The organism is Streptomyces sp. NPDC026246, from assembly GCF_055567995.1.
Genome location: NZ_JBVHPJ010000022.1, coordinates 1 through 56840, shown reverse-complemented (window position 1 = coordinate 56840; position 56840 = coordinate 1). Strand labels below are relative to the sequence as shown.

The 56840-nt window shown below is 68.5% G+C and carries 49 protein-coding genes, 1 tRNA gene and 8 pseudogenes (1 of these 58 running past the window's edge); 26 read left to right on the top strand and 32 right to left on the bottom strand.

Annotated features, from left to right (window positions below; genetic code table 11):
* Positions 1-82 carry the final stretch of a phosphodiester glycosidase family protein gene (locus tag ACZ4M5_RS34095; RefSeq protein WP_467742869.1) on the top strand. It extends 1280 nt beyond the left edge of the window, so 82 of the gene's 1362 nt are visible here — the last part of the coding sequence; its start codon lies off the left edge, out of view; the stop codon is at positions 80-82.
* A gap of 913 nt (positions 83-995) precedes the next feature.
* Here the strand turns inward: ACZ4M5_RS34095 and ACZ4M5_RS34090 are convergent.
* Both ACZ4M5_RS34090 and ACZ4M5_RS34085 read right to left on the bottom strand, forming a co-directional pair.
* Positions 996-2270, bottom strand: a complete 1275-nt coding sequence (locus ACZ4M5_RS34090) for a mannosyltransferase family protein (RefSeq protein WP_467742867.1) — start codon at positions 2268-2270, stop codon at positions 996-998.
* A 530-nt stretch (positions 2271-2800) separates the two neighbouring features.
* On the bottom strand, positions 2801-3298 hold the full coding sequence (locus ACZ4M5_RS34085; protein ID WP_467742865.1) for a SigE family RNA polymerase sigma factor: 498 nt from the start codon (positions 3296-3298) through the stop codon (positions 2801-2803).
* A gap of 618 nt (positions 3299-3916) precedes the next feature.
* Here ACZ4M5_RS34085 and ACZ4M5_RS34080 point away from each other — a divergent pair.
* A complete protein-coding gene (locus tag ACZ4M5_RS34080; protein ID WP_467742879.1) occupies positions 3917-4852 on the top strand; it encodes a helix-turn-helix domain-containing protein in 936 nt (311 codons plus the stop codon).
* 74 nt (positions 4853-4926) lie between these two features.
* Here ACZ4M5_RS34080 and ACZ4M5_RS34075 read toward each other — a convergent pair whose 3' ends face one another.
* Complete coding sequence (locus ACZ4M5_RS34075; protein ID WP_467742863.1) at positions 4927-5088, bottom strand: PAAR domain-containing protein; 162 nt, start codon at positions 5086-5088, stop codon at positions 4927-4929.
* A gap of 285 nt (positions 5089-5373) precedes the next feature.
* Positions 5374-6720, bottom strand: coding sequence for a COG1470 family protein (locus ACZ4M5_RS34070; protein WP_467742861.1), 1347 nt, complete (start codon positions 6718-6720; stop codon positions 5374-5376).
* A gap of 344 nt (positions 6721-7064) precedes the next feature.
* Here ACZ4M5_RS34070 and ACZ4M5_RS34065 point away from each other — a divergent pair, with 344 nt between their 5' ends.
* Positions 7065-8042, top strand: a complete 978-nt coding sequence (locus ACZ4M5_RS34065; RefSeq protein ID WP_467742859.1) for a lytic transglycosylase domain-containing protein — start codon at positions 7065-7067, stop codon at positions 8040-8042.
* Between the two features lie 49 nt (positions 8043-8091).
* Here ACZ4M5_RS34065 and ACZ4M5_RS34060 read toward each other — a convergent pair whose 3' ends face one another.
* The 4 genes from ACZ4M5_RS34060 to ACZ4M5_RS34045 are packed head-to-tail and all read right to left on the bottom strand — an operon-like array spanning position 8092 to position 11724.
* Entirely contained in the window at positions 8092-8922 is an 831-nt protein-coding gene (locus tag ACZ4M5_RS34060; RefSeq protein WP_467742857.1) for an ABC transporter ATP-binding protein, read from the bottom strand.
* Positions 8919-9914 carry an ABC transporter ATP-binding protein gene (locus ACZ4M5_RS34055; RefSeq protein ID WP_467742855.1) on the bottom strand — a complete coding sequence of 332 codons (996 nt, stop codon included), beginning with the start codon at positions 9912-9914 and terminating at the stop codon, positions 8919-8921. The genes ACZ4M5_RS34060 and ACZ4M5_RS34055 overlap by 4 nt, the downstream gene beginning before the upstream one ends.
* On the bottom strand, positions 9911-10831 hold the full coding sequence (locus ACZ4M5_RS34050) for an ABC transporter permease (protein WP_467742853.1): 921 nt from the start codon (positions 10829-10831) through the stop codon (positions 9911-9913). The genes ACZ4M5_RS34055 and ACZ4M5_RS34050 overlap by 4 nt, the downstream gene beginning before the upstream one ends.
* Entirely contained in the window at positions 10816-11724 is a 909-nt protein-coding gene (locus tag ACZ4M5_RS34045; RefSeq protein WP_467742851.1) for an ABC transporter permease, read from the bottom strand. The genes ACZ4M5_RS34050 and ACZ4M5_RS34045 overlap by 16 nt, the downstream gene beginning before the upstream one ends.
* Before the next feature lie 832 nt (positions 11725-12556).
* On the opposite strand from ACZ4M5_RS34045, the gene ACZ4M5_RS34040 reads away from it, so the two are divergent.
* Entirely contained in the window at positions 12557-13192 is a 636-nt protein-coding gene (locus ACZ4M5_RS34040) for a TetR/AcrR family transcriptional regulator (protein ID WP_467742849.1), read from the top strand.
* 57 nt (positions 13193-13249) lie between these two features.
* Here ACZ4M5_RS34040 and ACZ4M5_RS34035 read toward each other — a convergent pair whose 3' ends face one another.
* Positions 13250-13882: an MBL fold metallo-hydrolase gene (locus tag ACZ4M5_RS34035; RefSeq protein ID WP_467742847.1), complete on the bottom strand. Its 633-nt coding sequence runs from the start codon at positions 13880-13882 to the stop codon at positions 13250-13252.
* Positions 13879-14964 (bottom strand): S-(hydroxymethyl)mycothiol dehydrogenase, encoded by a 1086-nt coding sequence (locus ACZ4M5_RS34030; protein WP_467742845.1) that lies wholly within the window; start codon positions 14962-14964, stop codon positions 13879-13881. Before ACZ4M5_RS34030 ends, ACZ4M5_RS34035 begins: the two co-directional genes overlap by 4 nt.
* Before the next feature lie 252 nt (positions 14965-15216).
* Between ACZ4M5_RS34030 and ACZ4M5_RS34025 the strand changes: the two genes are divergently transcribed.
* Entirely contained in the window at positions 15217-16158 is a 942-nt protein-coding gene (locus ACZ4M5_RS34025; protein ID WP_467742843.1) for a DMT family transporter, read from the top strand.
* Here ACZ4M5_RS34025 and ACZ4M5_RS34020 read toward each other — a convergent pair.
* A complete protein-coding gene (locus ACZ4M5_RS34020) occupies positions 16127-17629 on the bottom strand; it encodes a cellulose binding domain-containing protein (protein WP_467742841.1) in 1503 nt (500 codons plus the stop codon). The two genes, ACZ4M5_RS34025 and ACZ4M5_RS34020, sit on opposite strands and share 32 nt — an antisense overlap.
* A gap of 1392 nt (positions 17630-19021) precedes the next feature.
* Here ACZ4M5_RS34020 and ACZ4M5_RS34015 point away from each other — a divergent pair.
* The gene (locus ACZ4M5_RS34015) at positions 19022-20479 is read left to right on the top strand and encodes a DNA primase family protein (protein WP_467742877.1); all 1458 of its coding nucleotides are present in this window, start codon (positions 19022-19024) and stop codon (positions 20477-20479) included.
* 227 nt (positions 20480-20706) lie between these two features.
* Complete coding sequence (locus ACZ4M5_RS34010; RefSeq protein WP_467742839.1) at positions 20707-21081, top strand: DUF6009 family protein; 375 nt, start codon at positions 20707-20709, stop codon at positions 21079-21081.
* A 584-nt stretch (positions 21082-21665) separates the two neighbouring features.
* Here ACZ4M5_RS34010 and ACZ4M5_RS34005 read toward each other — a convergent pair.
* The 4 genes and pseudogenes from ACZ4M5_RS34005 to ACZ4M5_RS33990 form a co-directional block, all read right to left on the bottom strand.
* Entirely contained in the window at positions 21666-22781 is a 1116-nt protein-coding gene (locus ACZ4M5_RS34005; RefSeq protein WP_467742837.1) for a bifunctional DNA primase/polymerase, read from the bottom strand.
* 45 nt (positions 22782-22826) lie between these two features.
* Positions 22827-23668, bottom strand: a pseudogene (locus tag ACZ4M5_RS34000) (IS5 family transposase).
* Positions 23669-23932: 264 nt separating this feature from the next.
* The gene (locus ACZ4M5_RS33995; RefSeq protein WP_467742835.1) at positions 23933-24295 is read right to left on the bottom strand and encodes a hypothetical protein; all 363 of its coding nucleotides are present in this window, start codon (positions 24293-24295) and stop codon (positions 23933-23935) included.
* A gap of 1265 nt (positions 24296-25560) precedes the next feature.
* On the bottom strand, positions 25561-27303 hold the full coding sequence (locus ACZ4M5_RS33990) for an endo-1,4-beta-xylanase (protein WP_467742833.1): 1743 nt from the start codon (positions 27301-27303) through the stop codon (positions 25561-25563).
* A 160-nt stretch (positions 27304-27463) separates the two neighbouring features.
* Between ACZ4M5_RS33990 and ACZ4M5_RS33985 the strand changes: the two genes are divergently transcribed.
* The gene (locus ACZ4M5_RS33985) at positions 27464-27862 is read left to right on the top strand and encodes a hypothetical protein (RefSeq protein ID WP_467742831.1); all 399 of its coding nucleotides are present in this window, start codon (positions 27464-27466) and stop codon (positions 27860-27862) included.
* Between the two features lie 201 nt (positions 27863-28063).
* Here the strand turns inward: ACZ4M5_RS33985 and ACZ4M5_RS33980 are convergent, their stop codons facing one another.
* Complete coding sequence (locus tag ACZ4M5_RS33980; protein ID WP_467742829.1) at positions 28064-28648, bottom strand: DinB family protein; 585 nt, start codon at positions 28646-28648, stop codon at positions 28064-28066.
* 1038 nt (positions 28649-29686) lie between these two features.
* On the opposite strand from ACZ4M5_RS33980, the gene ACZ4M5_RS33975 reads away from it, so the two are divergent.
* Entirely contained in the window at positions 29687-29995 is a 309-nt protein-coding gene (locus ACZ4M5_RS33975; protein WP_467742827.1) for a hypothetical protein, read from the top strand.
* A 341-nt stretch (positions 29996-30336) separates the two neighbouring features.
* On the opposite strand, the pseudogene ACZ4M5_RS33970 reads toward ACZ4M5_RS33975, so the two are convergent.
* Both ACZ4M5_RS33970 and ACZ4M5_RS33965 read right to left on the bottom strand, forming a co-directional pair.
* Positions 30337-30579 (bottom strand): annotated as a pseudogene (locus ACZ4M5_RS33970) (SAM-dependent methyltransferase); the annotation flags it as partial.
* A gap of 24 nt (positions 30580-30603) precedes the next feature.
* Positions 30604-31203, bottom strand: coding sequence for a TetR/AcrR family transcriptional regulator (locus ACZ4M5_RS33965; RefSeq protein WP_467742875.1), 600 nt, complete (start codon positions 31201-31203; stop codon positions 30604-30606).
* A gap of 55 nt (positions 31204-31258) precedes the next feature.
* Between ACZ4M5_RS33965 and ACZ4M5_RS33960 the strand changes: the two genes are divergently transcribed.
* Both ACZ4M5_RS33960 and ACZ4M5_RS33955 read left to right on the top strand, forming a co-directional pair.
* Positions 31259-31840 carry an SRPBCC family protein gene (locus ACZ4M5_RS33960; protein ID WP_467742825.1) on the top strand — a complete coding sequence of 194 codons (582 nt, stop codon included), beginning with the start codon at positions 31259-31261 and terminating at the stop codon, positions 31838-31840.
* 241 nt (positions 31841-32081) lie between these two features.
* A complete protein-coding gene (locus ACZ4M5_RS33955; RefSeq protein ID WP_467742823.1) occupies positions 32082-32723 on the top strand; it encodes an SMI1/KNR4 family protein in 642 nt (213 codons plus the stop codon).
* A 224-nt stretch (positions 32724-32947) separates the two neighbouring features.
* Here ACZ4M5_RS33955 and ACZ4M5_RS33950 read toward each other — a convergent pair whose 3' ends face one another.
* A complete protein-coding gene (locus ACZ4M5_RS33950) occupies positions 32948-33994 on the bottom strand; it encodes a hypothetical protein (RefSeq protein ID WP_467742821.1) in 1047 nt (348 codons plus the stop codon).
* A 579-nt stretch (positions 33995-34573) separates the two neighbouring features.
* Between ACZ4M5_RS33950 and ACZ4M5_RS33945 the strand changes: the two genes are divergently transcribed.
* Complete coding sequence (locus tag ACZ4M5_RS33945) at positions 34574-35101, top strand: hypothetical protein (RefSeq protein WP_467742819.1); 528 nt, start codon at positions 34574-34576, stop codon at positions 35099-35101.
* Between the two features lie 122 nt (positions 35102-35223).
* Complete coding sequence (locus ACZ4M5_RS33940) at positions 35224-36381, top strand: helix-turn-helix transcriptional regulator (protein ID WP_467742817.1); 1158 nt, start codon at positions 35224-35226, stop codon at positions 36379-36381.
* 324 nt (positions 36382-36705) lie between these two features.
* Here ACZ4M5_RS33940 and ACZ4M5_RS33935 read toward each other — a convergent pair.
* Positions 36706-37014: pseudogene (locus ACZ4M5_RS33935) on the bottom strand (DIP1984 family protein); the annotation flags it as partial.
* Between the two features lie 30 nt (positions 37015-37044).
* Between ACZ4M5_RS33935 and ACZ4M5_RS33930 the strand changes: the two are divergent.
* A protein-coding gene (locus ACZ4M5_RS33930; protein WP_467742815.1) for an IS5 family transposase occupies positions 37045-37862 on the top strand; the annotation gives its coding sequence in 2 pieces (ribosomal slippage) (positions 37045-37387 and positions 37387-37862; 819 coding nt in all).
* A 232-nt stretch (positions 37863-38094) separates the two neighbouring features.
* On the opposite strand, the gene ACZ4M5_RS33925 is transcribed toward ACZ4M5_RS33930, so the two are convergent.
* Positions 38095-38712 carry a hypothetical protein gene (locus tag ACZ4M5_RS33925; protein WP_467742813.1) on the bottom strand — a complete coding sequence of 206 codons (618 nt, stop codon included), beginning with the start codon at positions 38710-38712 and terminating at the stop codon, positions 38095-38097.
* 111 nt (positions 38713-38823) lie between these two features.
* Here ACZ4M5_RS33925 and ACZ4M5_RS33920 point away from each other — a divergent pair.
* A pseudogene (locus ACZ4M5_RS33920) lies at positions 38824-39021 on the top strand (hypothetical protein); the annotation flags it as partial.
* A 92-nt stretch (positions 39022-39113) separates the two neighbouring features.
* On the opposite strand, the gene mscL reads toward ACZ4M5_RS33920, so the two are convergent.
* Both mscL and ACZ4M5_RS33910 read right to left on the bottom strand, forming a co-directional pair.
* Entirely contained in the window at positions 39114-39557 is a 444-nt protein-coding gene (mscL, locus tag ACZ4M5_RS33915) for a large conductance mechanosensitive channel protein MscL (RefSeq protein ID WP_467742811.1), read from the bottom strand.
* 194 nt (positions 39558-39751) lie between these two features.
* The gene (locus ACZ4M5_RS33910) at positions 39752-40267 is read right to left on the bottom strand and encodes a hypothetical protein (RefSeq protein WP_467742809.1); all 516 of its coding nucleotides are present in this window, start codon (positions 40265-40267) and stop codon (positions 39752-39754) included.
* A 943-nt stretch (positions 40268-41210) separates the two neighbouring features.
* Between ACZ4M5_RS33910 and ACZ4M5_RS33905 the strand changes: the two genes are divergently transcribed.
* Positions 41211-41753: a hypothetical protein gene (locus ACZ4M5_RS33905; protein ID WP_467742807.1), complete on the top strand. Its 543-nt coding sequence runs from the start codon at positions 41211-41213 to the stop codon at positions 41751-41753.
* Between the two features lie 508 nt (positions 41754-42261).
* Here ACZ4M5_RS33905 and ACZ4M5_RS33900 read toward each other — a convergent pair.
* The 3 genes from ACZ4M5_RS33900 to ACZ4M5_RS33890 form a co-directional block, all read right to left on the bottom strand.
* Positions 42262-43149, bottom strand: coding sequence for a hypothetical protein (locus ACZ4M5_RS33900; RefSeq protein WP_467742805.1), 888 nt, complete (start codon positions 43147-43149; stop codon positions 42262-42264).
* 313 nt (positions 43150-43462) lie between these two features.
* Positions 43463-44311: an SDR family NAD(P)-dependent oxidoreductase gene (locus tag ACZ4M5_RS33895; protein WP_467742803.1), complete on the bottom strand. Its 849-nt coding sequence runs from the start codon at positions 44309-44311 to the stop codon at positions 43463-43465.
* Positions 44312-44678: 367 nt separating this feature from the next.
* A complete protein-coding gene (locus tag ACZ4M5_RS33890) occupies positions 44679-44858 on the bottom strand; it encodes a hypothetical protein (RefSeq protein ID WP_467742801.1) in 180 nt (59 codons plus the stop codon).
* A gap of 849 nt (positions 44859-45707) precedes the next feature.
* Between ACZ4M5_RS33890 and ACZ4M5_RS33885 the strand changes: the two genes are divergently transcribed.
* Positions 45708-45781 (top strand) — tRNA-Trp (locus tag ACZ4M5_RS33885).
* A gap of 405 nt (positions 45782-46186) precedes the next feature.
* Positions 46187-46900, top strand: a complete 714-nt coding sequence (locus ACZ4M5_RS33880) for a hypothetical protein (protein WP_467742799.1) — start codon at positions 46187-46189, stop codon at positions 46898-46900.
* A 255-nt stretch (positions 46901-47155) separates the two neighbouring features.
* Here ACZ4M5_RS33880 and ACZ4M5_RS33875 read toward each other — a convergent pair whose 3' ends face one another.
* Positions 47156-47911, bottom strand: coding sequence for a hypothetical protein (locus ACZ4M5_RS33875; RefSeq protein ID WP_467742797.1), 756 nt, complete (start codon positions 47909-47911; stop codon positions 47156-47158).
* A 999-nt stretch (positions 47912-48910) separates the two neighbouring features.
* Here ACZ4M5_RS33875 and ACZ4M5_RS33870 point away from each other — a divergent pair.
* The 6 genes and pseudogenes from ACZ4M5_RS33870 to ACZ4M5_RS33845 form a co-directional block, all read left to right on the top strand.
* Positions 48911-49717, top strand: coding sequence for a hypothetical protein (locus ACZ4M5_RS33870; RefSeq protein ID WP_467742795.1), 807 nt, complete (start codon positions 48911-48913; stop codon positions 49715-49717).
* 131 nt (positions 49718-49848) lie between these two features.
* Positions 49849-50097: pseudogene (locus ACZ4M5_RS33865) on the top strand (IS3 family transposase); the annotation flags it as partial.
* A 194-nt stretch (positions 50098-50291) separates the two neighbouring features.
* A complete protein-coding gene (locus ACZ4M5_RS33860) occupies positions 50292-50630 on the top strand; it encodes an integrase core domain-containing protein (RefSeq protein ID WP_467742873.1) in 339 nt (112 codons plus the stop codon).
* Positions 50558-51079 (top strand): IS5 family transposase, encoded by a 522-nt coding sequence (locus ACZ4M5_RS33855; protein ID WP_467742871.1) that lies wholly within the window; start codon positions 50558-50560, stop codon positions 51077-51079. The genes ACZ4M5_RS33860 and ACZ4M5_RS33855 overlap by 73 nt, the downstream gene beginning before the upstream one ends.
* A 39-nt stretch (positions 51080-51118) precedes the next feature.
* Positions 51119-51562, top strand: a complete 444-nt coding sequence (locus ACZ4M5_RS33850; RefSeq protein ID WP_467742793.1) for an ankyrin repeat domain-containing protein — start codon at positions 51119-51121, stop codon at positions 51560-51562.
* Positions 51563-51701: 139 nt separating this feature from the next.
* Positions 51702-51791: pseudogene (locus tag ACZ4M5_RS33845) on the top strand (GNAT family N-acetyltransferase); the annotation flags it as partial.
* Positions 51792-52021: 230 nt separating this feature from the next.
* On the opposite strand, the pseudogene ACZ4M5_RS33840 reads toward ACZ4M5_RS33845, so the two are convergent.
* Positions 52022-52385, bottom strand: a pseudogene (locus ACZ4M5_RS33840) (nucleic acid-binding protein).
* An 83-nt stretch (positions 52386-52468) separates the two neighbouring features.
* Complete coding sequence (locus ACZ4M5_RS33835; RefSeq protein ID WP_467742791.1) at positions 52469-52777, bottom strand: DUF6300 family protein; 309 nt, start codon at positions 52775-52777, stop codon at positions 52469-52471.
* Positions 52778-53026: 249 nt separating this feature from the next.
* Here ACZ4M5_RS33835 and ACZ4M5_RS33830 point away from each other — a divergent pair, with 249 nt between their 5' ends.
* Positions 53027-53239: a hypothetical protein gene (locus tag ACZ4M5_RS33830; RefSeq protein WP_467742789.1), complete on the top strand. Its 213-nt coding sequence runs from the start codon at positions 53027-53029 to the stop codon at positions 53237-53239.
* A gap of 370 nt (positions 53240-53609) precedes the next feature.
* Here ACZ4M5_RS33830 and ACZ4M5_RS33825 read toward each other — a convergent pair whose 3' ends face one another.
* On the bottom strand, positions 53610-54029 hold the full coding sequence (locus ACZ4M5_RS33825) for a hypothetical protein (RefSeq protein WP_467742787.1): 420 nt from the start codon (positions 54027-54029) through the stop codon (positions 53610-53612).
* A gap of 1230 nt (positions 54030-55259) precedes the next feature.
* On the opposite strand from ACZ4M5_RS33825, the pseudogene ACZ4M5_RS33820 reads away from it, so the two are divergent.
* Positions 55260-55963 (top strand): annotated as a pseudogene (locus ACZ4M5_RS33820) (IS5 family transposase); the annotation flags it as partial.
* Between the two features lie 4 nt (positions 55964-55967).
* Here the strand turns inward: ACZ4M5_RS33820 and ACZ4M5_RS33815 are convergent.
* Together ACZ4M5_RS33815 and ACZ4M5_RS33810 are read right to left on the bottom strand one after the other, a co-directional pair.
* Complete coding sequence (locus ACZ4M5_RS33815) at positions 55968-56327, bottom strand: hypothetical protein (protein WP_467742785.1); 360 nt, start codon at positions 56325-56327, stop codon at positions 55968-55970.
* An 80-nt stretch (positions 56328-56407) separates the two neighbouring features.
* On the bottom strand, positions 56408-56840 hold a 433-nt coding region (locus tag ACZ4M5_RS33810), incomplete at its 5' end, for an IS5 family transposase (protein ID WP_467742783.1).

The following is a 56840-nucleotide window of genomic DNA, read 5'->3' as shown; positions in this document are numbered from 1 at the left end:
GGGGGCAGTGGCGAACTACCCCTCCGACGGTGCGGGCTCGGAGCGCTATGTCGGTAACGCGATAGTCGTCACCGCCAAGTGACGTAAGAAGACGATAATCCTCGCCTCACTCCTTGGCGTCGGGCGCTGGGTTCCGAACGCAACCCAGTGCCCGAGGTGGGCCCTTCCAACCGCAGCAGCCCAGGCAGTCTCCTCACCGTGACCCCCGGCCAGGATCCGATTACCGGCCGTACCGTGCCGCTACCCGCCGCAGCCGCGAACACCGTGGCCCGGGTGGACCGAGTCGATATACCGGTCCTTCGACGCACAGCGGCGGTTCGTCTCCACCGCCTCCTGGACGAGGTGGCGCGAGGACCACCGCTCATCACCGGGCACAGGCGCTGGAGCCGGGTGTGACCGTCACTATGGCCGGCGGCCCGGCACCTGTCGCCGGCGATCCCGTCCTGCTCGGCCAGCTGGCCGCCAACCTGGTATCCAATGCCGTACGTCACAACCATGCGGGCGGGACGGCCAGGATCCGGGTGGAGTGTGACCCTGTTCAAGGGCGTGTCGGCCGTGGCCGCACGCCCTGGCGCACTGTAGGCGGGTGCACGGCGGACGGCGCGACAGGGACCGAAGGGACCGAGTTTTCACAAGGGCTGCTCCGCTCATCGTCAGGGCGCGACCGTTGTCCGTACCGTGCGATGCGGCGCATGCGGGACACCCGTGTCGCCGGCGCACTCCGGCACGGGGGACGACCATGCACGCAGCAGGACGCGGTGCGGGAGGCTCGGGCGGGATTGCGGTGTCGGTCCAGATCCTCGACAGCAGAGGTCACCATGACGACGTGGCCGTCGTCCGGACCGATGGCACCTATCGGGGCGGCTGCAAAACCAGCCTGCAGCCGCAGACCCGCATTGTGTATGACGTTCCAGCGCGATACGCGGGCTGGTGCATCGACAGCGGCAAGGACATCGGTTGGCGGTCTGTCGCGACGCCCGACCCTGCAGCGCACGTCAGCCAGCCCAGCGTCCAGTCAGGAACGTGAGGGCGAAGACCGTGGTGAAGGGGGCGCCGACGCAGAGCAACGAAATCCCCAGACGCGGCCTGCGCAAGGTGGCCGCAGCCAGGGCGACCCACAGAGGCCACCATAGAAGCATCGACCGAGGAATGGACATATACCAGTACGAGGTACCGAGCGCCCACAGGCTGCAGCCGATGTAGACGGCCTCCGGCCAACGGCGTCGCCACACGAGCAGGCCGGCCAGGCAGAGCCCGGTGATCATGGCGAGAAGTTCCGCCTGGAGCATGAACGCGTATCCGGTCTCGTAGGTGTGGTCGAAGGCTCCCTTCCAGGTGTGGGCCCACGCCTCCCACGGGGTGTGGAAGTTGCGGTACCAACCGCGTTCCTGCGCGTGTGTCCAGGCCATCCAGTCGCCTGTCCGGCTTTCGAGATACCAGCTGAAGAGACCGACCGGCAGAGCGGGCAGCGCCAGCCAGGGCAACGCCGCCCAGTGCCTGTGTTGTCGAACGGTCGTCAGGAAGTGCACGGCGATCGCGGCCGCGAGGAAGAGGCCGCTGACGCGGACGGATGTAGCCAGGGCGCACAGCACTGCTGCGAGCGGCCAGTTACACCGCTGAGCGGCGAGCCAGGCGGGCAATGCCAGTGCCAGGAAAAGCGCTTCGGTGTAGCCGACGGCCATGAAGATCGCGCAGGGCGAGAGCAGGAACAGCAGGACGGTGCGCCGGCCGGCGCTCCCATCGGGCATCTGGTACTGGGCGATGCGTGCCAGTGCCACGATGGCGACCGCCCCAGCGAGGAAGGAGATGAGTAGCCCTGCCACCGTCCAGTGCGGAACGACCGCGTGGACTGCCCTCAGTGCGAGCGGGAAGCCAGGGAAGAAGGCCTCGCGGTTGTCCCAGTCCTTCTGCCACGGTCCGTCGGTTCCCGGGAAGTAGCCGTCACGTGCGATGTTCAGGAAGTGGCTCCAGTCCCAGTGCCGGAACGGGGCGAGCAGCGGCTGCGGTGTGCGGGCGTCCTGGTCGGGCGGGAACAACCAGCGAGCGCAGTAGACCGTTATCCACACCGCGGCCCGGGTCAGCAGGTACAGCCACAGCACGTCACGGTCGAGGGAACTCAACCGCCAGGCGCGACTCGGGACGGGCTTGGCTCGGCGTCGCCGGCCGGGTTCGTCGGCCGATGCTCGGTGTGGCGGGTTCGACGGCCGTGCGGCGATACGCGGGGTCGGTATGGTGACGCGCTTCTGACGTCCTGGTTGCACCGTCGGCATGAGGGATCCCCCGGGGGCGTATGAAGATGCGGGCCCACCCGTGCAGCGCCGTGATGGCATGGGAGGGCAATGGATCGAGCATCGGCGGGCGATACGTGCTCGGCGCCTACTGCTGTGTCGAAGCCGCCGGGGGAAACGTCCGCACTCCCGACGGCGGCCTGGTGGTCGGAGGGGACGTGGTCGTGGGGGACGTGTTCGGGGGGGATGTGGTCGTGGGGGACGTGTTCGGGGGAGACGTGGTCGTGGGGGGCGCGGTCGGGGACGACGAGGGTCCGGTAGAGGGAATGGAGGAGGAAGGAAACTCCGCGGAGGGCGTGGTGGCCGGGCTGGTCGGGGCAGAGTTCCCCGGCACGAGCAGGGCAGCGGCAGTTCCTCCCCCGCTCAGAACCAGACAGGCGGCGACGGCCCAGGCGATATGCCGCCGCTGGGCGCGCCGTCCGCGCGTGGTGATGTCCGCCACGGGCAGGACCATCCGCTCACGGCCATATCGGGCGGCGTCTTCGAACAGGGACCGCAGCGGGTCCTTGGACTCAGGCATCTGGTGTCCCCTCGATCCGCGGGTCCTGGAGACGGCGGGCGAGCGCGGCACGTCCACGGGTCAGGTGCGTCTTCACTGTGCTGGCAGACGCTCCGGTCTCGGCGGCGATCTGTTCGACGGTGAGATCGCACAGGTAGTGCAAGGTCAGCGTGCGGCGCTGCTGGGCCGGCAACTGCCGTAGCGCCTCAACGAGGGCAACCTGCTCCGGCCCCGGTCCTTCGGTGTGCGGCGGCACTCCGCTGCGCTGCCAGGCCTGCGAGGTTCGGCGGCGGGATCGCCACCGACTCACCGCGAGCCGCCAGGCGGCAGTGCGGATCCATGCCTCGGGGCGCCCGTCGCGGTCGAGTTGCGACCGTCGGCTCCACCCCTTGACAAACGCCTCCTGCACCACGTCCTGTGCCTCCTGAAGGTCACCGAGCATCACGTACAACTGACCCGTGAGCCGCCCGACCGTCTGGGCGTAGAACGTCTCGAATTCCTCGACGGTCAATGCGCCACTCCCAGATCTTTGCGTCATGAGGCATACGCCCGGCTAAGGGCGTGTGGTCGACACAAGCGATGAGAAATCAGAGTGAGGGCGGTCACACCTCTTCCCGATGATGAACACGGGAAGACAGCCCGATCCCCAACGCATGGCCCATAGCCTGCGCTGCACGGGGCGAGGCCCGGCCAGGCCGGGCCAGCAGCAGTGATCCGAAAGTGGTCGAGCAGGTGACGGCGCGGGCGGCCGTTCACCAACATCCGCCTACGTGAGCAGAGCGGGGACGCAGCCCCGTCGTATCGCTCCTCCCTCACCCCGAGGTGCAGGCGCTACGGGCTGAAGTACCTGAAGTGCATGCTCGAGAACGGCTGCGCGCAGCCCACGCCCGACGCTCAGGGCAGCATCCATCACCGATTCCCCTGCACTGCGGACCGCGAGGAAGGCCCGCCGGGCTGAGGAGAAGCGCTTACATGACCGGATGAGGGACCTTGAGGAACGCAGCCACCAGTGACCACGGTCACCCCAACTGCCCGACCGTCAGTCCGGGCTGAATTCCGCCACCGACTCAGCAGCTACCTGCGGTAACTGGTGCTTCTTGCCAGTGCGGTGCGGTGCGGCGTGACCAGCATGGATAGGACCATGCCGAACAGTTCTCCCGCACCTGTGGCCACCCCTGTGCCAACCCCCGGGGCACCATCCGGTCCGTGCCCGCCGCATCCGGGCGAGGACACCATACGCGCCTGGCTGGGAAGCGTCGGTGCACAGCGAGTGGTAGCCCGGCCCGGGCCGCTGCACGGGCTGCACGAGCTCCCCGCAGATTGGCGTCTGGAGCATCCCTCGGGGCTGCCTGACCATCTGGTCCAGTTCGTCGTCGACGGAAGCTGCACCGTCTCAGCGAAAGGGGAGCACCGGCCGCTCACCGCGGGCAGCGTGTTGTGGATCCGTCCGGGCGTGCCTTTCATGCTGCGCGGTGCTGGCCCCCGGCCGACGACCGTCCACCGCTTCCGCCTCACCGGGGACCCGGCCGCCGACGCCCCACTGGGCCCTGCACTGAGCCTGGACGACGCCTGGGACCTGAGGGCCCCGTTCGACGCGTTGACGGCGGAACTGCCGTCCGCGCTGCCTTATCGGGACGAACTCGTGCGCGGTCTGCTGCTCGTGTTGTTCTCCGCTCTGTTCCGGCGGGCCAGTTGGCGGCGGGGCGGAGTGCTGCTCAGCGCTCCGGCGCGCTACGCCGTCGAGGACTACGTGGACAGCACCCTCGCCCAGCGGCCAAGGGTGGCCGATCTGGCGCGGGTCGCCGGGCTGTCCCCCGACTACTTCACGCGCGTCTTCCGCCGGACCTTCGGCATGCCGCCCCGGGAGTGGATGGTAGCTCGGCGTGTCCAGCGGGCCGCCGTGCTGCTTCAGCGGCACGACCGGTCGGTCGCGCAAGTGGCGGCGGAGCTTGGTTATAGCGACTCGTTCCTGTTCAGCAGGCAGTTCAAGGCGGTCATCGGGCTCGCCCCGCAGAACTACCGTAACTGGGCGGGGGGTTCGGTCGCCCGTGCGGTGGGCGGCTGAACCCGCAGGGCCCCGGCTCGGTCTGCTCGGCAGTGCGCCAACCGCACTGGTCATCCGCCGGCCGGGGAGCACCGTCAGCCGATGAGGACCGTTGACGCGGCGACGACCCGTGAGGTGTGCTGGAGCGCGGGGTCGTTGCACGTCGTGGCGGGGTCCTGGGCGCGGGCCGCCGGTCTTCCGCCGATGAACACCGTGGCGCTGCCGCGGGAGACCGTGCCCCTGTTGTTGGGGGGCATGCGAAACACCCCGGCCGGCGGCGCGTGCGGCGGGGTGTTCAGCGCTACGCTGCCCTCGGTCGCGGCCGGCCGGCCCGCGACGAGCACTGTGGGGCAGCACCCCTCCACCAGGGGACCTGTGAACGGCAGCGCCACAGGTGTGGGTACTGGGCCTCCGGCTGAGGGCATCATCACGATGTGCGTGTCCGTGCCGACGACGTGATCGCCGAAGGCCGCCGCGGGCGATCCGGGCATGTCTTCCTCCTCGTCCATATCCTCTCGACCGGCCGACGGTGCGCGGCCGGGTCAGGTCTTTGCGACCAGGCGGCCGGAGAAGTAGACGGCCGGGGTGCAGGTTTCGGCGCCGGCGGGCTCCACGAGGGTGCCGGGCGTGCGGCAGCTGACGGCGAGGACCACCTCCTCCCCGGGCCCGAACCGGATGGGCTCGTCGTAGTGCTCGTCGTCGTTGCTGAAGGAGTCGAGGGCAAGCCGGCGCAGCACCGTGTCCCCGCGTTGGAGTCTGATGACGCCCTTGTCCGCGGCGACGTTCTCGAAGACGACGTCGCTGACGAAGAGCGTTGCGTCCTCGGGCACGGTGTAGCGGGCCCGGGTGTCGAACGCGGCCGAGGGCTCGACGTCCGCCTCGATGCGCTGGTCGAAGGCCTGGCCGTCCCCACCCGTGGGGTCTCCGCCTGGGCCGGACCCGCCCGGAGCGTCACCGCCGGGGGACTGCTTGCTCCCGCTTCCCGCGCCTGGCGGGAGCGGTGGGTCCGCTCCCCTGGGTGGCGGCGACGGTCCCGAGGGGGAGGGTGCGGGAGTGGTGCCGTTCGAGGACGACGGGGGAGCCGAGGGGCCATCGCCCGAGCCGGCCACCGGGGGCAATTGCTTGCGGGCCTCGGACTCGACGCTGGGTTTGAGGACGAACAGCCATAGGGCGATCAGGGCCAGGACGGCGGCTCCCACCGCCATCACGAACTTCACCACCGCGTCCGAGAGCAGGGCCGCCTGGACGACGGCCCCGTCCGTGGTCCGCTCCTCCGCCCCGGCCTCGGCGTGGTGAACAACCAGCACCTGGAACGGCAACGGCTGATCGGCTCCCCGCCACCGTCTGGTGAGGGGGCTGACCCTGACCGGGACGAGTGCGCCCTTGCCGTGGGCGACCACGGTCTCGGGGTAGACGAATGCGAAGCGCAGGGCGGAATTCCGGTCGGTGGCGTACATGCGCACGCGCAGCGGGGCGTTGCCGCGGTTGTCGACAACCGCGTGGAAGCGCGCCCTGAACCGGGTCCGCTTGGTCGTGGGGGTCAGGTGCACGTCGAAGTCGGTGAAGGGACCGACGGTGACGCTGGTTTCCTCGACTACCGAGCCCTCGATGTCCTCGTGTGACATGACGCGCAGCGCGAATGGCACCTTCCCGGCGGGGAGATCGGGCGACCGAGGGGGTGTGAACACCAGCTCCACTCCGACGGACTGGTCGGGGAAGACGTTGACCTCCGACGGCTCGACGCGGATCCAGTCCTTGGCGTCGCCGACGATGTCCAGTTCGAAACGGTCCACCACGGAACCGGAGTTGCAGATCTGCGCCGCCCGCCGGGTCTCCTCGCCCGGAGCGGCCGACTCGTCGTCGTCCAGTAGCAATACGATGGCGCCCACCCGGTCAGCTTTCACTGCGGCGCCATGGGTCACGTAGCGACGGTGGGGCGTCGATAAGGGCCCGGTGATCTGCACGAAGGGGCCGGTTCTCGGTTCGGGGCCGGTGATTCCGCGCTTGCTCTCCGGCCGTACGGGTCCGGAGGGGACGGCCCGGCCGCGGCGCTGCCCGCATGGGCACGCAGTTTTGCCCGGCCGTTCTCCCCGGGGGCCGGGCACGGGCCGCCAGACGATTGCGAGCATGACGCAGCAGGGGGCGCCGCGGCACCGGCCGGAGGCACTCGACCGGCCGCCGGCCGTCGTCGGCGGGCGCGCGTCCCGACGGTCGACCGCGGGGGATGTGACGGATGGCTGACGCGATGCAGCGCGCCACGCAGGGGTTCGCAGCGGTCGCCGTGGCTGCCACGCTGGTGACGGTGGGCGCATCGGTGTACGAGCGCCGCGTCCAGGAGACGCCAGTCGACACCGCCGGCAGCGGCACCCAGTCTTTGCCCCGCCCCTTCGATCCGGCCGCCCCGCCGGCGCCGGGGCCCTCGCTCCCGCCCTCCTCTTCCCCCGCGGCGGACTCCTCCCGGACGGTGACCACCACGGGCGTCACCCTGCCCGCCACCGTCCACGGCGCCTATGTGGAGGCCGAGAGCCGGGTCGGGCGATCCCAGCCGGGGTGCAGGCTGCGGTGGCCAATGCTGGCGGGCATCGGCCAGGTCGAGTCGGGCCAGGCCCGCGACGGGGCGCTCACGACGGCAGGTGACACGGTCGAGCCCATCGTCGGACCCACTCTTGACGGCAATGGGGTCGGCGCGATCGCGGACACCGACGACGGCCGGCTCGACGGCGACACACAGTGGGACCGGGCGGTCGGGCCAATGCAGTTCATCCCCGGCACCTGGGCGGTGTGGGGCACGGACGGCAACGGCGACGGAAAGGCAAGTCCGCACAACATGTACGACGCGGCGCTCAGCGCCGGGCGCTATCTGTGCGCCGCGGACCCTGACCTGTCCGACCGGCGGCAGTTGCGCACGGCGATCCTCACCTACAACAAATCGGGCGCCTACGCCGACACCGTCCTGGCCTGGATCGACTACTTTTCCGGCACGCCGGCCCCCGACGTCGTTCCCGGCCCGAGCGTCTCCCCGTCCGCCAGCCCGTCGCCGCCCGGTTCCTCATCCAAGCCCACGCCGTCGCCCAGCCGCTCCGACGACGTGGACCCGACAGCGTCTGAATCTCCCCCGGACTCCTCCGCATCCCCCGGCACCTCCTCCCCTTCGTCCGACGATCCGGCCCCGACCGTTGACCCGGAGGACGAGAAGGACGACGAGGACTAGGAGGGCAGGGCGAAGGGTGCAACGGCCGGCCGGGGACGCGGCGCCAGCTTCAGCTGGTCTCCTCCGCCGCGCCGGCCCGACAGCCACTCATCTCCCTGCCGACGCGGCGGGTGCGCGGCGAGGCCGAAAGGACCGCACCGAGCAGCTTGCGGGTGTAGGGGTGCTGGGCGTCGTCGATGACCGCCTGCGCGGGCCCGTGCTCCACGACCGAGCCGCGGTAGAGGACATGGACTTCGTCACTGATGCGCCGGACCACGTCCAGATCGTGGGTGATGAACAGATAGGCCAGACCGTGCTCCTGCTGCAGGCGCAGCAGGAGGTTGAGGATCTGCGCCTGCACGGAGACGTCCAGCGCCGAGGTCGGTTCGTCGCAGACCAGTAGGTCGGGGCCGGTGGCCAGGGCGCGGGCGATGCACACGCGCTGGCGCTGGCCGCCGGACAGCCTGTGCGGGTAGGAGTCGGGGTCGACCGACCCCATGCCGACGGACTCCAGCAACTCCTGCACCCGCTGCTTGCCGTCCTTGCCGTACATGCCGTGGGCGCGCAGCGGTTCGGCCACGACCTCGCTGAGGGTGAAGCGCGGATCGATGGACTCGTAGGGGTCCTGGAAGACCATGCCGACGCTGCGGCGGAACTCCCGACGGGCCTTGCGGCCCTGCACGGGCGCGCCGCGGTAGTGCACTTGGCCGGAGTCGACGGACTCCAGTCCCACGATGACCCGGGCCAGTGTGGACTTGCCGGAGCCGGACTCTCCCACGAGGCTCGCGGTGGTGCCCGGGCTCAGGTCGAGGCTGACGCCGTCAAGAGCGGTGAAGGAACCGAACTTCTTGGTGACCCCCCGCACACTGAGCAGCGGCGGCTGTTGTTCCCCAGTCGTCATGAGAAAAGCTCCAGATGGTGACAGGCCGCCTGACGGTCCGCGCCGAGCGGGCGGGGTTCGGGCAGGACGGTCCGGCACCGGTTGTCGTCTGCCTTGGGGCAGCGGGGGTGGAAGGGGCAGCCGTCGGGGATCCCCCCGGTCGGCGGTGAGCCGGTGATGGTCGTGAAGATCTGCTTGGGCCGCGCGGTGCGCCCCTCCTGGAAGCAGCGCAGCAGGGCCTGGGTATACGGGTGGCGTGCGTCCTCGAACAGCGAGACCACGTCGCCTTGCTCGACGATCCGCCCGCCGTACATCACGGCGACGTGATCGGCGATCTCGGCGACCACGGACATGTCGTGGGTGATCCACAAGACCGTCAGGCCGCACTGCTGCTGCAAACGGCCCACTAGGGCGAGGATCTCCGCCTGGACGGTGACGTCCAAGGCGGTCGTCGGTTCGTCGGCGATGAGCAGCCGGGGACGGAAAGCCAGCGCGATGGCGATGACGGTTCGCTGTCGCATACCGCCGGACAGTTCATGCGGATAACAGCGCGCAACGCGCGCCGGGTCGGGGATACCGACGTCGGCGAGATTTTGCACAGCTAGAGCCGCGGCCTCACGCCGGCCGGCGCCGTGCCGGACCCGGTGCACTTCGGCGATCTGCGCGCCGACGCGGACCACGGGATTGAGGGCGACGGAGGCATCCTGCGCGAGGTAGGCCGCCACGCTACCCCGCGCCTCGCGCAGCGGCCGGCCACGCAGCGCGGCGAGGTCGGTGTCCCCCACGTGCACCGATCCGGCGGTGATGCGCGCGTCCGCGGGGAGCAGCCGGCTCGCCGCGAGAGCGAGGGTGGATTTGCCCGAGCCGGACTCGCCGACCAGAGCGGTGGTGGTGCCGGCGGGAATGTCCAGGTGCGCGTCCCGCAGCGCGGTGGTGGCGCCGTAGGCGACGGTGAGCCCGTCGATGCGCACGTCGTCGCCCAGCGCGATCGGGGCGGAGTCCAACACGGTCACAGTGCCTCCGTCTTGACACGCGGGTCGATGAACATGCGGGTGATGTCGGCAGTCAGGTTCCCCAGGACGACAATGACGGCGACCACGACCACCGTGCCGGTGAGCAGTGGGCGGTCCAGGTTGGCGAACGCCTCGGTCTGCAGCAGGCCGACGCCCGGCCAGGCGAAGATCTTCTCGACGAAGACGACGCTGGAGAAGAAGATCGCCACGTCCATGCCGAGCATGGTCACGACCGGGGAGGCGGTGTTGCGGGTGACGTGCCGCAGCAGGATCCTTCGGCGGCGCAGCCCTTTGGAGACCGCGGTGCGCACGTACGGCGAGGCCAGGGCGTCGCGCATGCTGTCACGTACGACGTTGGCGTAGAAAGGGGCGCCTAGGACGCCGAGGGTGACGGCGGGCAGTACGATCTTGGCCGCGCCGGTCCCGCCGTCGATGGGGAACAGTGGGATCTCGTAGGCGAACAGCAGCAGCAGGGCGAAGCCCAGGGAGAACGCGGGTACGGAGAGCAGGCCCACGTGGAAGGTGGCCAGCAGCCAGCTGCGCTTGGGTCGCAGTGCCTCCCAGGTGCCCCACAGGGTGCCGAGGACGAGTTCGATGACCAGCGCGGCGGCGGCCAGCATCGCGGTGGCGGGGATGCGGTCGAGGATCAGGGACAGCACGGGGGCGTCCTTGGCGTACGAGGTGCCGAGGTCGCCGGTGGCTGCCCCCGCCAGGTAGTGGCCCAGCTGGCTCAGCAGCGGGTCGTTCAGGTGTAGCTGTTCCCGGATCTGGGCCAGGACCTCGGGGCTCGCCTTTGGGCCGGCGATGCTGCGGGCGGGGTCGCCCGGCAGCACGTACTGGAGCACGAAGGTCAGCAGCAGCACAGCGAAGATGGTGAGCAGACCCAGAAGGATGCGGATGCCTATACGTCGAGCCATGAGTGTCTCTTCGAGAGAGGGTTGCGGCGGTTGAGTCCTTCGGCGATGAGCACGAAGGCCAGGACCGTCGCGATGACGAGGACGAGGGGGACGACCAGGGTGTGCGGGGCGTACATCATGCTGTTGGAGCCGTCGGCGAGGAGGTTGCCGAGCTCCGGGGTGGGCGGCTGGATGCCGGCGCCGAGGAAGGACAGTCCGGCGCCGACGACCACAACGGAGGCGCCGTTGAGGGCGGCGACGTTCAGCAGGATCGTCGACAGGTGGGGCAGGACGTGTCGTCGCAGTGCGGTCCGCGGCGGCACCCCGTGGGCGAGGGCGGCCTCCACGTAGCCGCGCGAACGCAGCCGGGTGACCTCGCCGTGCACGAGGCGCGCGGTCCAGGCCCAGTAGAGAGCGGTGATGACGACGATGGCGCCGGTGCGGCCGCGTCCTACGATGCTCGCGAGCGCGAGGCCCGACAGCACGGTGGGTACGGACAGGAAGACGTCGACGAGCCGCATCAGCACCTGGTCGATCCAGCCGCGGTAGAACCCTGCGATCAGGCCGACGAGCGTGCCGAGCCCCACGGAGGCGAGGTTGGCCAGCGCGGCGATGATCAGGGTGGAGCGCAGCCCGTAGGCTGCCCGGGCGAGCATGTCCCGGCCGATGGCGTCCGTTCCGAGCACGTGCCCGGCCGTGCCCAGCCCGCCGGGCAGTCCCTGGGCGGTCAGCGATGCGGTGTGAATCCGGTAGGGGGAGCCGGTGAGGGGGGCGAGCAGGGCGAGGAGCGCAAGGCCCGCCAGGAGCACCACGCCGGAGAGCCACAGTCGACGTCCGGCCGGGGCCTTCGCGGCGCTCACCGCTTCGGGGACGGCCTTGGCGGCGATGGGTGAGGTGACAGTCAGACCGCTCATCGCCACTCCGTACGCAGAGGTCCGGTGCCCTGCCGGGCGGCGGGCGGGTCCGTCAGGCGGTTGTGGCTCGCGCGGTGGGGGTACCGTCGTCTCCCCTGCCGTCGGCAGGACCTGCCGTCGGCCACTTCGTCGTGGTGCATAACCTCTGGTCCTCTCCTGGCTCCGCCGCGGCGCCGGTGGCGCGGGGCCGGGGGTCGGGAGCGGGCGGTGGCCGGCCGGCGGTCGTCCGCCCTCACGTGGATGGTGGTGTACTCGAGGTGGTCGGCCGCTGCCGGAGGCAGGGGGGCCAGGGCCGCGGTACGAGGCCGGTGCGGGGGACGCGGGGCTCACGAACGCGGGGACGGAGCTGGAGGCGAAGGTCCGGGGCTAGCGAGCGGTCGGCTCGCCCGCGCCGGACGGCGGGATGGACGCTGACGGCGGGGTGGTCGCCGATAAGCGGCGGACGGTGGTGAAGGCCGTTTCCCTCACATCGCTCTCCTGTCGTATGGGCCCGGTTGAAAGGGCCCGGGGCGACTACGCTCGGCGGAAAGCTCTTGCAGACACCGCGACAGTAGAGAGAGGCTCCGGGCACGTCAAGAGTTCGGCAACCCGTCATCTTGCGATACCTGACTGATTCATAAGTCAGCACACCTGACGTGACCTTCACCCGGACACCACCGTCGTCGCCTCACCCAGCGCTATCCTCCCAGTCCAGCCCTGCCCCAGCAGGGAGAGTCAGGGGGTGGGTGCGCCGCCGGGGCGTTACACGGCAACCGTGGGATCTGATCGCCAGAAGACGTATCTTGCTGACTGACGTGTCAATCATCCTGCCTCGGCGAAAGGCTCACTCTCGATGAGCGATATGGTGACCGGCGTGGTCCGTAAAAAAGTTGTCCTGCGGCGCGAGGAGATCCTCGACGCGACGGTGGAGCAGATCAAGCAGCGCGGTATCGCCGCGACCCGTATCACCGATGTGGCGGGCGCCCTGGGCGTGAGCAGCGGCTTGATCTACTACCACTTCGAGACCAAGGAGCAGTTGATCGAGGCGACGTTCGCGCACGCCGCGCGCAACGAACTGGACGCGGCCCGGGCCGTGCTGTCCCGCCCCGCCCCGGTCGTGACCCGGCTCAAGGCGCTGCTGCGGGTCTACAGCCCCGCCGCCAAGGCGGTGCCGGGCTGGCGACTGTGGATCGACGGCTACTCGGCAGGACTCCGCGACCGGGGCCTGATGGAGGTCATGCAGGACCTGGACGGCGAGTGGAAGAAGATCTTCACCTCGTTGATCGAGGAGGGCATGGCGAGCGGTGACTTCAAGTGCGAGGACGCCCGGGCTGCAACCTGGCGGATCACCCTGTTCCTCGACGGGCTCGCCGTGCAGATGGTCGCGCGGCGAGGAGCCCTGAAGCGAGACGAAGCCATGCAGTGGATGCGTGAGCGCACCGCCGCGGAGCTCGGGATCGACCCGGAGGTGCTGGGCCCGCGGCGGTGAGCGAAGGGAATGCAGCGGGACGGCGGGGACTCCCGCCGGATCCCGTCCCGGCCGGGGCTAGTGCCCGCGCCGGATCCAGTTCTCCAAGTGGGGCGCCTCGGCCCCGATCGTGGTGGGCTCGCCGTGCCCGGTGCGGACCACCGTGCCGTCGGGCAGGGTCAGCAGCCGCTCCCGGATGGAATCGATGATGAGCGGGAAGCTGGAGTACAGCCGCCCGGTCGCCCCGGGGCCGCCCTGGAACAGCGTGTCGCCGGTGAAGACCGTCGACAACGCGGGGGCGTATAGACACACCGCTCCCGGCGCGTGACCCGGCGTGTGGATCACCTCGAGGTGGATACCCGCCACACTCAGCGTCTGCCGGTCGTGCAGTTCCCCGTCGGGAAGCACCTCAGGATGGGTCAGCTTCCACAACGGCAGATCGTCCGGGTGCAGCAGCAGCGGAGCGCCGGTCGCGGCGGCCACGGTCGGTGCGGCGGCGATGTGATCGCTGTGAGCGTGAGTGCACACCACGGCCCGCAGGGCGCGTGCGCCTAGCAGGTCGAGGACGGCCCCGGCATCGTGGGCGGGGTCGATGATGATCGCCTCCGTGTCGTCACCGATGACCCAGACATTGTTCTCCACCTGCCAGGAGCCGCCGTCCAGGGTGAACTCCCCCGAGCTGACCAGGCGGTCGATGCGGACGCCGCTCACAGCACGACCACCGAGCGCAGCACGTCGCCGTCCTTCATCCGCGCGAAGGCATCCTCGACACCGTCCAGGCCGATGGTCTCGGTGACGAACGCGCCGAGATCGATCCGACCCTGCCGGTGCAGGTCGACGAGCATGGGGAAGTCGCGCGAGGGCAAGCAGTCGCCGTACCAGGAGGACTTGAGGGAGCCTCCGCGGCCGAACACGTCCAGCAGCGGCAGTTCGAGCTGCAACTCGGGCGTGGGCACGCCGACGAGAACGACCGTGCCGGCGAGGTCACGGGCGTAGAACGCCTGCCGATAGGTCTCGGGGCGGCCGACGGCGTCGATGACGACGTCCGCGCCGAAGCCGCCGGTCAGGTCGCGGATGGCGCCGACCGCCTCGGTGTCCCGGGAGTTGACGGTGTGGGTGGCGCCCATGGCCCGGGCGGTGTCGAGCTTACGGTCGTCGATATCAACGGCAATGATCCGGGCGGCTCCGGCCAGCCGGGACCCGACGATCGCGGCGTCGCCAACACCGCCGCAGCCGATGACGGCGACGCTGTCACCCCGGCCGACATTTCCGGTGTTGATCGCGGCGCCGATGCCCGCCATGACGCCGCAGCCGAGCAGGCCGGCCACGGCCGGCGCGACCTCCGGGTCAACCTTGGTGCACTGGCCTGCGGCCACCAGTGTCTTCTCGGCGAACGCGCCGATGCCCAGCGCGGGGGAGAGTTCCCGTCCGTCCTCCAGGGTCATCCGCTGCCGGGCGTTGTGGGTGTCGAAGCAGTACCAGGGCCTGCCGCGCAGACACGCCCGGCACCGCCCGCATACAGCACGCCAGTTGAGGATCACGAAGTCCCCGGGTTCGACCTCCGTGACACCGGGGCCAACCTGCTCCACCACTCCGGCTGCCTCGTGACCGAGCAGGAACGGGAAGTCGTCGCCGATCCCGCCCTCCCGGTAGTGCAGGTCGGTGTGGCACACCCCGCAGGCCTGGACGCGGACTACAGCCTCGCCCGGGCCGGCGTCCGGCACCACGATGGTCTCCACTCGAACCGGGCCGTCCTTCTCCAGGGCCACGACCCCCTGCACCCGCTGCGTCATCTCGACTTCCCTTCGTCCGTGCGTGATCAGGGCACCGGGCCCTTGCACACCGGCGAGTACACCGATGGGTGGGCGGACCCCAGGGGACCGTACGGCTGTACTGATTAGCGAGTCAATATTGGCCACTCTGATGCACTGCGTTCAGAGGATTATCTCGCGCATGATTACTGCTTGACAGTGTCTGATCGACATCGGTTGACTGACCCAAAGGTCAGTATCTGATGCTGGCATCCCTGCTTCTGGAGACTGCTCATGACCAGCAACCGTGCGCAGGCTCTGTTCGCAAGCTGGGAGTACCGCCTCGCCCTCGTCGGTCTGGCCTGCGCCACCATGGTGTGGGGATGGTCGTACATCGCCGTGGTGTGGCTGCTGCCGGAGATGGAGGCCGCCAGCATGGTGACTGTCCGTTTCCTCGCGGCGGGCGGGATCCTGGTCCTGCTCCGGCCGCGGGCGGTGTTCTGCCTCAGGCGCCGCACGGCGGTCGCGGCGGCGGCGCCGGGCCTCTGCCTGGGGCTGGCCACCCTCCTCCAGACCGAAGGCCAGCGCTACCTGTCGGCGTCCCAGTCGGGCTTCCTGGCCTCACTGTTCGTCGTCTTGACCCCGCTGATGGCGTGGTTGTCGTTCCGGGTCCGGGTCACACCGGCCGTGTGGGTAGCGGTGATCGTGGCGACGGGAGGCCTCGCGGTCATCTCCTTCAACGGGGTGAGTGTGGGAATCGGCAGCTGGCTGACGCTGGCCGGTGCCCTCGGCTACGCCGTTCAGATGGTGCTGCTGTCCCAGTTCGGGGACCGCCGGGCGGTGTACGGCATGACGGCTGTGCAGCTGCTGGCGGCCGGGTTGATCGCCTCGGTGGGTCTGCTGCGCTCGGGTCCGGAGCTGCCGGACACCGGGCCCGGCTGGGCGTGGCTCGGCTATCTGACCGTCATGGCCACGCTGTTCATGTACGGCGTACAGACGTGGGCCCAGGCCCGGGTGCCGGCCGCCGCCACCGCCGTCGTGATGGCCTGCGAGCCGATGTTCGTCTCGCTGTTCAGCTTTCTGATCGGCTCACCGCCGGGTACGCGCACTCTCGTCGGCGGTGTGTTCATCGTGGCCGCCATGTACCTCGTGCTCCGGCCAGCGAGGACAACGGCCTCCGGCGGTGCCGGGAGCGACGGGGCCACTAAGGCGCGCTCGCGCACACCTGCCCGTTGAGCCTGACGTCGGAGACCCCAGAGGCGCCGTAGGCCTTCCCGCGTAGCACGACTCCGATCGTGAACGACGCACCCGCCTCGTGGGTGCGGTCGTACGACGGGGCGGTCACCGTCACGATGTCGCCGGTCTGCGTGGACTGCCCGTACCAGGTCTCGGCGGACACGTCGTGGGGGACGCGGAACGTCACCTTCCAACCCTCCCCCAGTTCCGGTCCGGTCGTGACCGCCAGGTCGCCCCGGACACCGTCGGGCCAGCTGTCTTGCAAGGTGAAGGCCGCCCGGCAGGCGGGATCCTGCGGTTCCTCAGCGGCGGAGGGCGGTGGGCTCGGCGACTTGCTAGGGCGCTGTGAAGGCTCGTCTCCGGCAGAGGGCTGCGGCGGCGCGGGTGTACGGGAGGGGCCCGAACTCGCTTCGCGCTCGGGGAGTTTCGACTTGCCCGGCTGCGGACTCCCGGACGGGGCGGCGATGACGGGCAGAGGGATCTCGCCCGGCTCCGCGGGCGCCTGCGGGCCGTTCCGCGAGGCGGGTTCGTCCGGGAGGACGAACGGTGTGAGCCCGAGCAGCACCAAGGCTGCTGTGACCGCCCATGCGCACCTGGTGCGCAGCACGCCTGTGGCACGGCCCGGGAACGAGCCAGGTGCTGGCGGCCGCCCGGTCAGTCCCGGGGGCTCCTGAGCGAGTTGCCTGCGCCGTCTGGCGACGTACACGGTGCCATTCCAGCGGAGCGCGGCACCGGCCACGATCTGCGGCAGCAGGGGGCTTTGGACATTCAGGCACTGGAAGGCCTCGTGGCAGCCTGGACACTGCTCCAGATGCCCGCGCAGATCGGGCGGCGTGACATTGGAGCCCTGCCGCGCCGTCGCCTCCAGCAGCCCGGCGTAGGAGCGGCAGACCGAGTCCTGCACCTGAAGCGTATGGGCGAGCCGTGCGCGCTCGCGGAACTCGGCCGTCACCCGCAGGACGTCCGCGGCGGCCTCAGGAACCGGACGCTCGAGCCGCCGCGCGACGACTTCGTCGGACAACCCCTCGACACGGGCCCACCAGAACAACTCGCTGTCAGGAGCGTCCATCGCGTGCAGGGCCCGCACCGCCAAGGGCAGCCCCGGAGCACCGCCCCCGTCCGGCCCGCGGGCCGTGTCGGTTTCCGCCCACTCGACGAGCGCGGGGGCCAGCAGCGCTCGCGCGTCTGATAGTTCGGTCCACTCGACGGCCGTGTCGAGTACGGCGTTCAGCACCACCGGCACGGTGGGCAGCCCCTCGATGTTCGTTACGGACGAGGCACTGGTGAGACGCTCCTCGGCCTGCCCGGCCAGCCGTTTGGCCGCGGCCTCCTCTCGCGTGCACAACTGGGCGTAGACGAGGATGGGGCCTGGCTGGTCCTCCCAGAGCGTGCGGCCGATGTCTGGGGCCGGGTCCCTCGTGTCGATGACCGAGCGGCGGACCGGCACGTACCGGGGGAGCTGCTTCGGCACGGCTCCCCTCCCCTGCTTGATCGTGACATGAGGCGCCGGGCTGGCGTCCTGCGGCTCGGCGTTGCTCGCGCCGACGAGCCTGGCACGGAGGATCCGCTGATTCAAGATCTGTTGGGCGGCTCCGATTCCGTCGCAATGCGGAAGACAAGAGCATCCCCTCCCCCGTCGTAGTAGCCCTTCTCCGTCTCTGGCCGGGCAACGTGACCCGTCTTCTTGGCCACTCGGGTGGCTCGATGGCGATTACTCATGAGTAAGAATCGCCTGCCGCGGGGGGAAATGCTCAGCATTTGTGAGCGATCGCGTGCTTCGCTCAACTCCCTTACAGCACCCCCGTTTCGGCCAGATCGACCCCAGGACGAATCGGTTTCCCGCCGGCTCAGACCTTTCTCGTTGCCTGGATTCGCCATTCCTTCACCTGAAGGAACGGTTTATCTGCGGAGACGCATACGGAGGCCGGATGTCTTCAGGCCTCCTCCGATGGCCCCGCTTTTCCGGGGCGAGGGCGGAAGCCTGCGGGCGGGGGACGAGGTGCCGGGGCGGGGATGTCGGCCGTCCGCGGGGCGGCGGGAGTGACTCAGGGACGGAGAGCCGAGACCGGCGAGGCTGGGACTCTCTCGGTCCCTTGCTGCGAAGCCCCAGGTCAGAGCGTTTTCAACGGCCAAGAAGGGACCGAAGAGACTCAACCATCCCCTTATCAGCGGAGAATACACACGAGGTATGAATAGATGACTTCTCGTGTATGCGTACGCGTGCGCATACACGAGAACCACCGCTGGAAACGCATGGAGCGCCGATAACTGAGGTTTTCAGTCCCTTCAGACCCTGATTCGGTCTCAAAAACTGCGCTGACCGGCTAAGACGCGGTAGGGACCGAACGTGGTCCGCCCGCCCGGGCTCAGACCCTGCCAGGGGAACATCTCGCCTGTGTGGGAACAGAGGATCGGGTTAGTGTGCTTCTGCGGCGTCGGAGCTCAGCGATGGGCGGGCTGCCGTGCCTCCTGCCCGGCTATCGGGCAAGAGGGACTCAAGGGACCGGAGTACTGATAGAACGTGATCGGAGCCAACGCTTCTCTCATCTCCGCTCACAACTCCTGCGAGAAGAACAGTCCCTACCGTCCAGGACGACCACGTGCCTTCGACTGCGAACGACTTCCCCGTGACACTGGTGAACACGACGCGCTGGTGCGCTGCGCACGGACCATCGGTCCGTCCGCCGGTGCCCGGGCTCGTGACACCCGTGTCGGGCGGCGGCATGGGCAGAAGGGGCCATCCCCGCCCGCAGGCCTGTCCATACCCGGCTCAGGGGAGCGCGTGAGCGCCGGCCGCAGCGTGCGCTTCGACGCTGTGGTGGCAGCACAGCAGATGCTCGACTTCGAAGCCCTGGACAGCGTCATGCCGAGGTCCGCGGCGCCCGTCGAAGGTGCCGCCGCCGACCAGGCCCCGCAGAGGCGTCCGGAGGGCCTTCACTGGGCTCTTCCCGAGTCGCTGACGGACAGGGGCAACGCCAAGCTCTTCATCGAGCGGTTCAGCCGCCAGTTCCGCCACGTGGACGGCCTGGGCTGGTTCACTTGGGACGGCTACCGCTGGCAGCGCACCGGCGGCGAGAAGGCCGCTCTGTGGGCCGCAGGCGAGATGGCCGAGGCCATGCCCGACAGTGACCCGCAAGGGCATTTCACCGAGCGCGAGTTGTCGGTGCACCGCAGGCGAACCCTGTCGACGGCCGGCATGAAGGCGTTGCTGGCCCAGGCGAAGGCGTCACCGAGGCTGTCCGTCGAGCCCGACAGTCTCGACGGCGATCCGTACGCCCTCTGCACCCCGGCCGGTGTCATCGATCTGCATACGGGGCTGCTGCACCCTCCCGACCCGGAGCGGGGCTGCCACTCGCGTGCCACCAGCGTCTCCGCACAGGCCATGCCGATACCGCGGTGGCAGCGCTTCCTGGAGGACACCTTCGGGGACGACGACGAGGGGCAGGAAATGATCCACTTCCTGCATCTCATGCTCGGCTACTCCATCACCGGCGATGTCGGCGCCCAAGTGCTGCCGTTCCTGCACGGCGAGGGGAAGAACGGCAAGTCGGTTTTGCTGGACGTGATGATCCAGATCCTGGGCGACTACGCGGACGCTGCTCCCCCAGGGTTCCTCATGGACCGCGGATCGTTCTCCGAGCACTCCACCGAGCTGACGGAACTGCACGGCCGTCGCCTGGTGGTGTGCAGCGAGCTGAAGCCGAACGACAAGTTCGACGAGGCCCGGGTGCGACTGCTGACCGGCGGCGACAAGATCAAGGCCCGCCGGATGCGGCAGGACTTCTTCTCCTTCACGCCCACCCACCATCTGTGGCTGCTGGGCAACCACCGGCCCGAAGTCTCCACCGGAGGCTTCGCGTTCTGGCGCCGGATCCGCCTGATTCCCTTCGAACGCGTCGTGCCGGACGAACGCAAGATCGATAACCTCGCCTTTGAACTTGTCCGGGACGAGGGCCCTGGCATCCTGCAGTGGCTGGTGCGGGGCGCGAAGAAGTACCTCACCACCCGGGACCCGCTCACGGGACCGGACCGCGTGCGCATCGCCACCCACGCTTACGCCACGACCGAGGACCACATCGGGCGCTTTCTCGCCGAGTGCTGCACTCGGGAGGCAGAGCAGAACGCCGAACTCCGCGTCGAGCAGGGACTGCTGTACGCCGCCTACAGTGCCTGGTGCCAGGCCGGGGAAGGTATCCGTCCCGCCAGCACGCGCACGTTCGCCCTGCGTGTCCGGCAGGAGGTGGGGCTGAGCAGCCCGGCTGAGATGATCAAATCCAACGGCAGGAAGTACTATCCCGGCATCGGACTGGTGGTGGATTAGGTGTCGCGAAATGATCGGGCGCGCTGCGCGGGACCGGCGAAACGCTTCGCGGCTCCTGTGGGCGGCTCATACGATGGCAGTAGGCCGCACACCGAAGTCGGCGCCGGGCGTCGTGCTCCGGCCACAGTCGGCGAGGCCCGTCGCGCGTGGTCGCGCCGGGCGGGCCGGGGGACAGAGCAGGCGGCCGGCCGTTCCCCGGCGGGCCGGAGCGAGGAGGAATCGAGGTCATGAGTTCGCTACTGAGCGACAGCGATCTCACCTATGAGGCCCAGGTGGTGTGGCTGGAGAACGTGGGCAGCCTCGACTACGTGCGCCAGGCCCTCGACAAGACACCGCGCCGCCGCAACAAGCCACGGTACGCGCGCGACGGGCGCATGGTCGGATACACGGAACTCGACGACTCAGCTCCGGCCGATCCCGACAGCGGACTGTACCGGCGGCGCGTGTTTTTCCTGCTACCGCACGACCGTGACAATCAGCCCCACGGGATCTACCAGGAGGGTGCGCCGGGCGAGGCGGTCGACCCGCGCACGATTCGTCCGCGTAAGGCCGGCGAGAAGACCCCTCGGTCCCAGTGCGGGCCCGCCGCGATGACGGGCTGACGGATCTTGGGGCCAGGTAGCTGCACGACTGCGCCCCGGACCGGCCCTGTCCTACCGGCTGATCCGGGGGCGTCTGGCCTGTTGGCTGCCGGGGCGCGGTCACAGTGACGGCGCAAGGTGCCGGAAGTTGAGGGAAGCCTTGGCTGTCGGTCCCAGAAGGGCGTAGCCGACCATGCGGCGGTCACGGTGGTAGGCGTTGGCTTGCCTTTACGCGTGGGCGGGCGGTCCAAACGCGCGTGGCGTTGATGCCGTAGGTGGACAGGGACCGGTGGCGGTGCTGTAGCAGGACAGTGTTGGCGAAGACGCCGCGCGGATGGGTGGCGATCCTCTAGGCGAGGTCACCGGCTTACGCAGGGCGGTGCCGTCCTCATCGATGCGTCAGTGGGGTAAGTGCCCCCAGCGACACCAACCGATGCCGGGGACATGCTGGCAGTCGTTGGCGTACAGCTTCACAAACTGCTTGGCGTTGCCGCGGTTGGTCAGGGTGTGTCCTGCAGCAGCCCATCGGCCGTCGCCTCCGCCGGGTTTGACCGGCAACGACTTCGGGGTTGCACTCGAAGAGCGCCTCTCCAGCTTTGGTGACATCACGAACGCCTCCCCCCTCCGTACAAGGGCCTTTCCTGGCCTGCGGTCAGACCAATGCGGATAATCTGCTCGATGCGTCGCGTCTGCCCCGGGCGGGCCGCCACACCGGCTTTTCGCAGCGCCTGTTCGGCCTCGTCCCGGCCGAGGCGGCCCGCGGCGACCAGTCCGCCGAGGGTGAAGGCGGCACGATTCAGGGCGTCGGAGAACCCGGCGCCCTCGGCGACCTGCCCGCAGGCTTCCACAGGGGCCAACACAGCGGCGAGGACGGACCGGACGCGGTCTTTGCAGCCGCCCTCGGCACGGACGGCCTGCCAGGCGGGCGGCGGCACCGGCCTGGGGACGGGGATGGGCGGTGCGGGAAGGTGACCGGTGCGTTCCAGCTCCTGGGCGAACCATAGGGGCAGCGTGGCCGGCTGACGGGTCTGGCCGACGATGGTGTAGGTGCCGTGTCGTGTGGTGGTACCGGGTGCGACGATGTAGCTGCCGTGGGCTCGGATGTCGACCTGCCACGCCAGGGCTCGGCCCTTGCCGGATCCAACGGAGGACTGCCAGCGGCGGCTGTCCCTGGCCCTGTACCAAACGTGCAGGCCGCCCGAGGGGGTGCGGACGCGCAAGGTGGTTTCGTCATCCGCGGGGCTCGGCCTGCCGCGTAGGGCGGACAGCAGGGCGAGGGTGTGGAAGCCGTTGGCAAGCCCCGTGAGGTCGATGTGGTCGGCGATGGGAATGCCGGGAAGGACGCGGTCGCGGGTGGGCGGTTCGGCTTGGTGGGCGTCGATGTCGATGACGACCAGCCCGGCCGGGCCACAGGAGACGCCAATGCCGTACTCGGGGTGATTGCCCCACCATTCACCGATGCGGGTCTGGTCGAGTGTGGCGGCGTGAAAGCCGTGACACCAGCGACCGGCAGGGATGCAGGGGCAGGCGGTGGGTGGGTGCGGGTTCGTGCGGCAGCTGCGGCAGTTGGCGGCCGGGGTCTTGACGCCTGCGGAGAGGGGGTGGACAGGCCAGCCCTGGTGGGCACACCAGCGGGCGGCCGCCAACGACTGCTGGGCGACTGACGGACGCTCGTCACGCACCTGTGAGTCGCTGAAAGGGAACCGCAGTTCAGCAGACATGTACACTCCTGACAGCGACCGAAGCGACTCGACTAATTGATCGTTTCAGAATGAGGTTCGGAGTCGTCTCAGGCAGACGATGCTGCAGGCGAGTTGAAGCAAGCCAAGGTGCAGGTCGGCGCGTACCTCGTAGCGGATACGCAGGCGCTTGAACTGGTGGAGCCAGGCGAAGGTCCGCTCGACCACCCAGCGGGTCTTACCCAGGCCGGAACCGTGGGCGACGCCTCGACGGGCAATGAGAGGCTTGATCTCACGCCTCCACAGCAGGCGGCGGTACTTGTCGAAGTCGTAGCCCCGGTCGGCGAACAGTCTGCGCGGTCGTGTCCGCGGGCGTCCTCGCAGACCCCGGATCGGTGGGATCCCGTCCAGGAGCGGCAGGAGCTGTGTGACATCGTGGCGGTGGCCGCCGGTCAGCGTTACGGCGAGCGGGCTGCCATGCCGGTCGACGATCAGGTGGTGCTTGCTGCCCGGCCGGCCCCGGTCGACCGGCGAAGGTCCGGTGTGATCCCCCCTTTGAGCGCCCGGACGTGCGAGCCGTCGATCGCCGAGTCGTCCATCTCCAGGAGACCCACCGCTCGCAGCTCGGCGAGAAGCACTTCGTGCAGGCGGGGTCAGACGCCAGCCTCGGTCCAGTCCCGGAGCCGACGCCAGGCGGTCACTCCTGAACAGCCAACGACCTGGATGGGAACATCGCGCCAGGCCACGCCTTTGCGCAGCACGTACATGATGCCGGCGAGCGCAACGCGGTCCGACACCGGCAGTCGTCCGGGGTGGCGATGGCGCCGGGCAGGCCGAGTGGGGAGAAGCGCAGCTATGCGCTCCCAAAGATCGTCGGGAACAAGGTCAGCAGACACGTCAGAGAGTGTGCCCGACGCCCTATCAGGCATTGTCCGAGATGCCGGTGTTGATGCCACTGGCAGGGCTGGGCGGGTTCAGTGCCAGCCTCCGTGGCGAGGTTCCACATGCTCGCCGAACAGGGGACCGAACTCCTGACCGTCGTCGTCGGTTACAACGTAGTCCGGTTCGGTCTTTGAGGCGGCTGCGTGCAACCGGATGACGAGTCAGCGACAGGCACGGTCCGCAGCGACAGGGCTGCGGCCACCTGGGCAGCCTCGTTGTCGATGTCCGGGTTGTACTTGTCACGGGACATTTCAAGGCGTCGAGCGGAGACCTGCATGACCTCGACATCGCCACCCGCTCGAGAACGTGAGGCAGTCGTGCCATTCCAGCCCGATGATGACCTCCAGCGCTTCCCCAAGATCATCGGCGAGCAGACCGCCTTCCCCCTCCGAACTCGCGTACACCACCGGTCGCCGACCCTTCTGCTCTGCACAGAGGAAGTACGCCCCACCGGCGGACTCCCCGGCGATCACCTCCATCGGCGCACCCGAGGCAAGCCTCAAGCCCTCGCCATAGCGCTTCCGATGGATGTCGAAGCCGAACGACGACCTCAGCAGTAGATCGATCTCTGGGGTGTTCTGGATCAGTTCGAGCAGATGATCACTTGAGGTCATGGCACGGACGATAGCGACTGTCACTGCGGTTCGGCACCACGGTGAACAGCGTGGTGCCGTCCGTCCGTGGCCTGACCCTCGCAGATGGCGCGCTTCGCGTCCGCTTCAAAGGTCCCAAGCCATCACTGCTCATTCTGAAACCACCAGTTAGACGTACTGAGGGTCACTACCTCGATGGCGCAGTACTCGTACTCGGCGGTCGGTCGATAGAAGCGAGGATCGCCGCGGGACCAGGCCCCACAACGTGCGTCCGTATGTCACCGCGCAGCCAGCTGTTATCCGTTCGGCCTTGGGACCCAATGGGACAAGCGTTTATGGTCTGTCGGCCACTTAGCCGCGTCCCTCGTCAGTCCTGACTTGCTGGTACGTCATGAAACCATGGGCGGTTATGCCAGCCCAGATCACGGCGCTGATCAGCGGCCACCACGGGTCCCATCCCCGCTCATCGCGGATGAGGCTACTGACCCAGTTCACTGCCCAACTGACCGCAAGAAGGAGCGCTACCCATCTGCCCCACCGCCACATTCGCGCAACCCTCCGCTGCGGGCTTCTCGCCTGCACCGCTTCGCCCTCCCGGACCGTGGCTCCTCCCTACCCCTCCTGCTACCTGTTGTCGGCCCCCTGTACTCAGTCTTCCGGGTGGCGGGCACGCCCTTCGAAGTCCCGTCGCACTGCGACAGCCTCGTCCTCGACGAGCCCTCCTTCATCGGGGAATTCCAGGACCGCGCCACAGTGGCTGCACAACTTCCCGTCCTCAGCCGGCGTTCCACACGCTTTACAGAACCGGTTGGCTTCTTCTGTCCCCTGCACCATGGCTCTCCGAAAGCAGATTGATACATGCAGGAGATGGAGTACCCGTAAGTATGACGTTGATTCTTCGGGGGGCGGTTGTGATCTTCCAGCGTGGTGGTGTCTGCTGAGCGCTCACTCGGCAAGTCGCATGTCCCGGACCTGTGGCGTACGGAAAGTTGCGGTGGCGTACAAAGGGCGTACGTGGGCTCACGTGGCGGAGCGCCGGGAGCGTGTGATCGCAAAGGGGCCGTATGGGTGGCTACGCGGCCAGGCCCGTGACCGTGTCGTAGGCGACAGCGGAAAGCCCGGGGTGCCCTCGGATCACGAGCAAGGGCAGCCTCCCGGCACGCACAAGGCGTCCTCCGTACCAGATTTCACGTGCCATCCTGTCGAGCGACCATGACCAGGCACTCTTTGACTCTCACCACCATCGACACCACACCGAGAGATCGCAGCGATCGCATCTTGACTCCTCACGCCTCGTCAAAGGCTCCGAGCAAGCGCTCGTACGCCGGCTTCGGCCGGAGGGCCGCGTCCCACGGCAGGGAATCGGCCATGCGCGGAGGATAAGTCCTGGTGTCGGCGGTGGAACCGTACCGGTCGGTGAATCCCCATGTGGAGAACGATGTGCAGTTCGGCTCCTCCAGGCAGACCCGCAGCTTGCCCGCCATCTCGTCAGCCTGGGTCTGCGGCCCGTCCTCCTCGTCCTCACCGATGGGAACGTCCATCTCCGACACCCGCGCCTTGACTCCGAGTTCCGCCAGATCCCGCACGTGGCTGCGGAAGGTTTCCGGGTCGGTGCGGTCGCCGGGTGCGTACTCATGGTTTTGGAAACCCACGCCGTCGATCGGTACGCCGCGTTCCTTGAGCCGCTTGACCAGATCGTAAAGGGCGTCCCAGCGCTCGCCTTCCTCCTCGACCCCGTACTCGTTGAGAAACAGCCGTGCCTTCGGATCGGCCCGGTGGGCGGCCCTGAACGCCTCGTCGATGTACTCCTCGCCCATGGCCTCGAACCACGGGCTCTGATCGGAGCGCAGACCGAGATCCCCGTTGGTGTAGCTCGTCTCGTCGTCGGACATGGGCTCGTTGACCACATCCCATTCAGCGACCTTTCCCTTGAAGTGCCCGGCGACCATGGCGATGTGCCGGAGCATGGTCCGGCGCACCTCCTCGGGGTCGTGGTTCTCCCGCATCCAGTGGGGCAGAGCCTCGTGCCAGACGAGGGTGTGCGCGTGCACCTTCATGTCGTTGGCGCGGGCGAAGCGTACGAGTAGGTCTGCGTCGTGGAAGTCGTAGACACCCGGGCGTGGGTGAAGGAACTGTGGCTTGAAGGCGTTCTCCGGAGTGAGCATGGAGAACTGGCTTCCCGCGAGCGCCCGGTACCGTGAGTCGGTGAGCAGCGGGTTCTCGGCCAGGGCGGCGCCGACGTCGAACGGCCGCCCCACGTCTGCGGCCCGCGCACGCAGCGAGTCGTCTGACTGCTCCTGGCGTAGCTGCGGCGCCTTGATCACGCGGAGCGAGTCACCGCTCTCTGCCCGCGCGGTCAGTCGAGTCAGACGCCATCCCTCGCCGCGCTCCTCCTCGCCCGCATCCGCCTCCAGACCGAACCAGACAGTGCCCTCGGCGAACACCCCTGGGTCGTGGACGGTTCCCAGCCACCGCCCGTCGACTTTCACGCGGAAGGTGTCACCGATGCTCGACACGGCGAGCGTCACCCTCCCCGAACAGCCGCAGTCGAAATCCTTGGTGGTGGCAGGCTCATCGCCCTCGCCGTCCCATACCTGTACCTCCACTTGTCCGTCAGCGGTCACGCCGACGCGAAGTGAGGGCCGCTCCTGCCGCCACTCGTCATAGATGACCGGTACACGCCCGTACAGCCGCAGCCACGAGTCGCCGTCACCGTCACCCACGCCGGACATGCGCGCGGTGACGGTGAAGTCGCCATCGGACCTCAGATGCGGGCCGGCCAGGTTCAGCGGGGGGTTGGGCTGGCCGCCGGAGGAGTCCTGCTCCACGATGTGCCGATCCAATGCGCTGATACGCAGGGTGTCGTTCCGTGTGGTGGTGCCCGGCATCTGCGTCCAGTCGTGGTTCCGCAGCAGATCTTCGTCGTTTCCGCCGCCCGCTCCTTCACCCTGCCCCGTACACCCGGCCGCCACCGCCATGACGAGCGCCACGGCGGTCAGCCGCTGCCAACTCCCCCCACCGAGGCCCACGGCCCCTCCCACTCTCTTTTTCGAGACGAGCTCAACGTCCCGAAGCCGGGACACAGTTCATCACATGAGGTACGGCGGCCCCGTGGAGGCACGTTCCGGCTCGTGTGGCGGAGCGGGGCCCGGATCGTCGGGGCCTGCATGGAAGGCGCGTCGGACACGCGTGTGCCGGCGGACTTCCCACAGCCTCGAGGAGTTCCGTGACCATGTCCGGGCCACCACCCAGGCCGGCGAGGATGTCTACCGCGCACTGTCCCCGGCGCCGGCCAACAAGCCGTACGCCACCCGGGACGACAGCGCCTCGTGCCTGGACGACTTCGGCTTTGACGACAGCGGCGTCCGGCGGCAACGAGCCTATTGCCACCTGGACTTGGAGTTCGCCATCGACGACGACTACCGCGCGGCGCTGGCATCCCTCAAGGCCACCTGGCGCGAGGAGGGCCGCCCAGTCGAGAGGTTCGACAGCGGCATTACCGCCATCCTCGACGGTGGCATCCGGGTTTCCCTCTCCCTCAACCGCTACGGCGGGCAAGCCCCACGCTGCGCGAAACGGCACATGTAGGCGCTACCGGCGCAACTACAGCGACCATAACGACTAGACGTACGACACCACTGGAGACGGAAGGGTCGGCGAAGGCGAACGGCCGCAATGAGCGCGCGGCGGTAGCCGCGAAACCTGCCGAGGCTTCAGTGCCGCCATGGATCGGCGCTCACGTCCGGCACCATGCCGCTCGAACATCGAGTCATGTGGGACGGCCGGCCTTCATGCCTTGACTGATGCGGCCGATCTGGCGGCCTGCTCGATCTTGGCGCAGTAGGCGATGCGGGCGTCCTCATCGATCTGTGTCTGGTGTTCGGGGCGCATCCCGGTTCGGCCGTCGACGCCTTCGCGCAGGATATCGGCGTGACCGGCATGGCGGTTGGTCTCGCCGAGGACGTGGACCAGGATGGCGAACAGGTTCGTGTCGGCATGAGGCTGCGGCCACCACGGCACGTGGCCGGGGGCGTCGAGGGCAAGCTCGTCGATCGTCGCGTCGGAGTGTTCCCACGTGCGCCGGTAGAACTCGATGATCTGATCACGCCCCTCGTCCTCGGCCGCCCACAGATCGCTGCCGTCGTGGTCCTGCCACCGCGACAGCGGTTCCGGGGACGGCCGGTCGAAGACCTCGCCGAAGTACCTGGCCTCGACACTGGCCACGTGTTTGACCAGGCCGAGGAGGTTGGTCCCGGTCACTGTCAGAGGTCGGCGGGCGTCGTATTCGGACAGGCCGTCGAGTTTCCAGAGCAGCGCCTTGCGGTCCCGCCGCAGTCTCCCGTGCAGGTTGTCCTTTGCGAATCCATCGATCATGCGGCATGAGCCTGCCATGGGCTGTTCATGGCCTCAAGATCTCGTATGTACTGGGGGCCCGGTGTGTCTGACCGATGCGCGCGCCGAACCCGGCGCGTAGAGGTTCCTGGTGGAGCGTTGGCTCGCTCTCCCTGTTCTGCCGTGGAAGAGCGGGCTGCCCCGCCCGGTCAGTCCCCTTCGGGCGGACGCAGTGGCTAGCACGTGCCGCCAGCAGGGCGTCCGAGCCGGCATAAAGGCGCGGCCGGTCTGTGCCTGGTCTCACCGCGTGGTGGAGCAGGACGTCGAAGGCCAGCGTCAGCCGAACCGCGAGGTGATGGCCGCCCCACCGTGGCGAGCCAGCCCGCACACCAGCGGCAGGCGTGGGCCATGCCCGGCCGGTCGAGGCGCCTCGGCTCCCGGGCCTCCCGTCAGCTCGCTACAGCATTTCGATGTCCTACCAAAATCCTCGTCGACGGCGGCCTGTCCCGGCAGCCCCTATCCCACGGCAGCCGTCCCCCGCCTGCGAAGATCCGGGCCACACTCGTATCCGCCCTGTCAGCAACGGGCGGCGGTGGTTGGGGGGGGATCCCGCATGACGACGATCGGTGCGTACCAGCAGCGCTGCGAACAGCTCTTCACGGCCCGGGGCACACGGGCCGCACAAGCCGTCACCCCCTCCCAGCGCCTCAAGCATCTGGCACCACGGCTCGCCGAGGCCGACCGGCTCGCCGGCGCCGAGCGCCCTGCTCCGGGCGTTGCCGGTACTGATCGTGGACCGCCGTTTCGCCGTCGTACGCAGGCAGGCACAGGCCCGGCACATCGCCACACTGAAGGCGATACTGACCAAGCGGCTCTGAAGCGCACCAGCTACGGACGCTCGGCGGACGCCGTACGTACGGTGCATGTCCGTTCTTCTCCCAGGTAAGGACAGTCCGTCTTTGCAGCTGACGTACTGCGTGGCCGGTGCGAGGACCAGAATGGTGGCAGGGCGGTACGCCGCGCCAGCGAACATCGAAGTACAGAGGGGAGGCGGCAGCCGCGGCGGGCACTCGGGACGGCATGGACGACAACGACAAGCAGCAGATCGACGACCAGCAGCGCGGGACTGTAGAGCGGCTGGTGCAGGCATGGCTGGCCGAGACCGAACATCACGACCGCGACGCGGCCAGCGAGGCCCGCGCCGGCTGGGAACAAGGCTCCCTGCCTGAACCGGCCGCACAGGACCTGGCCACGTGGGTCACCGCACGCGTCACGGACACGGCGTTCAACGAGGACGAGGGCCCGAGCGTCGACAGCGATGTCCGGATCACACCGGCGGACAAGGACACCGTGCACCGCTGGCTGCGGTCACAGGGACACTCAGTGTGACCGACCGCGGCGACGGCGACCCCACAGATGACACAGAGTCGGTGACCCGGCTCTCGCATCCGACCGGAGCCCGACCGGCGGGCCGCCCGGCGGGATCCGACCGGCAGGGGCTTTGTTTTCCGTGCGGCTTGGTGGCCACCCCGCTCCCCGCATACCGGCAGTGCACGTCGGCCGCCGGCAGGAGCCGGGCGCGGTCGGTTCTGGAAAACGTCCGACAGCGATGGACGCCCTGCCTCGGACCACGCGCCCATCCGCCTCCCACCTGCGCACGCCCGGCGTTCGGCGCCCGCTGCCGGGACTGCCCGCGACTGATGGTCGAGCCCCCGCCCTACACGCGCTCGGCTGACGATCAGGACGTACAGGAAGGACCACCCCGGTAGGACTCGATGAACGCCTCCTCGATCCCGGTGACCAGCGATGAGGTGGCCCGCAGCTCCCACTAGGTACTCGCGGCGCGAGTGAATGTTGCACTCGAAGTGCGCGCGGAAGTGTTCGGCGAACAGGTCGTGCAGGTCGACGTCCATGGTGGACTCGTTGTTCCACCCCGCGGCGATGCTGCCCTTGTCGAAGGGTGTGTCGAGGAGTCACTGCGCATGATCGCTGACTCCTCACTCCGAGCCGTAGTACAGCCGGAGGAACTCCTCCATCGCCGCGTCGACGCCGGCGCGGTCACCGGTGGCGAGCAAGTCCAACAGCAGGCCGCGGACAGTGGCCAGTCCCAGCCTGGCTCGGTTCCGGGCCAGAGCGGGGTCCACCCCCGCCCCGACCTCGGCGGCCACCAGCGGCTCCAGCCAGTCCGTCACCAGTCCTTCGAGAAAGGGAGCGGCCTCGGGACGGCCGCGCAGCGCGTGCGCGCACATTTCGAAGAAGAGCCGCTCCTGACCCGCCAGTTGAGGGTCCGTGAGCTGCCGCCACAACAGTCGCGCGACTCCAGCGGGCGAGAGACCGGGCTCAAGGCGGAGCCGGGACAGCACCTCGCGCTGGCGTCGCTCCGACGTCCGGACGATCTCAACAAGCAGCTGTTCCTTGGAGCCGAAGTAGTGGATCAGCATGCGGTGGCTGACGCCGATCGCGGCGCCCAGCCTGCGCAGGCTCAGGTCGGCGATGCCGTGTGCCGCAACGTGGTCGACAGCCGCTTCCACCAATTGTGCGCGCCGAGCCCTGTGCGCACTTTCCTCGGCCCCGCCCTCGGGATACGAGTCGTCCATGGTCACCACGTCACGACTGTACCAATCGGTACATGGCGCATGTACCGTGTGGTACATGAAGTCTGTCACCGTGTCGATCGACGTACCTCAGCCTCCCGAGCAGGTCTACGGCTTCCTCGACGTCATGGCGAACCACGAGCGGTTCACCGACCATTACCTGACCAACTGGCGCTACACCGGCCCCTCCAGAGGCATCGGCTCCTGCGCCACGGTCACCGCCACGCTGGGCGGCACGAAGACCGACGTCACCATCGATGTCATCGAGGCCGAGGCCTCTCGGCGCATCGTCGAACGCAACGTCAGCGCGGCCGGCCGGCGGCAGTGGGCCGCGGCACCTACACCATCGAACCGCTGCCCACCGGCGGGGCCCGCGTCTCGTTCACATACGCGTGGGTACGCGCCCCGCTCGCCGACCGGCTGCTGGCGCCCGTCGTACGGGCCACAATGCGGCAGGCCAACCGCACGGTCATGCGGCGGCTGGCCACCGAATTGGCTTGCCACGCGTCCACCGCCGAAAACTGACAGCTGCGGGCATCGCCTCCTCTCACCGCCGCAGGCCCGACACCCACCGGGGCCCGTGCTCGGGCACGGACTCCTCCAACCGGCGGAGCGCAGAACCAATTCGGGACCGACCTGACCGGGCCGGGCCTACCGGCGGCGGCGCCCAGCGCCTGAGCCCATGTTCGCCGAACGTGTCCTGCCCACGGTGCTGACGCTGTGCAGTCGACCACCGACCCAGCCGTCGCTGCGCTATGCCTGGCGTGGGCAGTGGCCGGAACCAGAGGGCTCGTGCTTCATCGAGCTTGTCTTTGGAGGTTGGCCCGACCCGGCGCCCCACGGCGATCTCGCTTGTCAGACCCGCCGTCTATGGTCTGCCCATGACATCGATGGATCTTGTCGCATTCGATCTGGCGTGGGATCGCTTGGAATCCTGGCTCGTTGCGCATTCGCCCGCGGATCATGCTGCCCTTCGGCCGCCCGCAGCCGCTGGTGAGATTGCCGAGTTGGAGGACCACCTTGGCTTTGCCCTTCATCCGGAACTCAGAAGACTTCTGGCTCGGCGGAATGGTGTCTCCGAGCCAGAGCAGAGCAGTGGGTCCGGTGCCGGAGTCTTTCCGGCCGGAGGCATCCTGCCTCTGGGCCATCGACTCATCTCCACCGCAGAGGTCGCAGAGATGCATGCGATTCTCGTGGATGTGGGCGAAGACAACGCTGATGCTGAGCTATGGGATGAAGAGGATCTCGCTGGTCACCTTCACCAGTGTGTGCCCTTCGCCGTGCCGAACGACGGTGGTTTCGCGTTCGTCGACCATCGCCCTGGACCTACGTACGGAAACGTATTTGAGATGGGCATCGGCTCCGGTGACCTCGAGGGCACACTGTGGGGCTCAAATCTGACCGCGTTCGTCGGGGCCCTTGCGGATGCGTTGGAGGCCGGTGGCCCGTTTAAGTACTACTGGCCCACCACCTTCGAGCACCCCTCTGGCCGGACCTGCGTTGATTGGGAGGTGCGTGCGTAGGCCAGCGAGCCGGTGCGACATGGAGGGACGCCACCTCAACGAGTCGCCCGGCCTTGCAGCGTGAAGCCTCATGCAAGCTGCTCTACACCGGCTGAGGCCGGGCCTGTTGTGGTCGACGACCACAACAGGGAGGGGTGGACGGGCAAGCTGCGTCTGAGCCGCGCGGCCACCCGGCGTCACGGTAGGCCCGCACCGTGACGCCCCTTGTGCACACCGCGGACGGGCTACGTCATCAACTCGATGTGCGGATGCTCGGGCTCTGCCGGGCAGACGAACAGGTGCTGCCGGTATCCGCTGCCTATCTGGACCCCGGTCGCGTTGTAGCCGCGGTGGCCAGGGTACGGTCCAGCGCCTGGATGGGGGTGCGGAGACCAGCTGTTCCCGGCGTCGTCCCCATCCTCGAACGTGGCGATGGTCATCAGAACCTCCATGCCGGTGCCGCACTCTGAGCAGTGCTGCGGGCTGGGGTCGGTGGAGTTCCAAGCGGGCCAGCCGCCGACCTTCCAGCCGGGTGCGTTGGACAGCACGCAGTCGTAGTACGTCTCCGGGTCCATGTCTTCCTCATCTGCCTCCGGCACACTCCATTGCTTGAGTCGCTCCCGCAGTTCTTCGCTCAGCTCCAGATGGTCGGGATACTCGGTGATCTGCTCCGGTTCGAGGACGCACGGATCCGGCAGATAGCCGTCGAACTGCACTGCGGGCGGCTCGGGAGGCGTGTCGAGGATGTCGGTGACGGCGGCTGCCGAACGCCAGAACAGCAGGGTCCTGGGCATGATCGGATGATCGAAGGGACACCACAGAACCTGCAGCAGGTCCTTGCCCTCCGGCGGGCTCAGATCGGGCACGTCCCGCACATACAGCTGCGCAACGGGCAGCATCGCCATGGGGCCGTCGTACGACTGGACCGCCCGCCTCACCGGATACGTCCGAGGGGGCCGGATCCCCTCAAGAGTCTCCCGTTCCTCCGCCGTCAGGTCCCGGCCGTGCGAGGCGGCGAAGATCTGTCGTTCCAGCCGCAGGTCCGCCGGGGACAGGGCTGGGTTGATGCCATCCATGACATGCGGCTGCTCACAGTGCGGCCAGGGCTCCTCAGCGGGCCACAGCAGCGGCCCGCCGATCGAGCTGTCGTGCCACGTCGGCGCCCCGGGGCGGGGGTGCAGGCGGGTCGCGGTGCGGGCCAGCGGAGCCAGTTGGGGAAAGATCGCGGCAACATCGATCGGCCGTGGTGGAGTGACAGGAGTGACTCTCATGGCCGCGATCTTGCCAGTCACCTCTGACAATGGCCCTCACGGCCGCCGCACACAGAGTTCCGGCACGGGCGTCACCCGGCAGAGCGCTACCGCCTGGTCTCTTCCCGGCAGATGCCCCGCGAGCAGGGCCGTCCGCCGCAGGGATGTCCGTCCATGCGTGTGGTCGGTCGCCACATCGCAGCGGCCATACGGATCAGGCCGATCGCCACTCCGGCGTCCGCGCTGTCGCCCGCTCTCCACCATGCGTACAGAGGGCTCGTGCCTCGCCGACACGACGGCAGTCGGCCAGCCCCTCGGCTCCCGCCTGAGTCTTCACCGTTGCACCTGACGCCGCGGGGGAATCGCCTTCGGCGGCGCCACCAAGGTGCCCGCGCTGCACCTCGCTCACCACACAAGTCACTCTCAACCCACAAGTCTTCACGACGAGGATCAGTGGCTGAGAGTCGCCCCGGCTGAACCGCGGTGAGGCTTCCGGCCAGGCGTCGGGACACCCCCACCTTTCTGGGATGGGATGCGCCGGCCGGGCGCGGCACTGTGTACCTCGCCGACGGCGGCGCGAGTCGTCTCCGGCGCGTCCGTGACGACAACGAGGGGGAACGCATGTCCATTCGAAGAAGGAGCATCGGGATACTGGCCGCGGTCACAGCCGCCGCCGGTCTGACGGTGGCGGGGGCTCCGGCCGGTGTCGCGGCGCCGTCCGCCGCGGGCCACTCAGCCACGGCCTCCGTGTGGCGGAACATCGCCCTGACCGGCACCTACACGATCCGCGACGACGAGGGAATCTTCTCGGCCGGTACCTACTGCAACGGCAACGTCGCCTCCGAGGGCTGGGTGAACGAGGTCCGCTCGCCGTCGCTGTGGTGGGAGACCACATGCGGAGGCGAGATCCGTGTGGAGAAGCACGTGTCCGCGGAGACCGACGCCGGCGGCGGAGTCATGATCTATGTGACTCTGCGGTTCTACGAAGGCACGAACGACACCAACACCGATCTCGACGCCGAGTACCACTTCAACCGTTACGTCCCGGCGGGGCAGACGTCGGCGGTCGGTGAGATCACGCTCCGCAACGGCGAGAACGGCGGAAAGGACTGGGCGAAGCTCAACCTCGTCCTGCACAACAACCGCTGACCGCCGGTCGGACATCGGTCCCGCTCCCCGGGCTCGACCCGGGGAGCGGGCACGGCAAGCGGAGGCACAGCCACCTGCGCAAGCCGTGCACGGGAATCACTGCACGCGCTTAGCCTCGGACCATGAGGCGCTACGGGGCAACGAGGCGAGTCGGTGAGATCGGGGACGCTGCGGCGCGGGCTGCGCAGGCCGCCCGGAGTGTCGAGGAGTTCTTCGAGGCGGTGAAGCGGGTCGTGCGGCCCGCGCTGCGGTTCGATGTGTGTGCCTGTGTGACCGTGGACCCGCAGACGTTGATGAACACCGGCGGTGACTACCGAGACGGCCTGCCGTCCGCCATGCTGCCGCGCATGCTCGACATCGAGTATCGCGAAGGCGATGCCAACGATCTGTCGGATCTGGCGGACAGACCGACGCCCGTGGGCCTGCTCAGCCGGGAGACCGGCGGGAAGCTCGATCTCAGCCCTCGGTACCGCGACATCATGCGTCCTCTGGGGTTCCGCGACGAGTTACGTGTGCTGTTGCGGGACCGACAGGGAGCGTGGGGCGCACTGATCATGGGCCGCGCGGACGACGCGCCCCCGTTCGGTTCGCCGGACCTGGCCATGGCGGCGTCGTTGGTCCGGCCGCTGGGCAATGCCCTGCGGCGGCTGCACCTGACGCGGCTCGCCGAGGAGGGCATCACGGCGCCGGCGCCCGGACTGGTGCTGCTGAACGGTGCTCACCAGGTGGTTCACGCGACACCCACGGTGGCCATGTGGTTCGACGACCTGGCGCAGGCCGCGGGTGTGTCACCCGGCGAGCGAGGGCTGCCTCCCGCCGTGTACGCGGTGGCGGCAGCGGTGCAGTCCCCCAGGCCGGCGACGTCCCACAGTTCATGGATGCACAGCCCCAGGCACGGCCGCATACGGTTGCACGCCTGGCGCTTGGACGCACCCTCGGCAACGTCGGCCCGCACCGCCGTCGTCGTCGAACGGGCCGGCCCCGCCGAGCACATGTCCCTGATCGTCGCCGCTTACGGGCTGACCCCGCGTGAGAGGGACATCACGGTCCGGGTGCTGCGGGGGAAGTCCACAGCAGAGATCAGCCGTGACACAGGTTTGTCACCGCATACGGTTCAGGATCACCTGAAGGCGGTGTTCGACAAGACCGGGGTCCGCAGCCGCCGAGATCTGGTCGCCACGCTGTTCGCCCGTCACTACCTGCCGGACTTGACGGCGGCCGCATCGACGCCACCGAGCACCGGGTTCAAGGCCCCGAGGTCCTCGAACCCGGTGCCGTGAACCCGCCCCACCGCTTCCATGGACTTCCCACCCGGCCATCGCCGGTCCCGCCATGAACGCGGGGCGCTGCTGTCGCACACCTGATGATGACGCGATGCGGAGAGCCCCGAACCCGCCCTCGCCGCCTCGGATCTGCACGTGGTGATGAACTGTGCGATGTGCACCTTCACCTGTACGCGGTGCTGAGCTGCACTGTCCGTGGGGAGTCGAACCCCCGCGTTGCTCTTCACGCGCCAGGAGTGGGCCGGGAAACCGCCGGCCCTCGGTCTGTGCACGCCTCCGAAGCAGCTACCTGCTCCACATCGCCGCGATGCGCCGAACCACTCAGTCCAGCAGATCGACTTCCCAGTTCGTACGCTGGATCCGCACATCGATCTCCCGGAGTTCCCGGGCGAGTACATCCGCTTGGGCGCGCAGTTCCGCGACCGGAAGCGCGGAGAGCATCAGGAGTTCCGAGCGAAGCTTCCTTCCGTAGCCGCGTTCGCCTTTGCTTGCTGCCGCGTCCGCCGCCGCCGTGACGATCGAGTGGCGCAACCGCAGAACGTCCCGGCGTGCGAGGGCATCGGTCAGCGTGCCGTCCGCGCCCATCTCCACGGTGGCGTTGGTCCGGTTGATCCGCCGGATCAAATCCTCCTACGTGGTGAGGCGGTCGTTGACCTCGGTATGGGGCGGGGTACGTACAGTTGGATTGTTCCGGACGGTCTGTGGGAGATTGCCAAGCCGCCAATCCCTCCGTCGAAGGTGCGGACGCAGGGCGGCGGAACGCAGAACACGCCTGATGAAACGCTGTTCGCCGCCAGCGTCTACGTGCTGGTCAGCGGCTGTGCCTGGCGTCAACTGCCGCCTTGCTTCGGTATATCGAAGTCGACCGCTCACCGTCGGTTCCTGATCTCGTCGAGAGCCGGCGTCTGGGGCCGCCTCCATGAAGCCGTGCTGCACCGGCTCGACGACGCCGACCTCGTCGACGTCACCCGCGTGGTCCTGGACACCGCCCACGTCCGGGCTGACAAGGGGGCGAACTCATAGGTCCGAGCCCCGTGGACCGGGGCAAGCCGGGTACCAGGATGCACGTCCTGTCGGACGCGAACGGACTGCCCCTCCTCGTCGGCGTCTCCGCCGGCAACACCCGCGACAGCGAAGGGCTCAAGCCCATGATCGAGGGTCACCAAACGAGACACGACCCCCACCGCGGCCGCTACTTCAAGCCCCAGCGCCTCCACGCGGACAAGGCCTACGACTGCGGCGACCTGCGGAAATGGTTACGCGGCAAACACATCGGCGTGCGGATCGCTCGCAAAGGGATCGAGTCAAGCGAACGATTGGGCCGCCGCCGCTGGGCGATCGAGCGGACGATGTCCTGGCTGTCCGGCTACCGCAGGCTCAGCCCCCGCTACGAGCGGGATCCCCGCAACTACCTGGCCTTTCTCGGACTGGCAGCCGCCCTGTGCTGCTACAAACGATTCGTCCGCCTCACCACGTAGGACACGGTCTCAGGCTCCGTGAGGAGGGACGGGGCGAAGTTCTGGGCGTCGGTCAGGTAAGACCGGCTGGCGCCCCCGCCCCTCATGGCGACCAGCGTGTCTGAGGGTTCGCGGATGAAACCGGTCGCCGCGCCGGAGACGTTCTGGCCGGTGACGCCGACCGAGTCCCGACGGCGTCCTGGATGATGTTGCAGGGGCCGGGTGCACAGGTGCGACCGGCTCCGCCGCTTGCTCACCGCCCCCGGTCAGGCCGAAGACCCGCGCGTCGCAGCGCCAGCGTCGACAGGTCGGCAATGACGTCAGGGTCCCCGCGCCGCCAGGCGTCGGCCAAGCCGCCCGGCGGCGTGGCAAGCGCGACCAGCGGCCGCTGCGGCCCGGTGAGCGCACGCAGCGCGAGGAGGTCGGCGCCACCGGGGGCATCGAGGAGGCGACGAGTGGTATCGCTCCGCCGGATCCACCGCAGCCGTGGAACGAGCCACAACACCAGGATCACGGCGGTCGGAAGGACGATCAGGACGATCGTCGTGAGCGTGGCGACATGGGCCACGGTGTCCTGCAACGACTGTCCGGCATCGGAGAGACTCGTGCCGGCCTCGGCCGCGGACTTGAGTGGCTTCTTCAATGAGTCACCGACGAACGGGACCTTCGAGGCCGCGTTGCCCGCATCGTCGAGACTGGAGGCAAGATTGTCGCCCGCGCTCTCGGCTTTCCACCCGGGCTCGGCTAACGTCAGGATCGCGTCACGGACGACCAGGGCGAACTTCACTGTGCTCGCGATCAGGAGCAGAGCGATCAGATCCGCGATCAGCTGACGACCCCGACGCGCTGGGCTTTGGGCGTAGAGACGCATGGACGTGCTCCTGTTCCGACGGCGACATCGAGAAGGGCCGATTCCGAACCGGTGGCACGCACGCGTGCCTGCCGGGGTGACGGCGAGGATCGGCGGGTGGCTTGACGGTACATGGGACGCGCGGACGATATCGGGGTACGCACGCTCAAAACCGGTCACGCCCTCCACCGACCGGCCGACACGGGCATCGACTGCGTGGTCTTGTAGCACCGGGACCGCACCTACGTCGAGCAGCGCCAGCGCGTCGGCATCCTCGAACAGGGCACCGTCGACGCACTGCGGGCGTGCGGTGCTGCCGAGCGCCTGGACCTGGGGAGCGGTTCGGCATCAGTCGTCGCCAACTACGGTCATCACGGGCCCGCGACGGGCCCGGCAACGCAGACCGGGCCATGGAGGTGGGGTCATCCGGCGCGCTGGGTTGTCTCTCCGGCCTGAGCGGGTACGGCGGGCAGGGAGACGGTGCAGGAGGCGCAGCGTCGGGCCTGGGCGGGTACGGGGCTGAGGCATTCGGGGCAGTCCCGTTTGGGGGCCTGGACGTCGTGGTGCGGGGCGAGGCGTTCGTGGAGCTTGTTGATGGGGAGCACGACCAGGAAGTAGAGGGCGCCGGCGAGGAGGAGGAAGCTGATCGCCGCGTTGATGAAGGCGCCGTAGGGGAACTTGGTGGCGCCCAGGGTGAAGGTTTTGTGGCTCATGTCGCCGGTGGCGCCGGTGGCCAAGCCGACGAGTGGGGTCAGGAAGGCGCTGACGAAGCCGTTTACCACGGCGGTGAACGCTGCCCCGATGACGATGCCGACGGCCAGGTCGACCACGTTGCCGCGCAGGATGAAGCTGCGGAAGCCCTTCACCTTCTCACCCCTCGGAGGCTCTTGACGTCGACGGGCGGCACCGAAAGCACGGTCAGCCCCTCCCCTTCGCCTCGGATGCCCTGCCACCCGTCCTCCATGCCAGTCGGCCGTGCGGCGCGGTGATGTACGTCAAGCACCCATCGCGGCCTGAGGGGGCCTTTCCCACCGTGCGCTGTGACCGGTGAGCGCTGGGGTCAGCCGTTGGCGAGTATCGGGCGGGCCGGGGCAGCGAGTGTCTGGTGAGCGTGGGGACAGGGCGTGGCAGAAGTGGTTGCGGGAATGCGCATCCGGCGCAGGAGATCACGGGTGGTGCGCTTGCGCAGCGTGCTGCGCCAGGTCAGTCCCGGGTGGCGGGACCGTAGGTGTGACAGCGCACGGGTGCCCAGACCGGTGCTGTGGAAGCGCTCGTCGATGGTGACGGTGGTGATGACGCCCTGGGCGCAGTCAGTGCAGATCTGGTAGCGGACCTGGCCGACGACCTGGCGGATGTGCACAAGGAGCAGGCATTCGTCGCCCGGTCCGGGGTCGTCCGGGATGTGCGTGGACAGGAAATCGATTGCCCGGTAGGCGAGGACGCGGCGGCGCAGGCGGCCGGTGCGCCGACCTCGGCGTGAGTGCTTGGCGCCGTTGTGACCGGGCGTCGATGTCTCGGCGGTGGAGGCCTGGTCGATGAGAGTGCTGCTGGTGGGACGCGCATGGTGTCCGTGCATGACGTCTCGGGTGCCCGAACAGCCGACGGATACCCGTGCAGAGCCAGAAGTGCCGCTACCCAGCACTCGAAGAGTCCGCAGACAGCCCGCAACCTGACGAAGCACTACTGGTGACGTGAGTCAAAGATTCTCGGGTGATTCTCGCGTGCCCCCTGCCGTGCCGGCGGCCGGACTCCAGCAGGCCCGGCCGGACCTGGCGGCCGCCCAGCACCCGGCTCATGGCCGCCGATGTGACGAGAATGTCTGACTCAGGTCACTAGTGCTGTGACCGGAATGGTTCAGCCTCCGGACCCTGACCGGTTGCGCCATCCCGCTTCCCCCTGCTGGTTGGAAGCGACATCGCTTCCAACCAGGCAACGAGCAACCCGGTGAACCTATGCGGTCACAGCACTAGCTGCGCGGCGACGGCAAGGTCTTGGAAGCAGTTCGCCTGTCGAGGCAGAACTCCCACGTGGTGCCGGCTGTTGACCACCGGCCGCGGCACGGCACAATACGCGATCTGCCCACCAGCGGCGGCCCCCAGCCGGGCCCCGTGCCGTGGTTGTCTCGTCTACACCGACTTCAAGAACAACCGCACCGGCTGCCGCCTGCCGATCCCGGACTCCACCGCCCAGATCATCGTCGAGCAGAAGAAGGCCATCCGCGCCCGCTCACCCCGACACCGAGCTGACCGAGCTCATCCTCTTCCCCGGCCCCGACAGAACTCCGGCGGCACCCAGCCCTACCGAATCAGCGACATCGGCAACGTCCACCGCCGCTGGGTCAACGCGGTGCCGCCTCTGCTGCTGGCAGACGGCACCGAATTCCCCAAGCTCGACGTCGCGCCCCCTACTCCTACCGGCACTCCCATGCCCAGCGGTACGCGGACGCCGGCACCCGGCCGGATGTGCTCCGCGAGCTCATGGTGCACAGATCATTGGAAACTACACAAACCCACTATCGGGTGACTGAGAAGCGGACCCGGGCCGCGGTCGACAAGCTCGTCCCGCACCAGTTCGACCGGCACGGCAACCGGACCTGGACCCAAGCTCGCCAGTTCCTGGAGCACGATCACGCCCGCCTGCGGATCGGCCAGGTCTCCGTCCCCTACGGCATGTGCGTCGAGCCAACCAACGTCAAGGCCGGCGGCCACGGCTGCCCGTTCCGGTTCCGCTGCGTCGGCTGCGATCACTTCCGCACCGACCCGTCGTACTCGCCGGAGCTGGGGGCCTACCTCGACACGCTACTGAGAGACCGCGAGACTCTCGCCGCCGCCACGGGGTTGGACGACTGGGCCTGCACCGAATCGACCCGGTCCGAAGAAGAGATCAAGCGCATCCGCACCCTGATCCGCCGCGTCGAAACCGACCTCGAAGGACTCACCGGCGACGAACGCGAGCAGATCAAGGAGGCCACCCGGACCCTGCGCAAGACCCGCACGGTCTCCCTCGGCATGCCCGGCATCCGGGCACCTGAGCCGAACCTGCGACTGGAGCGCGACGCATGACGACATCACCGGACCACCTGGCCACGGCACGGGCCGCGGACTCCGAACGCCGCAGGTCCCGCGTCCTGAGAGCATTGGACAAGCTCGCCACCAACCGAGGAGATCAGCGTCTCCGCGGTCGCCCGCGCGGCCGGCGTTCACCGCAGCCTGATCCACCGTCACAACGACCTGCACGCGGCCGTTCTTGCCCGCGCGGTTGAGCACCCGCCCGGCGCAACGGCGGGCACGCAGGTCAGCCGCCAGTCGCCGCTGGCCGACGTCGCGAACCCCACGGCCCGTAACGGCCGCCTGTCCGCACACATCGCCCGGCTCGAACGACGCCTGTCCGAGGCCCTGGGGCAAGCAGCCCGGGAAGCCTCCGGCCTCGGCGCCCCGGCAGACGTCGAAACGCTCACCCGCCGGATCACCGAGCTGGAACAACAGATCCTCGACCTCCGCGCAGAACTTCACGATCGGGACGAGGACCTCGCTGCGGCACGGGCGGCCAACCGCGAGCTGATGGCCCAGGTCAACCGCTGATCGCGGAAGCGACGGACTCAAATCCCCATCGGTGCTGGCGAGATCCCACGCAACCCTTGTAGGGAACGGGTTGGCCGGTGCGTGCGTCGAGCAAGACGCGGTCGCCCACGGAACGTTCCAGCTTCACCGTCACCTGCTGCATCCTCGCCTGCTTGGTGCAGGTGCTGCCGTCCTCGTGCCCCTTGACAGTGGCCGACAGTACGACGCTGCCGCGTGTCTCCAGCACGTCCACCTCGGCTCCGTCGTCGCAGACGCCATGGAGGGCAACCACAGTCACCGCGCGCCCGCCGTCGGTGATCCTGATGAGCCGGTTGAGCGGATAGCCGGGAATATCGCGGGCCGCCTTGATCGGCGACGGAGGACGTTTCGACGGGACGGCCGCGGCCTGCTTGAGAGGAGTGGCATAGCCGTCCAGGGTGAAGAGCCAGGCCGGGACCGTCGCTGGTCCACGGCTGGTGGCGATCGTCATCTCGCCCAGCTCCGCTCCGGTCACCGTGAGGTGCGGTTCTCCGCCGACGTGGGTGCTGACCAAGGTCCTGTACGACTCGTCCACACTCACCAGCGGCCGGGTGATCTCGCCGTCGCCCGCCCTAGTCACCTTGCCATCCTTCGGTCCGGTGCCGGGCAATTCGCCTCTCAGATCGAAGTTCCGGTTCTCGTAGGCCTGCTTGTCAGCCTGGCTGCGCGGGCCGCCCTGCGGCAGCTGGACCGCTTCCCCCATGGGGTAGTAGCCGGTCCGCCACGCGGCAGCCGCGGCCGAGCCGTCCCAGGCCTTGGCGACCTGCCGGGCACGGTCTGTGAGTACATCCGTGTCACCGCTGACAGTCGCCTTCTGGCTGCCGCAACCGGAGACGGCCGCCAGGCCGACAGCGGACAAGGTAACCCCAACAAGCAGACGGACCGAGCGCGTCGCCCTGATGTGTTCGGCAACATCGGCTGTTGGGACCTGAATGGCAGGTCCGCAGGGCCCCGAACCTGGCTGCCGCCGGCTTCCGCGAGCTGGACCTTCAATGGCATCTCCTGGCCAGGGAAATGGCCATACTGTTCGCCCTTACCCTGACCCGCCCCGCATGACCACCATGCGCAGCTACGGCTTCCCCTGGACCGACCGTGACGGCACCCGCCGCGCCTCCGCCGTCGGCTGACACGATCAGCGCCGACCGGCGCGGGAAGGGTGCGCGGCGCGGCTCCTACGGCGTGGCGGACGGCAGCGGTGACACTTCCCCGACCAGGGCGCGGGCGGCGGCGAGTTCCTCGCGGGCGGCTTGCTCGGCGGTCTCCAGGTAGGTGTAGGCGTCATCGCCCACCGGGACGCGCAACGGGGTGGGCATGTCGGCGGCGACGATGGCGAGGATGCGGGCGGCGAAGTCCTGGGGCCGTCCGGTGGCGGGGTCGCCCGCCATGCCGCGTACCGCGTTCAGGGTTTCGGCGGTGACCGCGGCGTACTCGGGCAGTCGGCGGCCCGACTCGGCGAGCGACGTCCCGTAACGGGTGGCGAAACCACCGGGCTCCACCACGGTGACGCGCACGCCCTGGCCGCCCACCTCCGCGGCCAGCGCCTGGCTCATACCTTCCAGGGCGTACTTCCCGGTGACGTACGCGCCCAGTCCGGGGAACGCCATCCGGCCCGCCAGGGAGGAGACATTGACGATGTGCCCGCCTCCCTGGGCGCGCATGAGCGGCAGGACCAGGCGGACCAGCCGCCAGGGGCCCACGACCAGGGTCTCCAGCTGGTCGCGCAGCTCGGCGTCGGAGACTTCCTCGACCGCGCCGAACAGGCCGGCGCCCGCGTTGTTCACGAGGACGTCGACCCCGCCCAGACGGTCGGCGGCGGTGCGGACGGCCTTCTCGCACTGGGCGGCGTCGCGCAGTTCCAGTGGCAGGGGGACGATCCGTCCGGGCCAGGCGGCGGCCAGGTCGTCCAGGGCGGCGGTGTCTCGTGCGGTGACCGCCACTTCGTGCCCCTCCCGCGCCGCCGCCTCGGCCAGCGCCCGGCCCAGTCCTGAGGAGCACCCCGTCACCAGCCAACGTCGCCCCATCGCTGCCTCCCGCACGCTCTCGACGGCCCTTGCCTCCGCGGCGCCGGTCCCGGCCCGGCCCGCTCCCATGGTTGGCGCAGGAGCGCCGCCGGTCATCTCCTCATGCGGGGGCGCTCCGGTGCACGCAGGGGGCGTTCGACGGCGGGCAGGGGTCTGCGCCCTGGGGCCGACCGGGCTCAGGCCGTGGACGGATGTCCCGGGCGGGACCCCGGAACCGCAGGACGGTGGTCACCTGACTGACGTCTTCGCCCTCGCGGCGAGCCGGGGAGTCGGGTCACAAGTGGGCTTGCGACAGGCTTCTTCTCAAGGACCCGGCGACTTGCTGGTGGCTGCGGTTGCGTGGATTGGTTCCGGGGCATTTGCGGCATCAGTCGACGACAGCCCCGGGGTCCCCGGCGGCGACGAGACAGACGACGAGTTCGGTGATGTCCGGGTGCCCGCAGACTTCAACGCCGTCGGATGCGGGACGTAACGGCTCGCTGCGCTTGCCCGGCACGTCGTGCGGCGCCACCACGACCGGTGTGACCGACGCCGACACCGAACTCATCTGGGGCATGCTCCAGTAGGTCCGGCCTCCCGCCCGCTGCCTGGGGCTTGCCTTGCTCGTACGAGTGCGCCCGCGTCGTGGCCGCTCGCCCGGGTCCCCGCACATCCCCGCTCCAGGAGGGTGCTGGCTGGGGTGGATCGGTCTCGTGACTCGCGGTGATCTGACCGATGCCGAGTGGGAGTTGATCGAGCCGCGCCTGCCGCTGGGGGCGTTCGGACCGATCCCAGCAGTTTGGGCAGCAGTGGAGGTCAGCGGGCTCGGGAACGTTCCCAGACTGGAAGGTGTGACGCCCTGGCGTCTCCTATATGGTGCCTGTCCCTGGACAGCGGCTGTGCGCTGCATGCATGGGTGAGCGGAAGCGACTGATACCGGCGTGGTTTTGCCTGTGACGGGGTGGAAGCTGGTCTTCTGGTGTACATAGGTGTGCTCATCGTACGTCCTTGTTCCGTAACTCCTTGATCACGTCGAGTGTCGGCCGTGGTGACCGTAAAAGAACCGCAGTGATGACCGACACTCCTCAGGGCGATCCGCCCGCCGCCGACGAGGCCGGACGCAGTGTTCTCCTTTGGCACCCGCTACCCCTGGTGCGGGCCGGCGCGGCCCCCGTGCGGAGCCGATCGCCGACAACCTCAGTCCCAGCCACCGGGCCCTGCTGGAGCACCTGCGCCACTAGAGGTCCGCTCGACAGATCACCCTGGACAAGCTCGCCCGGCGCACCGGCTTCTCCAAGACCTGCGGGGAGGCAGACGGCTGCGGGACGATGCTTGCGTCGGGTCGAGAGCTGGTCGCCACGCCGAATATCGGGTGGCGCCGCTCTTTCCCGCCGTGGGAGGCTCGGTGCACCACCGAAGGGGTGTAGCTCAGCTGGCCAGAGCGCCGGTCTCCAAAACCGGATGTCGCAGGTTCGACTCCTGTCACCCCTGCTCGACGGCGGGGCCCACCCCCCGCTGGATGTGAGGGCCGGGCGACGCGCTGCATAGCCCTCCGGGAACCGTCCGAGCCCAGGGGCGCCCGGGGCATCCCGCTCGGCATCGTCCGGCCGATTTCACTCCCCACCACATGCACGATCACGGGTCGGCGAGATCAATTCCCTGGGTTAGCTGCAAGATCATGCCATTGAGCGCAGCGACCGGAGATCAGCCCGTATGGTGTCTTCTCGCGGGGATCGAGTGATGGCTGTGGCCGGTGAGATGAGCCTTTTATGGCCTGTCTACGCAACAATGCGTACTCGTAGAAGATTGCACGGTCGCCCAGTTGTGTTGCACGAAGTGTCTGACCAGACTGGCTAATTGACGGCCCAGCATATGGGTTGAAAGGGGTGCGTTCTCATGGCGTCTTCAGTCCCCAGCGCACAGGTGGTCAATGTCGATAAGGACGAACAGCTCGTCCTGCACAGGCTCGACGGCAAGGAGGAGGGGGCAGGCGCGAGCAACCACATCATCCTGCACAGCACGGAACCCCTCGACGGCTTCGTGCGTTACCTGACGGACTACGACCCCAGCTACACCTTGGTCAACATGTACCAGGGAGAGTCGGTCTTCCTCTCGTATGGAAGCTACCTCAAAGCCCGTAGCGCGGAGAGCAAACATGCGAGCTCTCTCAACGCGGTCGACTTGGGCTGGGGACGAACAACGATCAACCCCGAGCTCACAGTTCCCAACCCGAAGGGAAGCACTCGGCTCAAGATCTTCAACAAGGTGATGCAGGGGGCCACCATGATCCTCTCCCCTGCAAGCGCAGTGGCAACCTTCGTGCAGCACGGCGTCCTGAAGCGGGACTATTACGTCATGCTCTCAGGTACGCAACACCTCATGGGCCTGAAAGGGGAAGTAACCCGCGTCACTCTCCATGAGTGGGATGCCGGCACGAAGGACGATGTGGTTCAGCTGAGCCTGCAAGACGTGGGTAAAGCGTTGCGGGAACATGCGGAAGACATCAAGAAGCTCAACGAAGGCGCCGCGAAGGCCTTCCTCCGTGAGATCAGCGAACACCATGAGCACAGCAAACATGCGCCCCGCTTCGAGGAAGCACTCAAAGGCTGACCCGGGACGCCCCTAGAGGCGATCGGCCGCCAGCATGGTGTTGCGGGCCAGTTATTCGCGACGAGAACAGGTACCTGCAGAAGCCGCTTTCCATGCGGACGCGCCATGGCCTCAATTCCGCGTCACGGTCGACCAGGCCCTCGGCGCCCCGATCGCCGTGCACCACCTGGCGCCCATGGCTGGGTTCAACACCATCGCGTCAGGACGCCCAGCACAGCAACCGCAAACTACGCACACTTTCCCAAGAAGCCGTTTTTAACCGATGCTGGAATGGGAAAGTCGAATAGAATGCACGGCAGGAAGGTTGGCGGCTGCGTACTCGTCCGCTATGCGGAACACGCTGGCGCAATGAGGACATTCCGCGCGGCCCATGAGATACGTGATGCCCTCGGCCAGTCGGTCCTGACCGTCACGGACTGCGAGGTTGTACATCCACCGCCCCATGCCGTCGAGCTCCGCGACGGACGCCGGCCGCAAGTCGCGCTGGTCGACATCACCCGCGTCCCGGTCCCGGCAGGCCGAGTAACACCCGTATCCGCCGATGGCGATGGTCACATCCAGGGAGCAGTGCGGACAGGCAACTTCGTAGAAGTCGTCGCTGAAGTCACCGAGGGCGGCACTCCAGTGGAACTGCCCCTCTATCGCGAGGAGAGTGCGAAAGCCCCGGACGTAATCGGCCGGACGCGTTCGGAGACGCTGGTCCACCAGTTCCCGGAGCTCCGCGATGGCGTCGGGGCTCTCCACAAACATGCGATCGCCCCGGTTGTCCGTCATCGCGCTCCGCACAATCGCCCCGGCCATCTCCAGCGCCTGCGTTTCGCTCCGGGCGAGCGCGACCAGACGTGGCAGCGCGGCGAGACTCCCTGGGACGAGTGTCTCTCCCTCGACGCACAACATGGTCCCCAGCTCGCGCCACACGCTCTCGCCGCCGGCCCCTGCCTCTACCTGGTCCAGAAGTACGGGCAGGAGCTCGGCGGTCCGAAGTGCGTACGGGCGCCCCCACTTCGTCACCCTCACATTCAAGCGTGCCGAGAGTGACCGCCAAAGGCGGGGACCCACAGCCTCATCAGCTGGAGCGCGTCCATCGCGCGTGCCATGGGGCGTGGACCCACGAGCGGCCTCCCGATCGGTGATCTTCCGGCCGTATGCACACGACGTCAGGGCCTCCTGGTAACTCGGGGGCGACCTCCCCAGTCGCCGCCCACCGCCTCGACAGCGTCGGGCAGGCTGGTCGCCTCGGCCGGGGTGCCCGTGAGCGCCGCGTTGGACGCAGACGTAAGTACGTGGCAAATAGGTCGGATCCTGTCCTTGTTCCGACCGGTGCACCGGCCGCGCCCACACCAATGGCTCCACCAGGCCCCTGAGACCGGCCCCACCGGCCCGCCGGCGGGCGACCCGTCAGCCGGTCGGCATCCACGGCACCACCATCGTCAGCCTCTTCGTCTGTGATCACTCCAAAACGTCGTGGCGGCCGCCTGGGAGTCGGCACCGGCGTCATCCGACGGCTCTGCCGGACAGCCGCCACGCACTGGCTAAGGGGGCTCGTGTTGCCACTGGTGCAGCGTGAGGTCGGCCTGGTACTCATCGGCATGGCCACGCCACCGCGTGCAGTACTGACGCCCCTCGCCCGGGGCGATGTACGGGGACGGCACCGGCTGTGTCCCTGGAAGCGGACGCGCAGCTCGTCGGCGGGCCGGGTAGGCCCGGGAAGTCCTCCACAAGTTCAGTTCTTCTGCTGGGATTGCGCGTTGGCGGCAAGCCGATGCGCCGGCTTCCTGCACTTGTGTGCCGACATTATTCCAAAACGGCATCGCCCGGCGTGGCGCTCACCGGCCATGGCTGCGAAGGAGTGGACATGCCCGGTCAGAGCGTCCAGTTCGGAGCAGAGGGCCCGGACGGTTTTGAGCGCCGAGCCCGGAGCTGGAGTACGACGCTTCGTCCAGCGCTCGGTACGTCGGCGAGAAAGCACGGGCAGGAGCTTCGAGCGCACAGGCGCTATAGCCTCGGCCTGTGAACAACAGCCGCAGCCGGACAGGGAAGCATCACCCCCACGAGCTTCCGGTCTACCAAGCGCTCCTGGACGGTACGGATTGGGCATCGCTCGAAACGCCGTCCGGGCCGGGGACCGGCCAAGCCTTGCCCGCAGCGCTTGCACGCATGCTCAGCCCCGACCCGGTCGTCAGGTCGGCCGCCACCGATGACGCGTTCAGGGAAGTGACCCACCAGAACACCGTCTACGAAGCCACCGTGCCCGTGGCGCTCTACGTCGCGGCCATTCTCCACCACCCTGCAACCCGTGCGGGCGACTTCGATGCCGACGTGCCACCGCGCCGTGCCACCCTCATGAGGCTGCTTGATTGGCTCAGCGCCACCGCCTACGACGCCGACGACGAGTGCGTCGCCGTCGGCGAACGCCACTTCGGCAAGGAGTTCCTCGACGAGGCCGGGGAGATGCGCGCGTTCCGGGACCTGCGCCCGGCGATTTTCTCCGCTGTCCATCCTCTTCTCGGCCACGACAACGCAAAGGTACGTGAAACGGCTCTCGTCGCTGCGATCCCCCTCGCAGAGCACCCCGTGCTCACCGCACACCGGGCTGAGCTGATTGGCCATGCCCGCCGGCTGCTGGCCACCAGCACCGACCGCCGCAACCGAGACCGCATTCTGGACGCGATGAAGGCATGGGGCCAGGACACCAGTGACCTGCAGAACGCGGACGACATCGCGGCCTGCGAGCGTTACGCCCGTTTCAAGGCGGAGCGTGATTCCTGGTGGGCGGCCGACGGAACAGGCGGCTACTCCGAAGACCCGCCGTTCTGACTTACTGATCGTTTCAGAATGCCGTCGTGCGGAGACCCTGGCGCGAGGACATCGAGGTTCTCAAGCGGGCGACAGATTTCTTAGCGAAGGAGACCCGGTGACGGTGCACCCGTTCATCGAGGCGGAAAAGCATCGGTCACAGCGTCAAGCGTGCGTGTGAACTGCTGCAGGTCTCCCGAACCGCCTTCTACGCCCGCCGCACCGCCAAGCCGGGGCCGCGGGCGGTCCGGGACACCGGGCCGGCCGAGAAGATCACGGGAGTCCATGAGCGGTCCCGTGGAACCTACGGGGTCCAGCGGGTCCATGCTGCCCTGCAACGACAGGGCGAGGTTTGCGGACGGCGCGGCATCGCCAGACTGACGCGCGACGCCGGGCTGGCTGCAAGGCCGCCACCACAGGCGACGGCGGCCGACGACCATCCCCGACCCGCGGGCGAGCGGCCGCCGCGCGGCCCGACCTCGTCGTCCGCAACTTCGCTCCCGACCCGCATGGCCTCGACACCCGCTGGTGCGGTGACATCACCTACGTTGCCACCGACGAGGGCTGGCTCTATCCGCGCAGCCGGTGATCTTTCATTCGGATCGCGGCTGTCAGTACACCAGTCAGCAATTCGCCACGCTGGCAGCGGAGTTCGCCCGTCCGCCTGTCCGTCGGCCGCGCCGGGCAGTGCTGGGACAACGCGCTCGCCGAGACGTTCTTTGCCACCATCAAACGGGAATCGCCAGACACGAGCTCCTGGCCCAGCCGCGCCGCTGCCCGCACCGCGATCTTCAACTGCATCGAGGGCTGGTACCACTTGCACCGACTGCACAGCAGGCTCAGCTACCGCAGCCCCGCCGCATACGAGAGCCGCCCGGCGGCGTCGCCGTCGAGCCGGCCTACCACGGTCTCGGACGCTCCCGGGGCGGGCTGACCACCAAGATTCATCTTGCCGCCGAGCAGGGGCAGAAGCCGCTGTCCGTCGTGATCACAGCCGGTCAGCGGGGTGACTCGCCACAGTTCGAACCGGTCCTGGACGCGATCCGGGTGCCCCGACTCGGCCCTGGACGGCCTCGCAGGCGACCGGACCGCGTACGGGCCGACAAGGCGTACGACTCCCGCCGCAACCGGGCCTACCTGCGCAGATGCGGGATCAAGGCGACCATCCCGGTCCCGGCGGACCGGGTCCGCAACCGCCACAAGCTAGGCTCCCGGGGCGGCCGGCCTCCGAAGTTCGACAAGAGCGACTACCGCGAGCGGCATGCCGTCGAGTGCGGCATCAATCGCCTCAAGCGCCATCGGGCCGTGGCCACGCGATACGACAAGCTCGCCGTCCGCTACGAGGCCACTGTGCTGGTCGCAATGATCAACGAATGGATATGAGTGGTTCTGGCGTACCCCTGATCGCTAGCCTCAGCGGCTATGAAGCAGCGGCAGCAGAAGAAGCTCTCCCACCGCCTTTTCGAGGCAATCCTGTCAGGTGACGCCAGGAGCGCGAAAACCCTGCTGCGCAGTGGAGCAAGTCCGGAGAGAAGGAACACTGACGGCACCACTCCTCTGTACCTCGCATCGGTGCAGGGAGAGGTCGAGGTGGCCCGCTTGCTCATCGAGGCCGGCGCTTCCCCTGACACTGAAAGCAGCGGCCCCGGCTCGGAGGGCACACCGCTGTGCGCAGCTGCTTGCTGGGGACACACCGCAACGGTCCGGGAACTGTTGGCGCATGGCGCCGATCCCACCCTCCGCGAAGACCACGGCACAGGCTGGTCCCCGCTGGACTGGGCGGACAATGGCCCCCACCCCGACACTGCCGAGATCCTCAGGGCAGCAGGAGCGCACCCAGCAACGAGAGCTCACCCAGCTCCGTAGCCAGGAAAGTCTCACTACTCACTTTCCCAACAGGCCCTAGGCTCACCCTCATGTCCGTTCCAGCCCCGCATTTGAACGAGGGCAGGTCGTCGCCGGGACGGTTTCCGAGCGCATCAAAACCTGTGCCCAAAAGGTTGGCATGCAGCGCAAGATGTTCGCCCGGGTCAACGCGGTCTGCGCGCACTTGGCCTTCATGGCTGTGGCGCCCGCCTCCCGCGGGCAGGGCATCGGCCGGCAGCTGGTCCGTGCAGCCGCCGACGTCGAGCGTCGGCGCGGCCGCATACCAGGCGGGCTCCACAGCCCCCGTAGGCGTGTTCTGCCAGGCCGGGACAACCACCTTGTACAGCCAGACGCCCGGGACCTGCTGGCGCTCCTGGAGGCGGCCGTTGACCTCCTGGCCGTCGGGGAGGATCACGATGATGGACGGCGGCCCGGACTCGGGTGGCGTGTCCGCCACGGCTACGCCGCCTCCTGGCCCTCGCCGTCCTCACGTTCGAGGGCGTGCCTGAGCTGGGAGCGGGCGTCGGGCCGCTCGGGTCCGGCAACCTCGTCCCAGAACGCGTGCGTGAGAATCGCGGCGGTGAGGACGCGTTCCCGCTCGCGCGGGCGCGGCGACTTCCTGCTGCTCCTGCTCCGTCCAGCCCGGCGAGTCCGGGTAGGCGCGCGAGGTGGCGAGCCAGTAGCCCTCGGGGCGCTGCTAGGCCTCCATCGGTTCGACGGTGTAGGGCAGCCGCTTGTACAGGGCGGTGAGGTCGGCCCGCACCTGGGTGAGTTCCTTCTGCTCTGCGATGAGGTCGCCTGGGTAGTCGTACGTTGCCGCCACGGCCCCAACAGTAGTTCGACCCGGTAGCCGTCCAGTCCGTACGACGCGGCGGCACTACGCGCCCGGCAGCTGCTGATGACGGCTCAGGGCTGGTCGGGCGGGGTGTCCTGCCAGTGCCAGCCGTGGGTGGCCATGCACTCCTTCGTCCATTCCATCAGCAGGTGCGAGCCCTCCTTGACGCGGCTCTCGTCATGACCGCCGTCGTTGGCGAACCACTGCACGAGAAGGCCGGCCGCCGGGCGGTCCACGTCACCGGTGTCGCACACCGGGCACAGCTCTAGGTGGATCGGCCGCCCGTGTTCGTCGTCCTGCGGCGCCACCCCGCTCGTGATGAGGTCGCCCCGGCAGCGTGAACACTGCGGCAGCCGGTCGGAGAACTGCAGCAACGCCATGGCTAACCCCCTTGCTTCGGACGTGGCCCTCCACCCAAGACCCGCTGATCTACGCCGTCAACCCCACACGCAACGGTGGGGTGCCCGGCCGCGGAATCTGTCCATAGGGGAACGGGTGTCTGCTGGAGGAATGATCGACGACGACGACACGCAGCCGCCGGCCCGCGCCGCAACAGGGTCCTGGACGCCCTCAAGCGGGCGGAGCGCAAGGTGTTCACCCGTCCCGCGCCGAAATCCGCGAAAACCCAGATGGAATTCCTCTACACGCGCGCCAAGAAGTCCACGAAGGCCCTGGCCGAACAACTGGGCGTCTCGCCCCGCACGGTGCAGCGCTACCGCGCCGGACAGCAGACGAGGCCTCAGAAGAAGCTGCGGGCCGCCCTGGTGGAGGAGACCGATCCCAGTGACAACCGCAGGTCAGGGCACAGCCGCGGGAGCGAGCGGCGACCTCCAGCGGCATGATGGTGGGGGTTACGGCCTACTTCGGATTCACCTGCACGGGCAGCTCGGACGACGGCCGCATCCGCACCATCACCACCCCGATCTCGCTCACCTACGCGAAGCAGATCCTGGATCTCCAGGAGGCCGGAGCGACGGGAGGAGGACCTGCATCCGATCGTCGCGGAGGCCATCACCGAGTCGTATTTCACGGAATGGGGCACCCGGGACGATGGCCTGCGCGCGGATTTCACGCACGTCCAGGCCATAGATTTTCAGTTCTGACACGGCCGAATTCAGGGCCTGCTATAAAACAATCCGTGAGCCGAGGCACGATAGCTGTCACCAAGGCAGGCGTGTTATCACCAGGGTCGTCGGACCGGAGCACGCCGAGCTAGACGCTCTTGTTGTTGATGGCACTGTTCCCTTCGGGGCCCTGCAGTCGTGACATGACCCCTCCCAAGATTCTCTGCACCCATACTTCGCTGATGAACAAGAGCCGCTCCTCGCCTGCATACACGCTGACGTAGGCATCGTTGAGCCAGGGCGTCGCCGCGAACTGGGTGAGCTGAGCAGTCAGTGTGGCCTCGTGCACGAACTGCTCGAGGAGCGGATGGAAGCCGGCATAGGGAGGGATCTCCCACGGCTCGGAAGCATGCTCGTACCCACTGCCGCGATACGCATCCGACTCCACGAACTCCTCGTACGCCCACTCATCAACGGCGTAACGGGCTGGCGCGGTGCAGTGCGCGGAAGAGCACCACGCCGGGTGGTCCATCACGCGACCGGTGAAGACTTCTGACTGCTCATGCATGTACCTATTCTCCGCGAACCCTTCGCCGGCGAAGGGCCACCGCCAGTCCCAAACGTCCCCACCCTTGAAGATCTCTAGTTGCCGAGGCCGGTCTACAGCTCCGGTGGCCCGATCCAGCGCCGGAGCCGGTGACACCTACCGTGCCTCGCGTGCTGTTAGTGACAGGTAGCGCGCCGACCTCGTGACTGCCACTGTGCTTTGCGCGCTCGAAGCCGCAGGCCAGCTGGTGCCGATGGTGACCACTACCCTGCTTCGGCTCAATCAGGCGGGCCGTCGTACAGCGCTCTAGCGGCGGCCCGCTCCGAATCCGCACCACGAATACGAGGCCGATGGTGACCACGCACTGGCCGCCCCGGCGCGCTGCGCGCCGCTCGCTCGCCCCGCGCGTTGCCGCGCCCCGAGCGCCGGTCGACCCCGCCCGCATCGGCCGCCGCGTCGTCCGGCGCCGGGCGAAGGGGATGGACGCCTGCGCCGTCGCGGCGGTCCTCGAGGACGCCCGGTTCGACGCCCGGCAGGACTCCAGACACGAGGACCTGGCGGACGACGTCCGCGGCCCTGCGGAACTCGCGGAGTGGGAACGCATCGCGCAGCTGCTCGCCGACGCGGCGCCGGGCACCGTCTACGACCCCGACGCCGACGCCGACGACGTCGTCCAGGCCAAGCTCGCCGCCGACACCGCGGCCGCCGCCCGGGAAGCCGAGCTCCGCGAGGCCGCACGGATCGCGGCCCGCGCCGATGAGCTCCAGGCGCTGCGCGAGCTCGGCACGCTGGAGCAGACCGAACCCCGCGAGGGTGACGAAGCCGCCCGGGACGAACTCACCCGCCGTGCGGGCGGGTACGTCCAGGCCGACGTCGACGCCTGGCTCGCCCACGCCCTGGCCGCGCACCTCGGGCACTACCGCGACCCGGCCGCACGCGAGGCCGCGGCCGGCCTCCTGCCGCCGCCGCTGCTCACCCACGCCGCGCTCGGCACTGTGTACGCGTGGACCGAGCCGCCGCTCGGCGAGACGTACTACCCCGGCGAGGACGTTTTCGCGAGGCCAGCGTCTCCAGCTGCCTCGTCTATGCCCCCGGCCTGCGCGAACGCGTCGACCAGGCACGAGCTCGCCAAGCCGCGCATGGCCACCAGGACCAGCAGAGCGGACGGAAAGTCTCCACCGCCAGCGAGCACACTGACCTACTCCTCGCGAGACAAGAGATCAAACGGCTCAGAGCCGAGAACGGTCAGCACCGTGGGGCCGGATCTGCGACCTGTTCCGCCGATGGCAGCGGAACGGCACCTGGCACCGGATACTCACCCGGCTGCAGTCCCTGGCCGACGCGGAAGGTGCAATCACGTGGGACCTGAGCGTCGACTCCACGGTCTGCCGTGCCCGTCAGCATGCGGCCGCGGCCCGCAAGCAGGGTGATCTGCAGAAGGAACCGCCGGGCGGTGTCTCCAGCGAACCTGGTGATCACGGGCTTGGGCGCTCGCGCGGCGGGTTCACCACCAAGCTGCACCTGGCCGTCGAGCAGGCCAGAAGCCCCTGTCGATCGTCATCACGGCCGGGCAGCGCGGCGACTCGCCGCAGTTCGAACCCGTACTGGAGAAGGTGCGCGTGCCCCGCATCGGGCCGGGCCGGCCACGCGTCCGCCCCGACCTGGTCCGCGCGGACAAGGCGTACACCTCCTGCAGGAACCGCGCCTACCTGCGTCGCCGCGGGATTCGCTGCACCATCCCTGACAAGGCCGACCAGGCGCGCAATCGCCGAAGGCTCGGTTCCCGTGGCGGCCGGCCGCCGCGCTTCGACCCGGCCGACTACCGTGAGCGACATGCGGTCGAGTGCGGGATAAACCGCCTCAAGAGGAACCGCGCGGTCGCCACGCGCTACGAAAAGCTCGCCGTCCGCTACGAGGCGACAGTCCTGGTCGCGGCGATCAACGAGTGGCTGTAATCCTTCACTGACAAGGCATGGGGGTCCACGGCAACGCCTCCCGCCATCCCTGTCGATCGTGAGCCCAGTCCATCATCACCTTGGCGGTCGCCTCTTCCGGGCCGAACACTTCATGGAGCCTTGGAACGTGGGCCTGGTAGTGCTTGTCTGCACTGCCTTCGCGGTACTCGACCTGGTAGCTGAGGTCGTCGTTCAGGTACACCTGAATGTAGTGCTGATCCACAGGCTCCAGATCGAGTCTTTCCAGGATCACAAACCGGTGCGACAGGTTCATCTCAGACAACAGGTCGTGCAGAGCCTCCTCGGTCGGATCGTCCACGGTACGACCGCCCGCTTCAACTACACGCAGCACTGGCTTCAGCATGCACGCGACTGTACCGACCCACAGGACTCAACTGCCCAGCAGTCCACTTCCGCAACAGGCCCTAGGTCGTGTCCGGAAAGTCAGGGGAGCCAGAGTCGGAGGCAGGCGAGGGTGACCATGGCTTCGAAGTGGGCGGCTCGTTTGTCGTAGCGCGTGGCCAGGGCCCAGTTCTGTTTGAGGCGGCTGAAGCAGCGTTCGACGACGTTGCGGCGTCGGTAGGCGACTTTGTCGAGCCGGCATCGGGCTTCGCCGCGCCGGATGCGGCCGTTGATCTGGTCGATCCGCTCCGGGATCGTGCAGGCGATTCCCCGTCGTCGCAGGTAGGCGCGGATCTTCCGCGCGGAGTAGCCCTTGTCGGCGACCACTCGGTCGGGCCGGGTCCGTGGCCTGCCCCGCCCCGGCCGGGCGACCTTGATCCGGTCCATGACCGCTTCGAACTGGGTGCAGTCGTTGACGTTCCCGCCGGTCAGGGTGAAGGAGAGCGGCCGGCCCCGGCCGTCGCAGGCCAGGTGG

Coding starts and splice junctions, on each gene's coding strand:
- ACZ4M5_RS34090 (WP_467742867.1), bottom strand. CDS start 2,270: ATGCCGACGGTGCAACCAGGACGTCAGAAGCGCGTCACCATACCGACC.
- ACZ4M5_RS34080 (WP_467742879.1), top strand. CDS start 3,917: ATGGATAGGACCATGCCGAACAGTTCTCCCGCACCTGTGGCCACCCCT.
- ACZ4M5_RS34075 (WP_467742863.1), bottom strand. CDS start 5,088: ATGCCCCCCAACAACAGGGGCACGGTCTCCCGCGGCAGCGCCACGGTG.
- ACZ4M5_RS34065 (WP_467742859.1), top strand. CDS start 7,065: ATGGCTGACGCGATGCAGCGCGCCACGCAGGGGTTCGCAGCGGTCGCC.
- ACZ4M5_RS34060 (WP_467742857.1), bottom strand. CDS start 8,922: ATGACGACTGGGGAACAACAGCCGCCGCTGCTCAGTGTGCGGGGGGTC.
- ACZ4M5_RS34050 (WP_467742853.1), bottom strand. CDS start 10,831: ATGGCTCGACGTATAGGCATCCGCATCCTTCTGGGTCTGCTCACCATC.
- ACZ4M5_RS34045 (WP_467742851.1), bottom strand. CDS start 11,724: ATGAGCGGTCTGACTGTCACCTCACCCATCGCCGCCAAGGCCGTCCCC.
- ACZ4M5_RS34040 (WP_467742849.1), top strand. CDS start 12,557: ATGAGCGATATGGTGACCGGCGTGGTCCGTAAAAAAGTTGTCCTGCGG.
- ACZ4M5_RS34030 (WP_467742845.1), bottom strand. CDS start 14,964: ATGACGCAGCGGGTGCAGGGGGTCGTGGCCCTGGAGAAGGACGGCCCG.
- ACZ4M5_RS34025 (WP_467742843.1), top strand. CDS start 15,217: ATGACCAGCAACCGTGCGCAGGCTCTGTTCGCAAGCTGGGAGTACCGC.
- ACZ4M5_RS34015 (WP_467742877.1), top strand. CDS start 19,022: ATGCCGAGGTCCGCGGCGCCCGTCGAAGGTGCCGCCGCCGACCAGGCC.
- ACZ4M5_RS34010 (WP_467742839.1), top strand. CDS start 20,707: ATGAGTTCGCTACTGAGCGACAGCGATCTCACCTATGAGGCCCAGGTG.
- ACZ4M5_RS34005 (WP_467742837.1), bottom strand. CDS start 22,781: ATGTCTGCTGAACTGCGGTTCCCTTTCAGCGACTCACAGGTGCGTGAC.
- ACZ4M5_RS33995 (WP_467742835.1), bottom strand. CDS start 24,295: ATGACCTCAAGTGATCATCTGCTCGAACTGATCCAGAACACCCCAGAG.
- ACZ4M5_RS33980 (WP_467742829.1), bottom strand. CDS start 28,648: ATGATCGATGGATTCGCAAAGGACAACCTGCACGGGAGACTGCGGCGG.
- ACZ4M5_RS33975 (WP_467742827.1), top strand. CDS start 29,687: ATGGACGACAACGACAAGCAGCAGATCGACGACCAGCAGCGCGGGACT.
- ACZ4M5_RS33965 (WP_467742875.1), bottom strand. CDS start 31,203: ATGGACGACTCGTATCCCGAGGGCGGGGCCGAGGAAAGTGCGCACAGG.
- ACZ4M5_RS33960 (WP_467742825.1), top strand. CDS start 31,259: ATGAAGTCTGTCACCGTGTCGATCGACGTACCTCAGCCTCCCGAGCAG.
- ACZ4M5_RS33955 (WP_467742823.1), top strand. CDS start 32,082: ATGACATCGATGGATCTTGTCGCATTCGATCTGGCGTGGGATCGCTTG.
- ACZ4M5_RS33945 (WP_467742819.1), top strand. CDS start 34,574: ATGTCCATTCGAAGAAGGAGCATCGGGATACTGGCCGCGGTCACAGCC.
- ACZ4M5_RS33940 (WP_467742817.1), top strand. CDS start 35,224: ATGAGGCGCTACGGGGCAACGAGGCGAGTCGGTGAGATCGGGGACGCT.
- ACZ4M5_RS33925 (WP_467742813.1), bottom strand. CDS start 38,712: ATGCGTCTCTACGCCCAAAGCCCAGCGCGTCGGGGTCGTCAGCTGATC.
- ACZ4M5_RS33910 (WP_467742809.1), bottom strand. CDS start 40,267: ATGCACGGACACCATGCGCGTCCCACCAGCAGCACTCTCATCGACCAG.
- ACZ4M5_RS33895 (WP_467742803.1), bottom strand. CDS start 44,311: ATGGGGCGACGTTGGCTGGTGACGGGGTGCTCCTCAGGACTGGGCCGG.
- ACZ4M5_RS33890 (WP_467742801.1), bottom strand. CDS start 44,858: ATGAGTTCGGTGTCGGCGTCGGTCACACCGGTCGTGGTGGCGCCGCAC.
- ACZ4M5_RS33880 (WP_467742799.1), top strand. CDS start 46,187: ATGGCGTCTTCAGTCCCCAGCGCACAGGTGGTCAATGTCGATAAGGAC.
- ACZ4M5_RS33850 (WP_467742793.1), top strand. CDS start 51,119: ATGAAGCAGCGGCAGCAGAAGAAGCTCTCCCACCGCCTTTTCGAGGCA.
- ACZ4M5_RS33835 (WP_467742791.1), bottom strand. CDS start 52,777: ATGGCGTTGCTGCAGTTCTCCGACCGGCTGCCGCAGTGTTCACGCTGC.
- ACZ4M5_RS33830 (WP_467742789.1), top strand. CDS start 53,027: ATGGAATTCCTCTACACGCGCGCCAAGAAGTCCACGAAGGCCCTGGCC.
- ACZ4M5_RS33825 (WP_467742787.1), bottom strand. CDS start 54,029: ATGCATGAGCAGTCAGAAGTCTTCACCGGTCGCGTGATGGACCACCCG.
- ACZ4M5_RS33815 (WP_467742785.1), bottom strand. CDS start 56,327: ATGCTGAAGCCAGTGCTGCGTGTAGTTGAAGCGGGCGGTCGTACCGTG.